Source organism: Luteolibacter sp., from assembly GCF_058122085.1.
This window is the reverse complement of sequence record NZ_JBIKBQ010000013.1, coordinates 1-42,576: the sequence shown is the minus strand read 5'-3', so window position 1 is coordinate 42,576 and position 42,576 is coordinate 1. Positions and strand designations below refer to the sequence as shown.

The following is a 42,576-nucleotide window of genomic DNA, read 5'->3' as shown; positions in this document are numbered from 1 at the left end:
GGGCGACTGTCAATCCTCGGGGCTTGCGGGCGGGTGGGGGAACTGATGCAGTGAGCGCGTGAGTTGGACATTTCAAAGCGTGGCGGTGGTGGGCTCGGGAGCGATCGGGCTTTATTACGGCGGGCGGCTGGCGGGGGCGGGCGAGGACGTGCGGTTTCTGATGCGCTCGGATTTCGAGGCGATTTCCCGAGATGGATTGAAGGTGGAGAGCGCGCATGGAAATTTCGAACTGCCGCGGGTGACGGCCTACCGGACGCCGGAGGAAATCGGGCAGGTGGATCTGGTGATCGTGGCATGGAAGGCGACGACGAACCATCTGCTCGCCTCGGTTTTGCCGCCGCTGCTGCATGCTGGGACGCAAGTGCTGACGTTGCAGAACGGTTTGGGAAATTGCGAGGCGCTGGCGGAAATCGTCGGCCCTCAGCGGGTGCTGGGCGGACTGTGCTTTGTCTGCATCAACCGGATTTCTCCCGGCCGGGTCAGTCACTCGGCGGGCGGGCGGATGACGATCGGTGAATTTCTACCGGATCCATCCGGCCGCGTCGCCGAGCTCGAGCGGCGTTTCAAGGCGGCGAAGATCCAGGCGGTCGCTGTGGAAAATCTGGAAAAGTCGCAGTGGGAGAAACTCGTCTGGAACATCCCGTTCAACGGGCTTTCCGTGGCGGAGGGCGGGGTGACCACGGACGTTTTGCTCGCCACGCGGGACCAGGAAAACGAGCTGCGCGCGCCGATGGCCGAGGTGATCGCCGCCGCCCGCGCGCAGGGGCTGGACCTCAGCGACGACCTCATCGATTTCAACATCGAGCGGACCCGGCCGATGGGGCCCTACCGCACGTCGAGCATGATCGATTTCGTGGAAGGTCGGGAAGTGGAGGTCGCGCCGATCTGGGAGGAGCCGCTGCGGCGGGCGTGGGCGGCGGGAGTGCAGATGCCGCGCACGGCGGAGCTCCTGCGGCGGATTCACGAGCGGCTGGAGTTGCGATCGAAATAGCCGGGAAGCGGGCTTGACAGGAAAAGACAAAGCCCACTTGTGGCGACCGCTAAACTCGGCGAGAATGCGCTGGAACTTCCCTTATTCATCTGGGAGCTTCCGTCATCCGTTGCGGGGCCAGCACGCTGGTCGTCTCTCATATGGCCTCCTCATCCACTCCTCCCGGCTCTAAAGCCGCCATCCCCGAATCGCTCCGGCTGCAGTTGGACGACTTCCGACGCCATTTGTGGCGGGTGAAAACCATGGAAGCGGTCGCGGCCGGGTTGATCGGGCTGTTGGTTTCGTTCCTGCTGGTTTACGGACTCGACCGGATTTGGCAAACGCCGGGCTGGGTGCGGCTCGGGATCCTCGTCGCGGGGGTCTCGCTGTTCACGGTGTTCGCGCCGTATTGGCTGCACCGCTGGGTCTGGCGGCAGCGGCGGGAAACCCAGCTGGCGCGCCTGATCGCCAAGCGCTACCCCGGTCTCGGCGATCGCCTGCTAGGCGTCATCGAGCTTCAGGATCAGGAGGGAAACGCGGACACGCTTTCGCCCCGGCTGCGTGAGGCGGCGATGGAAGCGGTGGCCATCGAGGCGGGAAACCGCAAGCTCGACGAAGCGCTGCCACCGCAGAGACACCGGCGCTGGGCCTTGGTCGTACTCTGCCTCGCGGGGATTTCCGCGGCGGCCTTCACCTTGACTCCGCGCGCCGGTTTCAACGCCTTGCAACGCTGGCTGATGCCGCTTTCCAAAACCGAGCGCTACACGTTCACGCGGCTGGAAAACCCGCCGGTTTACCGTGCGGTGGCGTTTGGCGAGGCCTTCGAGATCACGCTGCGTTTGTCGGAAGATTCCGAGCAGCGCCCGGTGAAGTCGTCCGGCCGTTATGGATTGCAGCCCGGTGTGGATGCCGCGCTGGAAAAGGACAGTTACCGCTTCATTTTTCCCGGCCAGCAGGACGCCGGCAGCATCGTCTTCCACGTCGGGGATCTCCGCCACGAGGTCCGGGTCGAGCCGGTGCAGCGTCCCGCCATGGAAGACGCGGCGGCGGTCGTCACCTTTCCTGCCTATCTGGGCATTCCTGAAAAAACGGCCAACCTCAACACCGGCGTCCTCAGCGCGGTCGAGGGCAGCAAGGTCCGGATCCGTCTAACGACCACTCGCGCGCTGGCCGCCGCCACCTTCGGGCCGACCCGTTCGCAGGCCATTGAAGAGCCCGCCGGCGCATACGTTCCGCTCGACGGGGCGTTGGAAATTTCCGGCGCGGTCGCCAGCACGCCGGTCATCGAGGTCGGCGCGATTCCGTTCGAAATTCCATTCGCCTGGACCGACAAGCTCGGGCTCGCGGGCGAGTCCGGCTACCGCCTGCGGGTCGATGCGCTGAAGGACGCGGCGCCGACTTGTTACTTGCAGGGGATCGACCGCCAGAAGGTGATGCTGCCGGAGGAAACAGTGGATTTCGAGGTGCTGGCCGAGGATGATTTCGGAGTGAAACAAACGGGGATCGAGTGGTCCGGCCAGTTCACCCGGCCGACCAGCGAGGTGCCGGCGAAGGGCGAGCTGAAACTCGGCGACGGCACGCCGGAAGAACGGCGGCTCAACAAGTCCGCGTCGTTCTCACCCGCCGCTTTTGGCATCGCGCCGCAGAAGATCACCCTCCGCGGATACAGCGAGGACCATTTCCCCGGGCGCGGCCGCGTCTATTCCGAGCCGGTCATTCTCTACGTGCTGACCCGCGACGAGCACGCGCAGATGTTGAAGAGCAAGTTTGACCGGACGATCACCGAGTTCGAGGACCTCGCCCGGCGCGAGGTGGAGTTGCTGGATGAAAACCAGCGGCTCGAACGCCTGAGCGGCGAGGAGCTCCAGAAGGATACTAACACCAAGCGTCTTGAATCCCAGGAACAAGCGGAAGCCGAGAGCGAGCGGCGCATGAAGGACCTCACCGAGCGGATGGAAAGCCTGATGAAGGACGCCGCCCGCAACGGCGACATCCAGAAGCAGACGCTCAAGAAAATGGCGGAGTCCCTGAAGTCGATGCAGGAGCTTTCCCAACAGGATCTGCCGAAGGTGAAGGAGAAACTCGGCGACTCGCAGGAACAGTCGAACACGCCGGAGAAGGCGCAAAAAGACGTGGCGCAAGCCGCGGAGGAACAGCAAAAGGCCGTCGAGAAAATGCAGGAAGCCATCGCCAAGGCGAACGAAGCGAACCGCCAGTTTGAAGCGGGCACCTTCGTCAACCGCTTGAAAAAAGCGGCGGGCGAGCAAAACGGAATCGCCAGTTCGCTCATCGACGCCTACGAGCGGATTCTCGGCATCAAGGCCTCGAAACTCGATCCTTCCGACCTGCGCCGCCTTAACGAGTCGATCAGCCAGCAAGGGAAAACCGCCTCGGACGTGCGTTGGCTGCAGGAAGACCTCGGCAACTATTTCGCCCGCACCAAGACGGATTCGTTCAAGCAGATCCTGGATGAAATGAAGGCGTCGCAGATCGACAGCGGCCTGGAGGAAGTCCGGTCGGTTCTGAGTTCCAACCACTCGTTCATCGCCACCGAGCAGTCGAAAAAATGGGCCGACAAACTCACCGAATGGGCGAAGAAGCTCGAAGGTGAGAAAGAAAAGGGCGGCCCGGGCGGCGGCGGTGGCAGCGGCCAGAGCCCCGAGGATGAAGACTTTGAGTTCATGCTGCGGGTGATGAAACTGGTCCAACAGGAACAAGACCTGCGGGCGCAAACCCGCGCGCTCGAACAACTCCGCCGCGGTAACCCGACACCAGAACCATGAACCGCCTCATTCAAATTTCCAGCATTCTGTTACTGGCCCCGCTGACGGCTCTCGCCGACGCGCAGGCGAAGCATCGCGAAGGCTCCAGCCAGGTGGCGGACAAGCAGGACGAGCTTTCCGCGGACGTCCAGCAGCTTGCCATCGAGCAAACCGTGCCGAAGGTCATCGAACTGCTCAACGAAGTGGAAAAGATCATGGACGAAGCCACCGACCAGCTCGCGGAAGCCGACACCGGCGGCACCACGCTCGCCGCGCAAACCGAGATCATCGAGAAAATCCACGAGGCGGCCAAGGAGAAGCAAAAGCAGCAGGGCAGCGGCCAGTCCGGCAGCGCCATGATGGACATGATGGAGCGCATGATGGGCAAAAATCCCGACGGCGAAGGCAAGGGCAAAGGCAAGGGGGACAAACCCGGCGACAAGGGCGGCGAAGGCATGACCGGCTTGTCCGATGCCGCCAACGAACCCGGCGGCGGCGAGACCCGCGGCAAAAGCGAGGCCCGCCGGGTGCCCAAAGCCAGCGGCGGCGCGGGCCGCGTGCTGCCCGAGGAATTCAGCAAAGCACTCGATGCCTACAACCGCGGAGTGGAACAAAAGACCAAGTGAAAACCACCATGATGAATTTCCTGTCAGTCGGAATGACGGCTTTGCTCGCGGCCTGCGGGTTTTCCATGGTCGCAAACTCGCAGGACCTGCCGGTCCGCCAGGATGACACGATTCCGGCGCAGGCCGAGTTGATCTACGAGCGGGGCCTCCAATACCTGGCCAAATCCCAGAACGAAAAAGGCAACTGGAACGACAGCGTCGGCACCGAGCCGGGAGTCGTCGGCTTGTGCGTGGCGGCCTTCCTCGCCCACGGCGAAGATTCTAACAGCGGTCTTTATTCCAAGAACATCCGCGCGGGCATCGACTACATCCTTTCCCAACAGAACGAGAAGAACGGCTACATCGGCTCGAGCATGTATAACCACGCGTTCGCCACCAAGGCGCTCGCGGAATCCTACGGGGTTCTCGACAACCCCAAGATCGCCCCGGCGCTGGAGAAAGCGGTCGAGCTGATCGTCAGTTCGCAGAAGAAAAACCGCTTCGGGGCGTGGCGCTACACTCCGGAAAGCCGCGACGCTGACACGACGGTGACCGGCTGCCAGATGGTCACCCTGTTCGCCGCGCGCAACGCCGGCGTCGCGGTGCCCGAGGAGGCGATCAAGAAGGGCCTCGCCTATCTCTCCACCTGCCGCGGCCGGGACGGCGACTACGGCTACACCTCGGCCTCGGGCGGCAAGCCCACGCTCACGGCCATCGGCTCGCTCTGCCTTTCCCTGGCCAAGGAGCGCGATTCAAAGGGCTATCAGGCGAGCCTCGCCTACCTGAAAAAGAACATCGATTTCCGGGACCGCTACTATCCGTTCTACTTCGAGTATTACATGTCCCAGGCCCTGTTCCACGCGGACGAAGCCACGTGGAGGGAATGGAACGCCCGCAACATCCGCTATCTTTCCACCATCCAGTCGCCGGACGGATCGTTCCCCGGAAACCAAGGCACCTCGTTCAACACGGCCGGCGCGCTTTTGTCGCTGGCCCTCAACTACCGCTTCCTACCCATCTACGAAAAATGATCCACAAACTCGCGATCTCCTGGGTTTACGGCGTGATGGTTCTGGCGGCAGCCGAATCACCCGACCTGTTGCGTTTCCCTAACGGTGACCAGCTCCACGGCACGTTCCAAGGTTTCAAGGAAGGCTCCCAAGCCATCTGGCGGAGCGACGACGCCGCCGCGCCCGTGGATTTCAAAACCGACAGAATCCGCCACGTCGTCCTACGCGGCGGCAGGCCTTTGAAGTCGCTGACATCGCTGTCCCACGTCGCGCTGGTCAACGGCGACCGAGTCCCGGGGACGATCACCGGACTGGACGACGAGGCAATCACTTTGGACACCCCGTATGCCGGGTCGGTAAGGATTCCGCGCGAGCAGGTGGCGATGTTCGCGCCGAGTCCGTTAGGCGGGCGCGTTCATTATCACGGGCCCTTTGTCGAAGATGAATGGAAGATGGCGAACGCCTCGTTGCCGGACGGCATGCCGCCGGACTCCGGCGCGGAGGACGCCAAGGAGAAGGACAAGGACGAGCCGGGACGCTGGGCTTTTTCCGGGTCCGCCTGGTATTGGCCGGGCAAGCTTTCCGGCACCGCGCTGCTGCGTGAAAGCGCGATGCCGGACCGCTCGATCCTGCGCTTCGACCTGGCGTGGAAAAACCGGCTGGCGATGGCGATCGGGTTTCACGCCGATTTCGCGAAAGCCAAACCGCAGGATCCGGCGGACAAGGAGCAGGCAATCCCGCAGGCCCGCGTCCGCAGATTGTCCTCCGGCGACTCGACGGTTTTCCCGCTGCTGTTTGGTAACAGCTATGTCCTGCAGATTTTCTCCACCCACCTGATGCTCTTCCGGACCACCGTGGACGAGAAAGGCGAGCCCGTCGTCGAGCGGGTGCAGATCAACGGCAACTCGATCCGGTTGGGGGACACCGGCAAGGCGCAGGTGGAAATCCGCAGCAACCGCCTGACCGGGCAGATCTCGCTTTTCATCAATGACGAGTTCGTCGTCAATTGGAGCGAGGGCGGGACGACTCCCGAGGACCAGGCCCGCTATGCGGGGAAGGGCGGAGGCTTCGGCTTCGTGGTGCAGAACGAGGACGCGCCGGTGAAAATTTCCGACGTCATGGTCGCGGAATGGAACGGGATGCCGGACTCGGCGCGCAGCCTTCAAACGGACGAGCAGGACATCGTTCTGCTCGCCAACGGCACCGACCGCTTCTCCGGAAAAGTGGAATCCCTCAAGGACGGGAAGATCCGCCTTCAGGGGAAATACGGCCAATTCCTGTTTGAAATCGACGACATTGCCGAGATCCGATTCGCCCGCGGCCGTCTGGCGAAGGAGACCGATCCGGCGGCGGATTCGCTGACGGTCCGGCTCAGCCCGATCGGCCAGGTGTCAGGCCGCCCGCTCGCGGGAAGCGCGTCCTCGATCCGGATCCTCAATCCGGTCTGCGGCGAAATGAACTTCAACTTGGAATCCGCGGTCATGCTGGATTTCAAACCTTCCAACAACGTGATCGATGACTGGGACGCGGAATTCTAACATAAAAGCCTGGCTGGGTCTTTTCCTCGCTGGCGGCAGCCTCGGCCTGCTGCGCGCGGACAATCTGCTCCTGGCGGATGACGCGCGCCTCACCGGCACGGTCCGCGCGATCAACGAGGCGGGCGTGGTCGAGCTGGCAACGGAGCTTTCCCCGGAGCCGTTGCTGCTGAAGGCCGGCGCGGTCGAGAAGGTCGAATTCAGCGTTCCGGAATCGGCGGCGGTCCCGGCGGGCACCTTGATCGAGCTGGCCAATGGTGACCTGCTTCCGGCCGCCGTCGAGAGTCTGGATGACAAGAACCTCCACGTGGTCACGGCGGACGCGGGGCGCCTGAGCATTCCCCGGACGGCTTTGAAATCGATGCAGCTCGGCGTGCGCAAACAGAAAGTCGTTTACCGCGGCCCGACGAATTCCGAGGAGTGGGGCTTGTACGCGGAGCGGGCGAAAAACTGGCAGTTTGCGAACAACGCGCTCACCGCCAACGGTCCGTCCCAAGCTGCCAGGGATTTCGACGCTCCGCCGCAGTTCGTCCTCAAGTTCACCCTGAAGTGGCAGGCGAACCCGATGTTCAAAATTTGCTTCGCCGATCCGCTGACGCCCAAGGAGGAGCTGGTGGACCGCTATTTCATGCAATACGGCAGCGCGGGGCTGGAGATCAAACGCGAATCGAGCAAGGGCAAGCGCTATCAGACGGTGATCCAGCTGCCGCGCAGCCCGGATCAATTTCCCTCCAATGAGCTTGCGGTGGAAATCCGGGTGGACCGCAAAAGCTCGCGGCTCCACCTGCTTCTCAATGGCGAGCCCGAGGGTGCCGGGGTCGATCCGGTCGGGGACCCGCCGCAAGGAAACGGCGTGGTCTTGGTCAGTAACTCGCCGGCAGGACCCGTTCAGGAAATCCGCGGTATCGAGATTCTCGAACTCGACAACGTGGGAACGCGCCATCGCACCGAAGAGCGCGGCGACGCCAAGACCGACAGTCTGATCAGCCGCGACGAGGACCGCTGGGGCGGACGTTTGGTCGGCATTCGCAAGGGGCCGGAAGGAGCGGTTTTCTCCTTCAAGAGCGATTTCCAGGAAGAGCCGCTGGAGCTCGCGGCAGCCGATGTATCCACGGTGTTTTTCGCCAAGCCGGCGCAAACCGACGCTCCCGCGCCGGTTCATCAGTTCGTCCTGCGCCTCCGTGGGGAAGGCTCCCTCCGCGTGTCTTCCTGCGCGTTCTCGGCGGACGACGTCTCCGCGCGGCATCCGCTGCTCGGCCCGTTGCAAATCCGCCGCGCGGGAGTCTCCGGCCTGGAGCGACTGGATTCCAAACCCGAAGTGAAATCAAAGGAATGAAGCTCGTCCCGCCACTCGTGATTTTCGCCGCCGCTTTCACGCTCGCTTCGACCGCGGACGAGGTGAAATCGACCGTGCGGTTTTCCAATAACGACCAGCTGACCGGCAGCATGGAGTCGCTCACGACGGAGCGCTTGGTTTGGAAATCCCCGATCCTGGAAAAGCCAACCCCGTTCTTTCTCAAGGACGTCCTTGATCTCACGCTGGCAGGAGTATCGCCCGAGTCGGTGGCGAGGCACGAGGCGTCTATCACCCTGACCCGCGGCGAGGTGATTCGCGGGCAGCTCGCATCGGTGAGCGACGAGGCCGTCGAGCTGGACACCTGGTTTGCGGGCCGCATGAAATTCAACCGTCTCAACATCGCCGACATCAAGATTTCCGAGCGGCCGGATTTCATCTATCGGGGACCCACCGGACTCGACGGTTGGAAGCAATCCGGAGACAAGCCGGCATGGACTTTCCAGAACTCCCGCTTCCGCTCGGTGGCTGCCGGAAGCATCGCGCGGAACGTGGATTTGCCCGACGAGTGCGCGATTGCTTTCGATGCCGCGTGGCGTGGCTCGTTCGCGCTGAAGCTGGTATTCTTCTCGGATGATTTGGCGACCGACCATCCCGCGAGCGGCTACGAACTGGCGATCCAGTCGCGCTCGGTGTATCTGCGGAGCTGCAAGACGCAGAAGTTTCTCGGTCACACGGCGAGCGCCGTGACGCTTCAGGAAAACGAAAAGGCGCACATCGAGGTGCGGGCCAGTTTGAAATCGGGTAAGATCTGCCTGTTTCTGGACGGTGAAATCATCGATGTCTGGACGGATCCCGACGTGGTCCGCAACGAGGTGGGGCGGGGGATTCATTTCATCACGCAGAACGAGTCGCCGGTGCAAATTTCCGGCATCGAGATCAGCGCGTGGGATGGCGAGGTGGACAAGCTTCCCAATCTCCAGGCCATGGGCGGATTTCGCCAGTTCGGAATCCAGGGTCTGATGGAAGAGGAGGACGAGCCGGAGTCCGTGCCCGAGGAAAAGACGAACAAGCGGCGGGTGGAGTTGCGCAACGGTGACAGCATCGACGGCGAGGTCGTGTCCATCAGCGATGGCATGATCACCTTGAAGACTCCGTTCCGCGACGTGAGGTTGCCGGTCGAGGCGCTCCGCTCGGTCGCCCTGAAACCGGCGGATTTGGAAACCTCCAAACGCGAGAACGGCGATGTCAGGGCATGGTTTTCCGACGGCTCGTGGATCGTCTTCCGGCTCGAAGGCGTGGGCGAGGGGACTCTGACCGGCTATAGTCAGGCTTTCGGCACCGCGGTTTTCAAGACCGCGGCCTTCAGTCGTATAGAGTTCAACATTTACGATCCTAGGTTCGAAGACCTCCGGATGGCGAACGGTTGGTGAATTCCGGGGGGATTGTGAAAATTTTCACAATCGACTTGAGGGGATGCCGCGGCGCGGGCAAGGTCCGGCCAAGTCAGCAACGCACCATGGTCAGCCCTTCTCCCAACACCGTCCACACGGCCTACGATTCGAAAATCGAGGGCAACGTGATCATCACCCGCGTGGACGCCGCCATCAACTGGATGCGGAAGAACTCGCTGTGGCCGATGCCGATGGGCCTCGCCTGCTGCGCGATCGAGTTGATGGCGACGGCGTCGAGCCGCTTCGACATTTCCCGCTTCGGCATGGAAGTGATGCGGTTTTCGCCCCGCCAGGCGGACGTTTTGATCGTTTCCGGGACGGTGACTTACAAGATGGCGTTGGCGGTGAAGCGGGTCTGGGACCAGATGCCGGAGCCGAAATGGTGCATCGCGATGGGGGCCTGCGCCTCTTCCGGCGGGATGTATCGCAGCTACGCGGTGCTGCAGGGCATCGACAAGTTAATCCCGGTGGATGTCTATATTTCCGGCTGCCCGCCGCGGCCCGAGGCGTTGATCGAAGGGCTGATGAAGCTGCAAACGAAGATCGAGGGCGAACATTCCACGATGGATCAAAAGAAGGCGTTGTTCGACGGGATCGCCTGAGTTTTTCACACCGAATTTACGAAATGTCAGCAGCAGCCGATGTCACCCAGCTCCGCGATGCGTTCGGCGGAAAAGTCGTTGAAACCCTGGAATTCCGCGGTGAACAAACCGTGCGCGTGGAGCTCGGCTCCTTGCACGACGTGCTCGCGAAATGCCGGAACGATCTCGGCTACGAGATGATTCTGGATATTTCCAGCGTCGATTATTTCGGTGAGGACCCGCGCTTCGAGATGGTTTATGAAATCGCCACGCTGGATGACTCCAAGCATCTGCGGATCAAGGCGAAGGTCGGCGAGGACGAGAAGGTGCCGTCGGCGACGGATCTTTGGTTAGGCGCGGATTGGCACGAGCGGGAGGTCTGGGACATGATGGGAATTCCGTTTTCCGGCCACCCGAATCTCAAGCGCATCCTGATGTGGGAGGGCTATCCGTTTTTCCCGCTGCGGAAGGATTTCCCGCTGGCCGGCCGGCCGACGGACATGCCGGATGTGGCCTTTACGGGAGTTGCTCCGCTGGAAGGCGGGCCGTTCGTGACGAGCGCCGGCGGCGAGGACGTCGCCCGCCGCGAGCCGCGGGCCCACGTGGTCGAGTGATTTTTTCCTAACCGCACGCCGGCATGACTTCGACGGGCACGCCGTTTTCCAATGTCGGGCGGAATCTGCGCCAGATCGGGAGCTCGCCGGTTTGCTGGGCGTGGGTGGCGGTGATTTTGGGAATCCAAGCGCTGGTGATGGCGGTGGGCGGACCGGAGCGGCAGCCGGCGTGGGGTTGGTTTGAAACGCTTGGCTTGAGTCGCGAGGGCGTTTTCTCAGGCAAGATCTGGCAGATCTTCAGCTACGGTTTTTTGCACGGCAGTGGGTGGCATGCCGGGGTGAACGCGCTGTTCGTGCTGCTGGTTGGATCGAGGATCGAGCACGTGGCGGCGCGCGCTGCCATGTCGAAAGCCGTGATTTTCGGCGTCATCGGCGGCGGGATCGGTCATCTGGTTTTAGCGCCGGGCGGAAGCGGTGCTCCTTTGCTGGTTGGTCTATCAGGTGGTTGTCTGGGCTTGTTGCTGCTGCTGACCACGCTGTCCCCGCAGTCGCGGATGATGCCGCTTCCGGTCTCAGGAAAAAGTCTCGGACTCGGAATCCTGTCGGCGGAGTTGATGCTAGCGTTGATCGATCCCGGTTTGGGGCTTCCCGGATTTTCAAAGCTGGGAGAAATTTTCGTTAGGCACGGGTTGGGGGCTTGGTTTCAAATCGGCCACGCCTGTCACTTCGGCGGCGGACTGGCGGGATGGATTTTCGGCCGCTGGTTGCTGCGTCCCCGCATCACACTGGGACGCCTCCGCCGCGACAGAGAGCGGCGAGAGGCGAGGGAGTCGCGGCGGATGTGATTCGGATCAGAGCGGTGCCGGGGCGGTCGCTTCAGGCTTTTCCTTCCGGTTTCCCCGCGAGAACGACCGGTTTTGAGGACTGTTGCTAGGCTGCGCTTGCTCGCGGTTTACTCCCCGCGAGAACGACCGGCTCGGGCGCGGGTTGCTCCGCTGGTCGTCGGGTTGCGCCAAGGGGCGGATTTCTCGCTGGGCGGCGGGCTCCGGCTGTGAGCGGGTGTGGTTGTTATAGCGGTGATCCTGCGGCGCGCGGCGTGCCTCTTGTCTCGGTGCTGGCGCTGTTTCTGTCACCGGCGTGTTGTAGCCCGAGGGAAGGCGGGCGCTGTTTTCTTGGCGGGTGCGCGGGGCTTGATCGTTTTGATAGCCCGACTCGCGGCTGCGGTCGTAGGAAGACGTGCCGTAAGGACGACGGGTCCCGCTGTGTGAGCGGGTGTTGTAATCCTGCCTGTCATATCCGCCTTGCGCCGGGCGCTGCTGTTGATAGCTGCCACCGTAGGACGGCTGTTGGCGGACTTGTCGCGCCCATTGATAGTCGGAATTACGGTAAGCAGACTCGCGGTTGCGGTAGTTGACCACCGTCACGTTCGAGACGCGGCTCGGCGGGCGGCAATATCCGCTTCCCGGACGCCAGCCGTAAGGATGCGGCACCCCGTAAACGACCGGCGGACGATAGCCGACCGGGTAGTAGCCATAAAGATACGGGTCGTAGTAGGCCCGGCGGCGGTAGTCGTAATAACTGTAACAAGTCGGGTCGTAGCCCCAGCGCGAGTCGCCCGTGCCGATAAGGACGGAGGTGGAAAACGAGCTGCCGCCGTAGCCGTAGCCCTGGCCGTAGCCGGAATTGTAGGATCCGCCGACGGAGGTCGATGAGTAATAGGGATCGTAAGCGCAGGAGGTGAAACCCAAGGCGACCACAGCTCCCACTGCGGCACCGGCCAATCGACGAAGGTTTGTCTTCATGCGCCTACGACAGCACAGCCCGGCGTTCTATTCGAACGGATTTCACGGGAATTTTCAGCCTCGGCCTCCCGTGGGTTGACAGGACCGGGGTTTCTTCGGTTTCTTGGCCTGCACAGATTTCATGGAACCTTCAAACGCACCGATTCTTGTCACCGGGGGAGCTGGATACATTGGCTCCCACGCCGTCCGCCTGCTGGCGGGCCAAGGCCGGAAAATCGTGGTGCTCGACAATCTCGTTTTCGGCCACGACCAAGCGATCATCGATCCGGAAGTGGAACTGGTGGTCGGCGAGGTCGGCGACCAGGAATTGGTGCGCTCGCTTTTCGCCAAGCACCAATTCGGCGCCGTGATCCACTTCGCCGCCTACGCCTACGTCGGCGAGTCGGTGACCAATCCGCTGAAATATTACCAAAACAACACCGCCGAGCCGATCAAGCTGCTGCAAGTGATGCAGGAGGTCGGCTGCAAGGTCTTCGTTTTCTCTTCCACCTGCGCCACTTACGGCGTGCCCGACAAGTTGCCGATCACCGAGACCAATTCGCAAAAGCCGATCAATCCCTACGGCATGAGCAAGCTGATGGTGGAGCACATCCTCGCCGATTGCGGCACCGCGTGGGGCCTGCGCAGCGCCTGCCTGCGCTATTTCAACGCCAGCGGCTGCTCGCCCGACGGAAGAATCGGCGAAGACCATAACCCGGAAACCCACCTGATTCCCCGCGTGATGATGGCGGTGACCGGCGAGATCGACCACCTCGAAGTCTTCGGCACCGACTACGACACGCCGGACGGCACCTGCATCCGCGACTACATCCACGTTGAGGATCTGGCCGACGCCCATGCCCGCGCGCTCGACCATTTGGCCGCCGGTGGCGCATCGGTCCGCTGCAATCTGGGCACCGGAGTCGGTGTCTCGGTGAAGGAGATCATTTCCGCCGTCGAGGAAATCACTGGCAAGACCGTCCCGGTCAAATACGGACCCCGGCGCGAGGGCGACCCCGCCTCGCTGGTTGCCGATCCGGCGCTGGCTAAAGAGCTGCTTGGCTGGGTCGCCAGCCGCAAGGATATCCGCGACATGGTCGGCCCCGCCTGGCTCTGGACCTCCGGCCCGCAGGGCGGCAGATACCCGGCGAACCAAAAATAAAGGTATCCGCGATGTATTGACATTTCCACTTGCGACACCCGACAAAGGCAGCCACTTTTCCCCAACCCGAATCCAAACCCATGCACTCAGCTGATTTGAAAATTCATCCCCGGCGGCGCGGCCAAGCCTTCACTTTAATAGAAATGCTCGTCGTGATCGCCATCATGTCCATTTTGATGACCGCCGGAGCCATCGGCCTCGGCGGCATGGGTGGCAAGGGCGTGACCAGCGGGGTGGCTTCGGCCGAGTCGTTGTTTGACGAGGCCCGGTCGATTGCCGTCGGGCAGCGCACGAGGGCACGGGTTTTGATCGCCAAGGATCTGGACAATAACAAGGCTGACAACCTTCGCCGCATTGTGGTCGCTTCCGAAGCTCTCAAGGAGGACGGCACGCCCGATACCGATAATTGGATTCTCTCGAGTCGCGGCGTAGTGCTTCCGGACCAAACTTTTTTCAGTCAGGACTATAGCAAGAAAGTCCAGAAAGACGGGAGTGGCACGATCGAGTCTTTCAGTCTGCCAACGACGGCCAAAGCCGCCTATCAGGGTTCCTATTACTATTACGAATTCAATGCCGAGGGGATTTGCACAACCCCTGGCGCCGGTTTTGTCATCGGTGCGGGAGCGCGGAAAGTCAATGCTGCTGCGACGGACAAGCCCAAGGTTACTTCCGCTGGCAAGCGTGATTTCGGAGGTTTTGTGGTTTGGCGCAACGGCCGGACTTCGGTTTTCCGCAGCCCCACCCAGATCGCGAGCGGCATTCAGTCCCTTAACACAGGCGCCCAATTTTAAATCATGAAACCCTCTGCCACTTGCCGCCAGCGCGGCTTTACCCTTCTTGAGACTGTCATCGCCATCGGCGTCCTCGCCGTGCTGCTCACCGGCTTCATGGTGGTGTTCGCTCCGGCCGCCGACGGCATCCGCAAATCCATCAATGTCCAGCAAGCCGACCGCATGGCGTCCGCGCTGGAACAGGAACTGGTGACGCTGCGTGGTGAGACGGAGATCACGAATCACAAAACCGGATTTAATAAATCGTTCGAGTGGATCGAAAATAAGGGCAAGGCAACGGACGCGTTGCTCGTTTATCAATACCGGGGCAAAACTTCGGGGAGCCTTCGGGCCGACAATACTCCGGAACCGGAGCCATCACTGAAGGACAAGCTGCCGGGGAGGGACTATGTGGTGATTCCCATGGTCCGTCGCCGGAGCGATACCGCCAATCTGGCCGAGGATTTGAAAGCGGTCGAAGGTGCGGTCTATCTGGTGAAATGCACGCAGCTGATTTTCAGCGGAGGTCAGTTGATTGCAAACACGACACCCACCATCAAAGATCCAAAGAGCGGGACCCCGGCGGCTTCGGCGGATGTTTACCCGGAGGCGGTCATCGCCTTCTCTGCTGAATTCCACATGCTGCCCGCGAAAACGGCGTCCTACATTGCCGGGTCCGCATTCACCACCAAGTTCAGCTCCGTCAAAAACCCCGTCTTTACCCGCAATCTTGCAGTGCGCCGTTAACCTTCCAACTTAAACCCAATCATGAACACCCAAAGGACTTTCTCCATCAAACGTGGCTTCACACTGATGGAACTGATGGTGGCGATGACCATCACGACGATTATCGTGACGGTCTTGGTTTCGATCACCTCGATCGCGCTCGACACTTGGAACCGCAGTCGCTCGGAGCTCCGTGCTTCCCGCCAGGCGAAAGGGATGATCGATACGATGGCGCGCGATTTCGAAGCGCTTGTGACACGCCGTGGCAATACGAATGAATGGCTCTCGGCGATTACCGAGTCGCAAAAAATTGGTGACAAATTGGAAAGCACCAACGCCTCCAAATTGATTTTTTTCACCGCCGCCACGGACCGCTATAACGGCGAAATTGGCAAAGCCGCGGACCTTGGTGGGGATGTGTCGTGCGTCGCCTATGGACTCGAATACAAGGATCCGATCGGTTCGGCGGGGGCGGGATTTGAGACTTTCGTATTGAATCGTTTGCTCGTGAATCCTGACGAGACCTTCAACAAGCTGCTTGGAAAGACGGATTTGACGGCCGAGTTGCCTAAGTGCACCGTCAAACTTGATGATCCCACAAACTTCGTCTGTGAAAATATTTACCAGTTCACGATCACGTTTCATGTGCAGGTCAGCCAGGCCTCAACGGGCGCTTCTCCGGTGACTACCATTGTCAACGTGCCGGTGAAGCTAGGGAAAACCAATGCGAACCAGACGACCAATTCATTCAAAATCAAAGGCACGGGTATCGAGAGCGGATACGCGGGCGGCACGGTGACTAACGATGAACTGAAGGGCGGGCGGATCACCGCGATGGAGGTTTCCGCCACCGTGATCTCCGATTTTGGAGTCGATCAGCTCAAGAGACGTACATTCAGCGGCTCCCAGCAGGCGGAGTTCCTCGCGAAGAATTCCTACCAGTACACCAAGCTGGTCCAGCTTCCGAGCATGTAAGGCGGGTTTCGCCTCGCGCGAAAGTAGTCCAGGACTTCAGTCCGCTCTTCAAAGAGCATCGCGCGGGTGATGAAGAGGAAGACCGGACTGAATTACCGGACTACTTTGGCCACCCAAAACTCCCATTGCGCTCGGTGATGGATTCTGTTTAGGATCCAAGGGTGAATTCAGGTGGAGAAATTCTCGTGGATGAGATCGCGCCGCCGGGGCGGATCGCCTTTGTGGGAGGTTTTGAACCCCGGCGCTGCGGGATCGCCACGTTCACGCATGATCTTTGCGAGGCGGTGGCGGAGGCGGCTCCGCTGGCCCAGTGCTTCGCCGGTGCCCTGAATGACCGGCCGGAAGGCTACAAATACCCGCCGCGGGTGCGCTTTGAGATTTTGGAGACCGATCTGGATTCCTACCGCCGCGCGGCGGATTTCCTGAACTTCAACAACACCGAGGTGCTCTGCGTGCAGCACGAGTTCGGCATCTTCGGCGGGCCGGCGGGCAGCCATGTGCTGGCCATGCTCAAGGAAGTGCGGATGCCGGTGGTCACGACCCTGCACACGGTCTTGCAGCAGCCCGATCCCGCCCAGCGCCAGGTGATGGAGGAGCTGGTGCGGCGCAGCGAGCGGTTGGTGGTCATGGCCCGCAAGGGCGCGGAAATTTTACAGGAATCCTACGGCGTGCCGACCGGGAAGGTGGATGTCATCCCGCACGGGATTCCCGAGATTCCCTTCGCGGACCCGGATATCTACAAGGCCCGCTTTGGGGTGGAGGGCTGCAGGGTGCTGCTGACCTTCGGCTTGTTGGGGCCGGGCAAGGGAATCGAGCACGCCATCGGCGCGCTGCCGGAAATCGTGCGGCGGCATCCGGACACGGTCTATCTGGTGCTTGGCGCCACCCATCCGCACCTGGTGGCGCGGGAAGGGGAGAGCTACCGGCTGAGTCTGGAGCGGCTGGCGGAAAACCTCGGGGTCAGGGAGCACGTGGTGTTTTACAACCGCTTCGTGTCGGACGACGAGCTCGCCGAGTTCATCGGCGCGGCGGACATCTATCTGACGCCGTATCTCAACGAGGCGCAGATCACTTCCGGCACGCTGGCCTACGTGTTCGGGGCGGGAAACGCGGTGGTTTCCACGCCGTATTGGCACGCCCGGGAATTGCTCGCGGATGGACGGGGGATTCTAGTGCCGTTCCGTGATCCGCAGGCCGTTGCCGAGGGGGTGTGCGCATTTCTCGATGATCCGGAACGGCTGGCTCGGACCCGGCGCGAGGCCTATCAGTTCGGCCGGGAGACGATTTGGCCGGCGGTGGCGCGGCGCTATCTGGAGTCCTTCCGGCAGGCGCGGGCGGCCCACAAAACCGCGCCGCGCACCACGGTCGGTGGCTGGAAACTCGGCCGCCGGTCGTATGACCTGCCGCCGCTGCGGCTCGACCACATCATGCGGATGAGCGACGGCACCGGCATTTTCCAGCACGCCACCTTCACCGTCCCAAACTTCCACGAAGGCTACTGCACCGATGACAACGCGCGGGCGTTCATTCTTTGCAATCTGTTGGAAGAACCCGGTCGTCTCGATCATCTGGCGACAAGCTACCTCGCCTTCCTCGCGGCGGCGCTGAACCACGAGACCGGCCGCTTCCGCAATTTCATGAGCCACGGGCGGCAATGGCTCGAAGGCGCGGGCAGCGAGGACAGCCACGGTCGCGCGCTGTGGGCGCTGGGCGTCGGTGCGGGCCGCTCGCGCAACGAGGGCCACCGGCGTTTGTGCGTGCAGCTGTTTGATCGCGGTCTGCCGGCGGTGGAATCATTCAACTCGCCGCGGGCGTGGGCCTTCACGCTGTTGGGGGTTCATGAGCTATTAGGAAGCAATGCCGACGATGCCAAGGCCGGCGACGCCTGCGACATGTTGACCGGCAAGCTGGTGACACTCTGGCAGAACTGCGCCACCGAGGACTGGCCGTGGTTCGAGACCCGCGCGACTTACGACAACGCGCGCCTTTCCCAAGCACTGATCCTCAGCGGCAAGGCGACGGAGGGCGAGGCCTTGGAAATTGGGCTCAAGTCGCTGCGCTGGCTCGTTTCGATGCAAAAGACGCAGGCCGGTCATTTCCGCCCGATCGGCAGTAACGGGTTTCATGAAAAGGACGGCGCCCGCGCCGACTTCGACCAGCAACCCGTTGAATCCCACGCCATGGTGGCCGCGTGCCTGGAGGCGTTCCGCGTCACGCGGGATCCGTTTTGGTCGGTCGAGGCGAAGCGCGCCTTCGAATGGTTTCTCGGCCGCAACGATCTGGGGCTGCCGCTTTACGACTACACCACCGGCGGTTGCGGCGACGGCCTGCATCACGACCGGGTCAACGCCAACCAAGGCGCGGAGTCATCCCTCGCCTTTCATCTATCACTTGCTGAGATGAAGCACGCCGAACCGATTCCCTCACCACCCACCAGCTTTGCCATATGAACTCCATCCGCTTGTGCCGCCATGACATCATGATGCTCCCGGAAAGCACCCGGGTGTTGATCCGTCCGTTCATCCCGTCGGAGTCGCAGCGGGTCACCGCCATTCTCGGCCGCGCGCTGGCTTTGACCGAGGAGGAGGTCGCGCGGAAGCTGCAGGACGTGCACCACGAGTTCGACTCGCGGCATTATGACATCGAGACGCTGCTATGGCAGCACTACTTGAAGGTGGAGTCCCGCATCTTCACCCAGCGCGAACTTTCCCGCGCGCGGAAGCTTTTGATAGGCGCGTTCTTCTCCGGGGAATACTCGCTGGAATCCGCGGCCTTGTTCAACCCCTCCATCGTGCCGCATCCGGACCAAAGCGACCTGCAGGACGGGGCGCTGCGCTTCGTCATGAGCCTGCGCGCCACGGGCGAGGGGCACATCTCATCCATCGAATTCCGCTCCGGGCTGATCTCGCGGGACGGCCACATCAGCCTTGATCCGGTGTCCCGCTTCGTGACGCTGCCGGAAATCGTTCCCAATCCCAGCTATCGAAAAAAAAGTTTCATCCACAAGTTTCACGAAATGGGATTCTATAACGACTATGCCAACGCGGTGATGGCTCCGCTGGCGAACGAGTTCACCCGCAGCGACCTGAACAAGAGCGTGGGCACCGTCCGCCATGAGAACCAGCCGTGCACGGTGGACCTCCAGCGCACGCTCGAATGCATCCAGTGGCTGGCCGACTCGAATTATGAAATCCGCTTTTCCCCCAAGCTCGGAATGAGCGAGCGGATCATTTTCCCGATCTCCTCCAACGAAAGCAACGGCATCGAGGACGCGCGCTTCGTGCGCTTCACCGAGGACGACGGCTCTATCATGTATTACGCTACCTATACCGCGTATAACGGCCGGGCCATCCTTCCGCAGTTCATCGAGACGCAGGATTTCCTGCACTTCCGCGTGCTCACCCTCAACGGCGGCGCGGTGCAGAACAAGGGCATGGCGCTCTTCCCCAGGCGCATCGACGGCCGCTACGCGATGCTGTCGCGGCAGGACGACGAGAACCTCTTCATCATGTTTTCCGATAACCCGCACTTTTGGAATGACGCCCAGATCCTGATGCGCCCCGCAGAAGTCTGGGAGTCCGTGAAAGTCGGCAACTGCGGCTCGCCCATCGAAACCGAGGCCGGTTGGCTGGTCATCACCCACGGCGTCGGGCCGATGCGCAAGTATTGCATCGGCGCGGCCCTGCTCGACCTCCACGATCCCACGAAGCTGATAGGGCGGCTTCGCGAACCTCTTCTCTCGGCGGAGGGCAACGAGCGCGAAGGCTACGTGCCCAACGTGGTCTATAGCTGCGGCTCGCTGCTGCACGACGGGAAAATCATCCTGCCATACGCCATGAGCGACATCGCCACGGCCATCGTGAGCGTTTCCCTGAATGAAATCCTCGCGGCCTTGACGGCGGGGAAATAGGATTCTATCCGATCCGCGGACAGCCGCCCTGGATGCCTTGTTTCGAGAGCGTCCACTGCCAGAGCTGCAGGTCGCGCGCGCGGAAGGCTCCGGCGCAGGAGAGCAGGTAATAGCGCCACCGCCGGTGGAAGCGCTCGCCCAGCGCATCCGCGAAGCGCGACCAGGCGGCCTCGAAATTCGCGTGCCACGCCATGAGGGTTTTGTCGTAGTCCGCCCCGAAGTTGTGAAGATCCTCGGTGACCAGCAGCCCGTCCATGGCGTCGCTGATGTGACTGATGGCGGGGATCTCGCCATTGGGGAAAATATACTTTTCGATCCATGGGTCGGTGATGCCGCCACGTTCGTTCTTGCCGATCGTCTGAAGGAGAAAAACGCCGTCATCCGCCAGACAGCTCCGGACCACCCGCATGAAGGTCCGGTAATTCTTCTTCCCGACATGTTCGAACATGCCGATGCTGGCGATCGCGTCGAATTTTCCGTCGATCTCGCGGTAGTCCTGCAAGCGGAACTCAAGCCGCGGATCGGGGTGGCGTTGCCGGGCGAACGCGGCTTGCTCTTTTGAAACGGTGACGCCGACGCATTCCACGCCATGGTTTTCGGCCGCGTAAGCCATGAATCCGCCCCAGCCGCAGCCGATGTCGAGCACCCGCATGCCGGGCTGGAGACGCAGCTTCTGGCAGATCAACTCCAGCTTGGCCTCCTGCGCCTGGTCCAGCGTGTCCGCGCTTTTCCAGTAGCCGCAGGTGTAAGCCATGCTCGGGCCGAGCATGGATTGATAGAAATCATTGCCAAGATCGTAGTGTCGCTCGCCCACCTGCCAGGCGCGCCTGGGGTTCTGGCGGTTGAAGACGCGCTCGCGCAGCACGGGAAGAAGCAGGCTCAGCGGTTTCACCTCCCGATCCAGCTTCGCCCGCAGGATGTGGGCGAAGAAATCGTCGAGCTGGTCCGCATCCCAGTCGCCGTCCATGTAGGATTCACCCAAGCCGAGGCTGCCGCGCGAGACGACCCGCTCCAGCACGTCCGGTGAATGAAGTTGGATGTCCCATGACCGCGGTCCGTTGAGTCGGATGTCGGCCTTGGCTAACAATCTTCCGGCCTTTCCGCGGAGTGTGGATGCGCCCGCAATCGACAATGGATCGAGTAATGTGACGGTGTGGCTCATGGTTCTCCACGCTAGGCAGGGTGGAAGGGGGGAAATCACTAGCCGTGAAAAATCGCATGGATCGCCGATTTTTTCAAGAAATCATTGGAATGTCACCGGGGCTTCCATCCGGGCCCGAGGCGCCGGACTATTCAAGCGGGTGTTCCTTGAGCAGATCTTCGGCGATGTAAAAGCTCTGGCGCGCCTTGGTGGCGGCGCGGACTCGGGTGACTTCCGCCGCCTGGACGGCGGGCGCCTTGTTGCCGAAATTATTCCGGACGTAGGTGAGCACGGCGGCGATTTCATCGTCTTTGAGCATGCCGCCGAACGGTGTCATGGGCACCAAGCCGTTGTATTTCTTGCCGTTCAGGTCGAAGGGACCCATCAGGCCGTGCAGGGTGAGCTTGATGAGGCGCTCGGGATCGCCGCTGACCCAAGAGCTGGCAGCAAGAGGAGGAAAGGCGGGATCGAGGCCCTTGCCGTCCGGCATGTGGCAGGTGGCGCAGTGGGCGTCGCGGAAATAGATTTCATGGCCGACGATGAATTGCTCCTTCTCGGTTCCGGTGAGGTGGGCGGGAACGGGGGGCAGGGGATGTTTGTCCTCGGCGATTTCCTGAATGCCTTCGAGGCGGGTCTTGGCGGTGGTGGCGGCGTTTTGATTCCAGACGTCGAGGGGTTGGCTGGAGGCGAGAGACACGACTTTCTTGCCGGCCGCGTTGTCCAGCCATGACCCGGCGATGATGGCTTCGAGGCGCACGCGGCCGTGGGGGTCTGCGGCGGCTTTGTCGAGCAGCGCGGCGTGTTCGGCGACGGCGTGGGTGTTATAGCGGAGGACCCGCACGGCGGCGGCGCGGACGCGGAAATCCTTGGCTTCGAGAAGCTGGCGGAGCAGCGGCCTATCGACCTTGTTGAGGCCCCAGGTGGTCCAGAGCGCTTCGAGTTGGTGGTGCTCGAGCCGCGGGTCTTTGGGGTCGAGCTTGGCGACCCAGCTCTTGAGCGCGGGCAGGACTTCCGCGGCCGGGTGGGCGCGGAGTTCCCGGCGGCTGCGGTAGCGCGTGCGGTATTCGGGCAGCTTGAGGTTTTCTAATAAATTAGTGACCGGTGCCTTCTCGACCTGCGCCGGCGTAACGAGCGGGCGCGACGGATAGGTAATCCGATAGACCCGGCCGTGGACGTGGTCTCGCAGCGGATCGCGCGCGTTGTGTTGCATGTGGCCGATGAGGGTGTTGTGCCAGTCGATCACGTAGAGCGAGCCGTCGGGCGCGAACTCAAGGTCCACGGGGCGGAAATTTCCGTCGGCGGATTTCAGCAGGTCCTGGCGGAATTCGGTTTTATAACCGGTGCCGTCATCGACGATGGAGTGTTGTTTGATTCCGAGGAATCCGATGTTGTTGCAGAGCAGCATGTCGCCCTGGACCTCGTCCGGGAAGTGGCGGGAGGAGATGAACTCGAGGCCGGAGGTGGGGCGCACGGCGTTGCCCTTGGGGGCGAGATCGGGCGAGGACGGGCATTGGCTGCCGTAGGTCGGTTTGACGGAGCCGGGGAGCATCCAGTTGATGTCGGGGCCGGAGGTGTGGATGAAAAAGTCCTGGCCCCAGTCGTCGAAGGCGATGCCCCAGGGATTCGGGATGCTCAGCTGGGCGGTGCGCTCGAGCTGGCTGCGCTGCGGGTTGTAGCGGAAAAACCCGCCGTTGATGCCGCGGACCGGGCCGTAGGCGGTTTCCACGTTCGAGTGGAGGAAGACGCCTTCCCCCATCAGGAACGCGCCGGACGGATCGGCGCAGAAGGCGCTGATGGCGTGGTGGGTGTCGTGGGTGTCGAAGCCGCCTAACATGATTTCCCGGACATCGGCGCGGTCGTCGCCGTCGGTGTCGCGGAGCAGGACGAGGTTGGGCGCCTGGGAGACATGGACGCCCTCCGGGGCGAATTCGAAACCGATCGGCAGGTGGAGTTTGTCGGCGAAAACGGTCTCCTTGTCGGCGCGGCCGTCGTTGTCTGTGTCCTCGTAAACGAGGATTTTATCGTTAGGAAGCGGGTCGCCGGGGCGGTAGGCCGGGTAGGTGGGCATGGTGGCGACCCACAGGCGGCCGCGGTCGTCGAAGGAAAGCTGCATCGGGTTGGCGAGGTTGGGGAATTCCTTTTCCGAGGCAAACAGTTTCACTTTGTAACCTTCCGGCACGGTCAGTGTTTTTTCCGCCTCATCGCCGTAAAGGTAGGTCTCTCCGCCGTTTTTCTTGCTGGGAGCGTAGTTGCTGGCGACGGGTGGCAAGGGATGGGTTTTTGAATCGTCGACGCTGAGGTTGGTGGTTTTGCCGGAGGCAACGGCGTGGATGAGCTTGTCGCGCAGGACCGTCATCTCGCGTGTCTTCTGGACCTCGTCCGGGTAGTTCTGCGGGCCGAAGGGATTGTAGCGCCCGCCGTGGCTGTGGACGCCGTTGGTGATGTGATAGTCATGCTGCCAGAACCAGTTTTTCTGTTTGACCGCGGCGAGGACATTGGCCGGATCGGCTTTGGATTGAGGTGCCTGTTGGCCGTAAACCCCGTTGGCGAGCAGGCCGGCGAGCTGCTGATAGCAGGCTTCGTTGGGGATGAATCCACTGGTGGTGAAGGGGCCGTCGGCCTTGGTGAAGAGTTCCCGGGTGGGGGTGAAGAGGTCGATGAATGTCAGCGAGTGCTTCTTTGCCACGCGTTCCATGGCGGAGGTGTAGAGCTTGAGGTTGGCGTTTTCCTTGCTGCCATCGGGTAGGTCGCGGCTTTTTGACAGGTCTTCGTAGGCGATGGGGGAGACGAGCACCAGTCGCGGTGCGGCGGTGCCGTTGTAGGCTTTGCTCAAGGTGTGGACGACGAAGGCGTCGAGTTCCGCCTCGTAGTTTGCCACGCCCTTGGGTCCGTCGAAGGATTCGTTATAACCGAAAAAGGCGACGATGGTGTCGGCCTTCAGGTGGGTGAGCCACTGGTCGGGTGTTGAGAAAAACCCCTTGCCGCTGTGCGGGGAGTTTTCCGGGCGGAATTTCTCCGCACCGGGGAAAGCCCACTGCGATTTGCGGGCCGGGTGGGGACGGAAGCCCGGCGTGTCGCCGGGACGTCCCATGTTGCGGATCACGAGTTGTTTGTCGGGATAGCGGAGATAGAACTCCGTCTCCAGACGGCTGTAATACAGGTCGCGTTCCGCAAGTCCGTTGCCGATGAACACGAGGTTTTCCCCGGTGGCCGGCGGAGCGACGGCTTGGGCGCGGGCTATTGTGGCGGTTGCGGGCTCGTCGTGCGGGGCGTGCCGCTCGGGGTCAGAGTTTTTTTTTGAGCGTCCTCGGTTTCAGTCTTTGGCGGATTGCCGGGAAGTCCGGTGGCAGGGCTCTTGCCGGGTCCGTAGTCGGCGGGCTTGAGATTGAGGTTCTTGTAGTAGTCCTTGGCACCGATTGCGCTATACTGGGTCGGTTGAAACGGGTCGATGTAGCCGACCTCCGCTTTCTCCGGGACTTTCAAACCGGTGAGATGGAGCGAGGCGTTGACGATCATGCGGCGGAGGCTTTCATCGGCGAAGTCGGTGCTGGCGCCGAGCGTCGTGCAAAAGGCCTTGCCTTTGGTCGTGCCGTTAGGAGCGGTGTATTCGCGGAGCCAGGCAAGCGGCATCATCGGGTTGTTTTTCGGGCCTTCCAGGTTCTTCGATGCCGGGTCGAGTGTCTTGGTGACCGCGCCGCGGAGCAGGATGGTTGTAGCGTTTTGGTCGAGGTTCTTGATGCCGTAAACATCGGTGGTGGCGAAAATCTCGCCGACTCCCTTGAGGATCTCGTGTTTGGCATTGGCGGCTTCGATCACGCCGCGCGTGCCTTCCACTTTGTGCTCGCCGTGGTGGTTGACCCATTTTTCGCCGAGAATGTTGATGCCGAAATCCGCCCACTTGAAATCGCCGGTTTTGGCCGGCCCGTTGAAGGCGTGGGTGGCGGTGCGGAAGCCGATGACGGGCTTGCCGGCATTCAGATATGCGGCGAAGCGGGCGATCTGCTCATCCGGCAACTGACGGAAACGGGTGCCGATGATCATCAGGTCGGCGGAGTCGAGTGTCTCGGTGCCGGGAATGTTCTTCTGGAAATTCGGATCGACGTAGCCGCCGTCCGGGTTGATGGGGAAGAGCACGACGCAGTCGAAGCCGTATTTCTGGCTGAGGATCTTGGCGAGCATCGGGCAGGACTCCTCGCTGCGGTATTCCTCGTCGCCGGCAACGAGGACGATCTTTTTGCCGTTGGAGGTGCCGGGTTTGGCAGGGAGCGTCAGCCAGTCGGCGGCGTGGCCGGATGCACTGCCGAGGATGAGGGCGGCGAGTGACGCGAAAAGGGTGCGGGAATTGGCGGCTTTGATCATGTGACTGCCCCGGATACGCGGACCACGGCTGAGTCTTTCACCGGTTTCACGTGAAAAATCCAGATCACGGTGAGAGCCGCTCGATTTTCCATCCGCCGTCGGCGCGGCGGTAGAGGAGGCGGTCGTGCAGCCGCGCGGGGCCGCCCTGCCAGAACTCGATCATCTGCGGCTTCACCCGGTAGCCGCCCCAGAAAGAGGGCAGGGGAATCTCGCCGTGGCTGAATTTTTCGCGGATCTCGGCGAGTTTCTGCATCAGGAATTTCCGTGAGGTGATGACTTCGCTCTGGTTGGAAACCCACGCGCCGATCTGGGACTCGCGCGGGCGGGAGGCGAAATACTTGAGCGACTCGGCGGTGCTGATTTTCTCCACCATGCCTTGGATGATCACCTGGCGCTCCAGCGTGATCCATGGGAAGAGCAGGCTCACGCACGGGTTCTGTGCCATTTGCATGGCCTTGCGGCTGCCGTAGTTGGTGAAGAACACGAAGCCGTCCGTGTCGTAGTATTTCAGCAGGACCGTGCGCTGATAGGGCATGCCGGTCTCGTCTACGGTGGCGAGCGTCATCGCGTTCGGCTCATGCAGGTGGAGTTCGGTGGCTTGTGAAAACCAGGTGGAAAACTGGGCGACCGGGTCGGCGTGCATTTCCTCACGCTTCAGGCCACGGTCGGAGTATTCTTTGCGGAAATCAGCGAGGTCCATGGCGGAGTCGTAACCGCGCGGCCCGATCCGTGCAAGGATGAGAAGTCGAAACCGAAGCAGCGCCGCGCGTTCAAGCGGGTGGTTTCCGCAAGCGTCTCCGGGGCCATCCCGAGCGCTGCGGCGAGGGCTTGGCCGATGGCGGGTAAATTCGCCGGGTGGTTGAGGTTTTCCGGCAGGGGATGGGTGATGAGTTGTGGCGGCGGGAGCATGTCGGGCGCGTCGGTTTCCAGCAGAATGCGGTCGGGCGGGAGCTGGCGGAAGACGTCGAGGACGGCGGATTTCCGGGGGTGCAGGAAGTGGCCGGAAAAAGAAAAGAACGCGCCGAGCGGGATCAGGCGGCGGGCGGTCTCGATGGAGCCGCCGAACGAGTGCATGAGGAATCTCGATGGCGGCGGTGCTTCTGAAAAAGCGTCGAACAGCGCGCCCCACGCCTTGAGGCAATGGATGGTGAGCGGGCGGTCCAGCTTGCGGGCGAGTTGGAGTTGTTGGATGAATATCGGGTGCTGGATTTCCAACGGCGGCGTGGTGATCGATGAGTCGAGCCCGCATTCGCCGATGGAGGCTTGCGGATGCTCTTCCAACAGCGAGGCGAGCCTGTCCTGCCAGTCGGTGCTTGCCGTGTGGGCGTGCCACGGATGGATACCGAAGGCGGGAAGGATCAGATCCGGCTCGGTGGCTGCCATGTTTGCCACCGCCTGCCAGTCCGCCTCGCGGGTGGCGTTGACCACGCAGCGGGCGACGCCGGCCTGTTTCATCGCGGCGATGAGCTGGCCGGGATCTCCGAGCCGCGAGTCTTGGAGATGGTTGTGGGAGTCGGTCCAGCGGAGCATGAGGCGGGGCTAGCGCACGCCGCGCGGGCCGGCTTTTTTCGGGCTGTCGAAGGTGACGTCGGTGATGGAAACGCGGCGGCCGCTCGCGGGGTCGCAGGTGGCGACTTGCATTTTGCGCAGTGTCCAGACCTTGTCGGCGACTTTCATGATGTCCTCGACTTGGAATTCCTTCACCAGCCCGCCGTTTTTGTCGTGGCCGCGGATGCGCATGAACGCGCCGAACTTGGTGTGGATCCACACGTAAACGACCTCGTAGCGGCCGGTGGAGCCTTTGGGTTTGTCGATCCGGAGTTTATAACAGGACTGCCCGCCGACGTCTTCGGTGGCTTCGAGCTTGGGATCGGGCCAGTAGAAGAAGCGCAGGGCGAGGTCCTCGTAAGTGAGGTCGGTGCCGGCGATGGGCTGGACGATTTTCTCCGCGGGGAAGGCGGTGGTCTTGCCGTCGGCGATTTCAAACAGGTTGAAGGCCTCGTCGCCGATGCGCATGTGGAAGATCCGCCACGGCCCCTTGTTCTCGGAGAACTGGAACTGGATGTCCTTGCCCTTGAGGAAGAGCGTGATGGGCGTGTTGCTGTTGCCCTTGCGGAGGTTGCCGCTGAGCCCCTCGTCGAGCCGGGTGAGGGTGGCGGAAATGCGTGCGCCTTCGAGGATTTGTTGGGCGCTGGGCTGCTGGGCGTGAGCGCTGGCAATCAGGGCGACGGCGAGGATGGTTGATTTGAAATTCATGGGCGCAGGATGGATAAATCGCCGGATTGGACAAGCTTTGCGGTGGATTCCTTCAAAAAAGCGCCGCCGCGCACGGGTAATTTTTAAAATGGATTTTTTGGGGCTTGATGATCCGGGGGCGGGTGAATTGGATGGCCACCACGCATGAGTCGTTGCAACCCCCTATGAGTCTCCGCAAGCAGCTGTCAGACATTCTCCCCGCCTTACTTCCGGGAAATCCCTCCGATTCGATCAAGGGGACCGAGTTGATCCGGCTGACCCGCTTGCAGCTGACCGGCAACTACTCCGACGCCTCGCTGCGTTATCATTTCTCGATCATGTCGTGCGACCCGGCCTCGCCGATCGCGAAGGTGGAAAAAGGCCAGGGCTACTACCGCCGCAGCGCGCCGCTGCCGGCGCTTTCCGGGGCGCAGGAACTCATGGCGCTGACCCAGGGACGGCTCGACGATCTAACGACGGCAGACCAGGACATGGTCGATGGCACGATGCTGCGGATTCGCAAGTTCCGGGCGGTGGTGACGCGCTATTTTGAAATCAACGGCCGCTTTCCTTTCGCGTTCCGGCAGGCTTTTGGCAAGGAATCTCCGATCAGCAACCTGTGGAAATATCCCGAGCTAGTGCTGGTCGATTGGGAAACCGGCGGCACGGCGGACGAGGAAATGACGCTGGATGAAACGATGCTTTCCTTCAAGCAACGGCTGGGGATTCCGCCCTTCCGGCTGCACGCGGCGCGGCTTCGAATCCAGCCTTCGCTGCAAACTTACCGCGAGGATTTTTTCCAAACGCTGGCGGTCTCGATGTGGGCGCAGGGCGGCGAATTGGTTTACGCGGCACCCATCGAGGACGAGGCGCTGGCAGACAGTTTGCGCCGCTTGGGCGCGACTTTCGGCGTGGGCGTGACGTCATTCGGCCTGACGGCGGAGGATCTCGACGAGCTCCCGCGGCCGGCGAACATTCTCAACGCCCACCCTCGCGAAACCGAGGCGATCATGGCGAAACTCGACTTCAACCGGATCGTCGGACCCAAGTCCCGGCCGCATCTCGACTGGGCGGCGCTCAGCTCGATGCGCAACGAGTCCGAGGAAGCCGAGAAACTCGTGCTGTGGCTGACCCGCTGCATCGACGGGCGGCGGGCGGAGGCATTCAAAGACGATTGATCCGCTCAGCGGACGACCGCCCGGATGAGCTCGCGCAGGATGCGGAAAATCACGAAAACGATCCCGACGACAAGCCCGACGGTGAGCAGTAGCACGACGGCCACTGCTCCGAGCAGCACCCACAGCGGCCACCAGCGGCTGTCGAGTTTGAGGGCGAGGCCCTGCCAGTTCGCCTGCCAGAATTGACGCGGCGCGGATGCCTCCGGGGTTTCAAATCTCGCGGGCGGCGCGGCTCCATCGATCTCGACGACTTCGACTTCGATGGCTTGAGATGGGGTGGTCATGATGCGAATGGCTGCGACCTGAAATTTCACCGCAAACGGCCGGGAATCAACGCGAATGCTGCGGATTGGAAAAAATCCCCGGATTTCGAAGACGGCCGGCCGGTCTGACATTTCATCGTTCGTTCTGGCAGGGGATCGGCCGCGCGTGTAGCTTCCGGCCATGGACGCCTTGATTCACCATCTCGAAGAAAAGCAGGAGCTCAGTTCGCGGGAGATCGCCGTGGCTGCCGCGCTCTTGCTCGACCCCGCCGCGCCGGATGCCAAAAAGGCGCACCTGTTGGAGGCTCTGGCGCTTAAAGGCGAGACTCCGGAGGAAATCGCCGGCTTCGTGGAGGCTTTCCTCGAACACGCGGTCGATCCGCATCTCGGCCTGATCGAGCTCGACGGCCCGACGCTCGACGTCTGCGGCACGGGCGGCGACCAGCTCGATCTTTTCAACGTTTCGACCACAGCGATGTTCATCGCCGCCGCGGCCGGAGCGGTGGTCGTGAAGCACGGCAACCGCGGGATCACCTCGAAGAGCGGCGGCGCGGACGTGCTCGAAGCGCTGGGCGTGCGCATTGATTTGCCGGCCGATGATTTCCGGAGCTGCGTCGAGAAGGCCGGGCTCGGCTTCATGTTCGCGCCGCTCTATCATCCGGCGTTCAAGTCGGTCGCCGCAGTGCGGAAATCGCTCGCGGCCAAGGGCGTGAAGACGATTTTCAACCTGATCGGGCCGCTGCTCAATCCGGCCCGCCCGCAATGCCAGCTCGTCGGGGTTTTCAACCGCGACCTCTGCCCGGCGTTTTCGGAAATCCTCCAGCGTCTCGGCCGCGAGAGCGCGTGGGTCGTCCACGGCACCACCGGCGACGGCCGCTCGGTGGATGAAGTCAGCCTGATGGGCTCGACGCGGATTTGTAAGTCCGGTCTGTTTCAAGACCAGGAAGACGGGGAGGTCCGGCCGCGCGATTTCGGCCTCAAGCACTGCGAGGTGGAAGATCTTCAGGGTGGCGATGCCCAAGTGAACGCCGCGATCCTCGAATCCATCCTCTCAGGCCGCGAAACCGGGCCGAAGCGCGACATGGTGCTCATGAACGCCGGCGCCGCGCTGGCCTGCGCCGGACTCGCCGACAACATGGGCGACGGCATCGGGATCGCCCGGGAAATGATCTCAAGCGGTGCCGCGCTGGAACGTCTCCGGCTGCTGCAAAAGGCCTCGCAAGTCTGATACCCGTCACCCATGAACATCGTTTTCCGCCTGAATTATCACACCGTTCCCGGTCAGTCGCTGTGGTTGAAATACTCGACCGTGCTGGATGAAAATGGAGTGCGTTTCGACCAAGTCGTGCCGCTGCACTGGATCAACGACCAGCAGTGGGAAGTGCGCGTGGAAGTCCACGGCGCGGGCCGTTTCCTGTTGGAATACGACTACCAGCTCCGCCAGTCCTCCAACGGGGTGAAGCTCGACGAGTGGCACGGACCGCGGACCACCGAGGTTGATCTCACCGCGCACGACGCCCTGCTGCTGCTGGATTCCTGGTGCTCGGCGGGCACGGTGGACTACGCGTTCGAGACCAACGCGTTTCTCGCGGTGCAGCCCGCCCGCAGGCCGTTTGCGGAACTTGAAACTCCGGAGAACGCCAACCATTCGTTCCAGCTGCGGATGGCGGCGGTGCCGGCCGGACAGGCGCCTTGCCTGATTGGAAGTGTCGATGAGATCGGCGGCTGGGGCTGGCATTCGGCCGTTCCGCTTGAGGAAACGGCACCCAACGTCTGGCGGAAAAATCTCTATCTGCCGGTGGACTGGCACATCGAGTATAAATACGGCCTGTTCGACCCCGCGCTGCAATGCGTCGTGAGCCTGGAGCTCGGCGAAAACCGGATCCTGCCATCCCGCTTCATGGGTGCCCGCCAGCGGACGAAAGTGAGCGATGAATGCTACCGCCGCGACCTCGACGGACTGTTCCGCGGCGCGGGCGTGGCGGTGCCGGTGTTCTCGCTGCGCGGCGCGAAAAGCCTCGGCGTCGGCGAGTTCGCGGACCTCAAGCTGCTGGCGGACTGGGCGGCGGGCGTGGGCCTGAAACTCATCCAGATCCTGCCGGTCAACGACACCACCTCGGCGCACGACTGGAAGGATTCCTATCCGTATTCGGCGATCAGCGTGTTCGCGCTGCACCCGCTCTATCTGCGGATCGACGATTTGGCTTACGCGATGCCCGCCGCCTTCAAGAAGGAACTCAGCGCGGCGCGGGACCAGCTCAACCCGCTTGAACAGGTCGATTACGAGGCGGTGATGCGGGTGAAAACCCGGCTCACCCGTCAGATTTTCGCCAAGCACCGCGCGGCGATCCTTGCCGACGCGGCGTTCAGGAAGTTTCTAGCAGTCAATGGCGAGTGGGTGATTCCCTATGCCGTGTTCTGCGTGAAGCGCGACCACTACGGCAGCGCCGATTTCAGCCGCTGGGAGGAGTGGTCGGCATTCGACCGGGAGCGGGTGCATGCGTTGACCGATCCGGGCCAACCGGAGTGGCCGGAGATCGCCTATCATCTCTGGTTGCAATCCGAACTCGACCAGCAGCTCACCGATGCGGTGCGCCATTTGAACGGCCATGGAGTCGCGCTCAAGGGCGATCTGCCGATCGGCATCGACCGCCATTCGGTGGACGCGTGGTCCGCTCCGCACTTGTTCAAGATGGACGCGCAGGCCGGCGCGCCGCCGGACGCCTTCGCGGTGAAAGGCCAGAACTGGGGGTTTCCCACCTATGACTGGGAAATCATGCAGAAGGACGACTACGCGTGGTGGCGTTCCAGGTTCGCGCAGCTCAGCCGTTATTTCGACGCCTATCGAATCGACCACATCCTCGGGTTTTTCCGGATCTGGCAGGTGCCGCACGATCACGTCGAGGGCATCATGGGCCACTTCGATCCGGCGGTGCCGATCCACATCGACGAGATCCGCGAGCGGGGGATCGACTTCGACTACAGCCGCTTTTGCCGCCCTTACATCCGCGAGCACTTCCTGTGGGAGCGCTTCGGCGACGGCGCGGAGTATGTGAAAAGCCGCTTTCTCAACGATTGCGGCGATGGCTTTTTCCAACTGCGCGAGCAGGTCGCCACCCAGCGCCGGATCGTCGATTACTTCGCGGACGAGCCATCCGACGACTGGATCCAGGGCGGCTTGCTGGACTGCGCGAGCGACGTGCTGTTCTTCGAAGTGCCCGACTCGAACGGCACGCTGTTCCACCCGCGCTGCTCGATGCAGACGACTTTTTCCTATCGGGAACTTGGCACGGAAGACCGCCGGCGCGTGGAGGAGTTGTACAACGACTATTTCTACCGGCGGCAGGAGGATTTCTGGCAGGCCCGCGGCTACGAGAAACTGCCCGCGATGCGGAGGGCCAGCCCGATGCTGCTTTGCGGCGAGGACCTCGGCATGGTTCCCGCCTGCGTGCCGGCAGTGCTCAAGGACCTCGGCATCCTCTCGTTGGAAATCCAGCGCATGCCGAAGACCCATGAGACCGAGTTCTTCAATCCGCAGAACGCGCCCTACATGAGCGTCGTTAGCCCGTCCACCCACGACATGTCCACGCTGCGCGCATGGTGGCGGGAGGATTTCCAGGTGACATCGAGATTCGCCTGGCAGTCGTTCGGCATCGCCTTTCCGGATTCCGAGCTCTCGGGAGAACTCGCCAGCCGGATCCTCTGGCAGCACCTGCAATCCCCGGCGATGTGGGCGATTTTCCCGCTTCAGGACTTGCTCGCGATCGACGAATCCATCCGCCACCCGGACCCGGACGCCGAGCGGATCAACGTCCCGGCGATCATGCCGTTCTACTGGCGCTACCGGATGCACCTCGGGCTGGACCAACTCGCCACCGCCAAGGACCTCAACCGCAACCTCCGCCGCCTGATCCACGCCGCCGGCCGCTGAGGCGGAGTTTTTTCCGCGCGCCCGCGCATCCCCTCTATCCGGACTGCTCCGACAGGTCGGAGCTTCTCACTGGCCGACATGTCGGCCAGTGAGAAAGCGGGGTCGTGCCCCCGCACTCCAGCACACCCGCTTCTCTTCCCATCGATGTTGGGCGTTCGAGGTTCGCTATTCCCCTCCGCCTATTCCCCTCCGCCTATGCCACTTCGATGATCTCATCCAGTTGCACGATCAGTTCCCGGCTTCGTAAATCCAACACGTCCCAGAGGATTTCCGCGTCGATTCCATCGTAGCCGTGGATCAACCAATTCCTCATACTGATGATCTGCCTCCATGGCACTTCCGGCCAGGCCTCTCTCAGCTCCTCAGGTAATCGAGTCGCCGCCTCTCCGATCAATTCCGCCACCCTTTCCGCATGACGGCGAAAACCCAGATCGTCATCCAGCGCCGCCCGACTGCCAGTCGCCGCGAGTTCGAAGGCTTCCACCGCGAACGAGCGCATTTGCCGCAGCGTCGCCAGTGGATCACGCCTCGCCATACAGCAATCTAGCCTCCGGCAAAACTTTCGCCAAATGCCGACCTAGCATCGCCGGGGTGTTCAAGTCCACCTTGCGGCCGAAGAGCTCCGACAATTCCTCTGCAATCCGGAAATGCTCCAAGCCCGGATGTCTTCCCGGTTCATATTCCACCAACAAATCCACATCGCTCCGCTGCGGATCAAAGTCGCCCCGGACCGCCGATCCAAACAAGCGCAGCCGCGAAATCGCGTGGGCTTGGCAATAAGCCCTGAGACTTCCTGAGGAAGGGATAACCGCAGCGTTCATGCTGGAGGCTGGCACGTTTTCCCCACCCGATCAACCCGCGAATAAAACCCCGCCCAAGTGGCTCCGCCGTCCCGCCGCAGACCGTCCCAAGGAGCGTCTCGGTCCGAGTCCCCCCGGCAGGGCGCGAGCCGGCCCGGTCCGCCCTGACTCCCCGCGACGGCGGAAACGCCAATGCTTCGCGCCTGGGGTGCAATTCACGCCGATGTCGGCCTCGCTCAAGGAAAGCGGGAGAATCTGGCTCATGCGCTGCGGATGTGGACCTGTGGAAAGCCTGGCTGGCTTTCCAACGCATGCCTGGATCAGCGTCAGTCATGGCAGCCGGAAATCGCCGGACCCGGGACCATCTCCTCATCGTCCTCAATCTCTACCTCAAACTTCGCTTCGGGCAGTTCGATGGCAAGCAGCCGGTCATTGTCGATCTCGCCATGCGCATCGGCCGCACGCCGGGTGCGGTGGCGATGGAGCTCAGCAACGGCATCTCCGCGAGGAAACCATCGGCTACGGGCCGTCCAATGCAAAGTGGGAGGATTGGCAGCGAGAACGGTCGTGAAACCATCGCGATCCCGATCTGGACATAATCCGGCCGCGGACTACGATCCTCCTATGACAGTCACCCTTCAGCCCGCGCTGAACCAGCTTGTGGATCGTCTCGTCCACACCGGTCGTTATGCCGACGAAGGGGATGTGGTCCGTGAGGCCTTGCGTGTTCTCGAACGGCAGGATTTCGACGAATCTCTTGCACTGGAAGCGGCCATCCTCGAAGGGGTTCATTCTCCGCATCAGCGTTATGATGCCTCTGTCATGGATCGCATCCGCCAGAACGCCCGCTCCATCGCATGAGCCTGGAAGTATCGATTGCCCTGCGGGCGGAGCAGGACATGACCCTGCAATACCGTTGATATCTGGAAAATGCCGACCTCGACGTGGCCGAATGCTATCTGCTGGCCGTGCATGAAACCGTTCTCCGGATCGCCGAGTGGCCAGGCTTGGGGCACCGCCGCCACTTTCAGGCCCCCGAACTCACTCACATTCGTAGTATTCAGGTAAAAAGACCTTTTGACTGCCACCTGCTCTTTTATATGGAAAGCGATACTCTTCGTATCGAACGCGTCATGCACGGGGCGCGGGATCTTCCTAACCGCATACTGGAAGATCCTGAGGGATAGGCGGAAAAGTGGCTGGCGCGTCTCGCGCCAGACCGTTGTCGGAGCGTCCCGCTCCGAGCCATCCCCGGTCCGCCCACTTCACATTCTCCCGCCGGAGGCTCATTCAAGAAATACTAGCCGCAGAGCCGCGGAGGTCGCAAAGGGACGCAAAGCCGGGACGATGGGTTCTTGAGCGGGAGAAGCGAAACGCGGAGGCGCAGAGATCGCAGAGAGGGGCGCAGAGTCAAAAAGTGGCTGGCGCGTCTCGCGCCAGACCGTTGCCGGAGCGTCTCGCTCCGAGTCCTCCCCGACCATCGGCCAACCCGCCGCAGGCGAACTCTTCACTTCAATGTTCGATGTTGAGCGTTCGATGTTCACCTTCCCCCGCCGCAGGCGAACTCTTCACTTCAATGTTCGATGTTGAGCGTTCGATGTTCGATGTTCAATGCCCCCCTCCGCCCCCCCCCCCTACGTCATCGCGGGATTCTTCAGCCTTCTATCCGCAGCTGCGGTTCGATAGTTTTGATCCATGATCGTCCTCCTTTTTCTTGGCCCCCTTTTTTCCAACTGGCCCGGCTTCGCCGTGTTATTCGGCTTTTACCTCCTCTTCAAAATCCTCGCCTCACCGAGAGTTAAGGGACGAATCGGCGAGGCCATCGTCAACCATGCCGTGTTGGACAAGCTCGACCCCGAGTTCTATCGGAATTTTCATGATCTCTATCTACCCCGCCCTGACGGGCAGGGCAGCACGCAGATCGACCACGTCGTCGTCTCCCCCTATGGTATTTTCGTCATCGAGACCAAGAACTACAAAGGTTGGATCTTCGGTTCCGAAAAACAACGCCAGTGGACGCAGCAGATCTACCGCTCCAAAAATCGGTTTCAAAATCCGCTGCACCAAAACCGACTACACATCCGAGCCCTGATGGCGTTTCTAGGCCTTCCTGAAAACCGCTTTCGTCCCGTCGTCTTTTTCATTGGCGAGGCCGAGTTCAAAACCGAAATGCCGCCCAACGTTATCAACCGGGGTTTGCACTCATGGATCAGAGACCACACCGCTATCCTTCTTGATCCATCCACGATAGAAAAAGTCAATCTGAGTCTTTCTTCTCTCATTCTTTCAACCGACCAGAAAGAAGCCTCCCGCGCCCACCTTGCGGGAATTCAGACACACAGGAGCTGAATCCCTCGCATGACTCTTCCTCAAGCGCAAAGCTCTCCAGCCTGCCCCGCCGTAGCGTTTGCGAAGGAGGGGCTTGCGTCTTGTGTCTTCAAGCCTTGTGTCTCTCTCCTTCATCGGCCTCGGCCAAATCGAATCCTCGGAAACCCAGGCCGCCTAGAACATGAAACTCCTCTACGTCGGCATGACCCGGGCGAAGGAGCGGCTAATGATCACAGCTTCGGGGAGGAATGAGTTTACTGAGAGGTTGGGAGCGATGACGGGACCGGTTTGTGCGGTGGCTTAGTTTGCATCTTAGCTGTGAAGCCACTTCCGGCCTTTCTCGGAAATCTCCCAGATCCCGTTCTTGGTCTTTTTCATCCGGCCGTCTTCGTTGACCATGGTGTTGCGCGCCCACTGGGCGGAGTTGCGCCAGCGGATGGATTTGCCGTCGGAAGGAAGCACGGCGTAGTCGATGGGTTTCAGGACGCCCTTCATCTTCTCTCCCACACGGTCGAGAACGAGGCGGGTCTTGGCGCTTCCTCCCATTTCCACCAAGGACTCAAGAATCGCCTGATAGAACGCGGTGTGCGGTGTGACTTCGCCTTTCTTCCGCTTGCCGAAGAACTTCTTGCTCACGATCTCCTGCACCGCCGGGCTGGCGGAATCACGGAGGTCTTCCAGCTCATCCCATTCCGCGACCAGGCTCTCCACCTTCTTCTCAAAGGCCATCAGGCGCTTGGCGAATTCAATGACGGAGGCGGCGGTGTCGTAGTCGCCGCCCTGCATGGCCTTGGCTCCTTCGTTGCGGATGCGTTGCTCTTCTTCGGAAAGGGAGTCGCGGAGTAACCCCAGGGCAGTGGATACGTCGTTTTGATCGGGTTGGGGGTTCATATTTTGGTGTTCATCATTTACGCGCTGTTTCGTGGAAATTCTGAAAGTAGAAATCCAGCTCCTTGAAGCGTTCCTCATGCTCAGGGATCTGCCGGATTGCCCAACCGAGCAGGGACCGGAACGGGATGTCCACGGATTCCCACTCTTGCCCGGTTTCTATTCCCTGCTGCCACTCACGATGCAAGCGGAGGTAAACTTCCTCGGAAAGTGGCTGCCATTCGTCGAATGGGTTTTCTTCGCGATCTTCGGCAGTGGGATAGAAATTTTTCCACTCCTCCCGCATCCGGGACTGCCACTGCGGATAGGTTTGGTCTGGTCCAAAATGAGATTCGACGAACTCAAGGTCACTTACGCCAAAGCCGTAGCTGTCAGAACACTCGAAAATGACACCCCGTGGGGTGCGGTTCGCTCGGTGAAGCCAGTCCTGCTGATCTTGGGAAAGTGGCAGTTCCTTTTGAAAGAGACAGTCTGCCAGCCAATGGACATACGCTTCGTATTCATCGGAAGAAGGTGCTCCATCCTGCGCTGGAGGAACCGTGAAATCACAAAAGAACCGAGGTGGCAGATCGTTTAGCATGGGTATTTCCTTGGCGATGGATTAAACTTTCCCCTCTTGCTTGATGATGGCGAGGAGGTCGGGGCTGTCGGCGGTGAGGCGGAGGAGGCGGTTGCGGATGGGGTGGCTGGGGGCTGGGGGCGTTGAGCGTCTGGTGGAGGTGGGTGAGGTAGTCGCGCTGCTGGGCGGCGCTGGCCTCGGGGGCGTAGGCTGTGAGGATGGATTGCTGGCTCATGGCTTCCCTCCCTCCTTCGGCAAGCGACCCGCCCGCTTCTCCAGTTTCTTCTCCTCGGTTTTGACGCGGCGTTCCAGTTTTTTGATATCTTCTTCCGGTGGCAGAGTTTCCGGTTGGATACCGCGTTCTCCGAGCATCTGGCGGACGCTGGTGTTGTTCTGGATGTGCTCACGAGTGATGGATGGCTCTCCCTGGAGATCAGCCTGCTGAACGTTGTGGTTGGTCATCTCCGTGGCGAGGTTCTTGGCGGCGATGGTCAGCGTGGGGAGGAAGTCAGCCAGCGGCCTTGTCTGGGTGATGCCAAACTTGTCCTTCATCGCCTGCGTGGTGTGCCCGCCGAAGAGAGCGGCATCGCCTTTGGAGCGGATGCGGCCAAACCCGGCGTCGTCCACGCCGCGCTCGAAGATATTGTCGGAAAGGGCCTTTCCGGACGCACGGAGTTTCTCGCGGGCCTCCAGCCGGCCCATGAGCTGCATCCGCTCTTCGATCAACTCCTGCTTGCGCGTCTGCACGGCAAAGTAGCTCTGGGCAAAGGCGATGGGCTCCTTCCTCGGGTCGCCATTCTGGGCGATGAGGTAGCAGGCGTAGCGGGTGAGCATGAAATCCTCGATCCCACGCTGCCCACCCTTGCCGTGGGTGATCAATTTCGTGACGCCACGAAAATGATGCCCCGGCTCATATCCCGTGGTCTTACAGGACTCGATGGCGCGCTGAATGGCGGTGAGGAAGTTCTCCCAGCGGACATAGCCGAGGGGTTCCTGCAAGTCCCGGGCAAACCAGAATTCCAAGCCCGACTCCTCTGGGTGAAGCTGCACCAGTTGATCAAACTGGCCCTGCATACGGATGATGAGGTCTTTGTTCATGGCTTCGGTTTCTTGAGGGTCTTCCGCTGTTTTGATTCGAGCTTTTTGATGCTCTTCACCGTGGGCAGTTCCTCGGGCATGGTGCCGCCGAGTTCCTTGATGGTTTGGCGAACTTTGGCTCCGACTTCACGGTGGGCTTGGTTGGCTTTGTCTTTGCCGGTGATCTTCTCGCGGCGGAGTTTGTCCTCGGCCTGGGTGGCGCGGAAGAGGTTGGCGGCCAGTTCGGTGCTGCCCATGTGGTCGAGGATTTGTTCGCTCTTTTTCAGGCCTTTGCGGCGGTGAATGTCCTGCGCGCCGAGTCCGCCGTAGAGGCCTATGTAGCCGTGGTTTTGAAAGATGGCGTAGTCGCGGGGTTCGATGACTCCTGCGTCCTTCGCAGCATCGGCGAGTTGGCTGTTGTGGGAACGCAGGTCCGCGCGGATGGAGAGGCGGCGTTGTTCTTCCACTTCCTCGTCGCTCAATTCCTGCCGCCGGGTCTGGATGGCGAAGTAGGTCTGACCTTGTGCCACGATTTCCTTGGCGGGATCGGCGTTCTGAATGACGAGGTAGCAGGCGTAACGGGACATCATCACCGCTTGCACCGCCCGCTGGCCACCCTTGCCGATTTCGATCATTTGGTCGGATCCGACGAAATGATCCTCCACCTGCTGACCGCTGTTGATGCAGGCGGTTTTGGCCTTCGCGATGACGGCCTCAAAGTGACGGTAATTGACGTAGCCGAGCACCTTGGCAAAGTCGCGGCTGGACCAGAATTCGTTGCCGGCGGGGTTCGTCCGGCGGATGGATTCAAAGGGTGTGAGCTCTTCGCTCATAAGGTGAGATCTTCTGGATTTTGGTTCACGCGAAGGCGCGAAGACGCGAAGTCTTTGTGATCTCTCACGATGCGTTTGCAGCCTTCCTTGAAGGTAGCGGCTCCGAAGTTGATGAGCAGCCCGAGGGGTAGGTCAAGTAGGCGAAGGTAGGTGAGAACCTGTTTCGAGTGAACGGGGGATAGGTTTTCAACGGACTTCAGCTCGATCAAGAGCAGATCCTCAACGAGGAGGTCGGCACGAAAGCCTTCGTCGAATTTTAGCCCCATCAGGTCGATGGGGACGGAAACCTGCCGTTTTGCACGCAGACCTCGTTCCTCCAGCATTTTCGCCAATACCACTTCATAGACTGTTTCCAATAAACCTGGACCAGCCTCCACATGAAGTTTGTAAGCGCAATCTACCACAATGGCGGAAAGCTCCTCGATGTTCCGTGGCTGTTTTTTTTCTTGGGATGTATCGTCCATGGTTTGATTGCTGAAAAATCAATTTTCACGCGAAGCCGCGACGACACGAAGGAAGAAAAGCAAAAATCGATATCTTTGTCTTCTCTTCGCGGCTTCGCGCCTTCGCGTGAGTCATTCACATCCGCCGAGGGAGACGGCTGAATAAACGTCATTTCCTCTTTCATATCGGAGATACTGAAAAGGCTCCTGGCCAGCCGCCGTGGGTTTCGATGACTTGGTCGATCTCGGCCATGAGGCGGATGGTTTCGGTGAGGGAGATGACGATCTTGTGGTAGTGGGCGATGTCTTCGTCGGTCAGGGTGCGGCCTTTGCGGTCCTTGAGCCATTTCTGGCAGACTTGGTAGCCGCCGATGTGGAAGTTCCAGACGGCTTCGGGGACGCCGCGGAAGCCGATGGTGCCGGGGGCTTGGTCCACGTCTTTCTTCTTGGCCGGGGCATCGATCCAGACCGTGTTGTCAGACCAGCCAATGCGAGTGACAAGGGGAGCGCATGCGCCCTCGCGTGCTGTCGTTCGCGCCCTCGCGGACGACGACTCCGCAGGACTGGTGATGTGGTTCGCGGTTGGATCGGCGGACGGAGAAATGTTTCCGGCGAGGGCGCCGGAAACCACACGCGAGGGCGCGTGTGCTCCCCAGATGAATTCGGTGATGGGCTGGGCGAGCTTGGGCGATTCCAGCAGGTGCAGGGCGGTGAGTTCGCCGCCGAGCCGGGCCAGCGCGCGGAACAGCTCCAGGTTCCCGGTCAACGGCAGGCGCGGGAAATCTCGCTTCAACTGTGAATGAAACATCGCCGCGTAGGCCGAAGCGTTCATTACTGCCAAAGCGTAATTAAAAACGTCTGTTGCGAGTCGAGTATCTTCTGCCCCTTTTTCCGTTGATCCACCAAGCCTGTGAAAGTGGAGCAACACTTGCCGACTAATGCACGGAACTTTCGTTGGCATTAGTGACTCGGTATCGCTCGTAAACAGAGGGAATACGTAGCTTCGGTCGTAACCGGAAGTGACTTTGTGTCCGCAGAAAGATTTCACTGCGTATGCTGCGAAGTTCTCTTTGGTCTGTCGAGTCGTCACGAGCCCCGGGCTTTGCTCTGATAAATCCAACATCACGTTGAAGCTGTTGGTCTTCAGCAACTCTTTGCGGAGCGCAGCGAAGCGGAAATCGTAGGCCCGAAGTTGAAATGATTTTAACTCCTTATCCGAGATAGTTCTCAACTCGCGGCGTCGCGCGAACAGTTTTGCGGCGTGTCCTTCCGTGAAATCGAATTCTGCAGCGAGTTCTCCGTCGGAAGCGGAAGGGTCGCAGAAGCGTGCCACTCGCGTTTTGAGTTCGGAGAAGGTGTAACCGACAAGTAGATCGTCAAAACCGGTTTCCGTTCCTGTCGATCGTTTGCCAAATACATCCGAAATGCTCGGCCAACTTTCCCACTCTGCGGCACCCTCACTCCCATCAGGCGGCACAAGGAAATAATACGGTGCCTTCGGTTGGATCGATTCAAATTCTGTCGTGAGCACGGTTTGAGTTGCCAATACCTCATATTTCTCGGTTCGAGCACCCCAAAGTCCGCCGAGCTTTACAACTACATTGGTCGTCGAAACCGGTGACTTAAGAAGCACCGCAACCGAGACACCCTGTTTGATGTCGAACACGTTTTCATTAGCTTTTCCCACAGGAGGCTCTTCCCCTTTGTTGCTATTTCCATGGAGGTCGAGAAACCATGAGCGAGGAAACGCTGATACCAGATTCCACCGAACTCCGCGTAGCGTAGGACCATCGAGATATGAGTGGTTGGTAATTAGCCCGCAAATTCCCCAACCCGCATCTTTCAATTGAGCTTGAGACAAGGCCAGAAACTTCACGTAATCATCTTGAATATTCTTTTCGAACTGAAGCATGCTTTTTTCACGAATTTTTTCTCCATTCACGAATCGGAAAGGATCAACAATGCGCCGCAGTGACGCAGTAAGGTTTGACGAAATCGCCGAATACGGCGGGTTGCCGATGACGACCGTGAAGCGCTTGTGCCGTTTGATTTCGTTCACGGCAGCCGCTTCGTGGGCGAGGGCGTCAAAGCCGATGAGCGGGAGTTGTTTCTGCCAGGGTGCGAGGGCGTTAGTGAGATAGATGCGGGCGCGTTCCTCGGTGGCAAAATTATAGCCTGTCTCGGCGAGTTTGAGACCGATTTTCATGTGGGCGATGGCATAGGGCGCCATCATAAGTTCGTAGGCGTGGAGACGGGGGAGGAGCGCCTTTGGAACGTATTCGTTCCAGTAGTCGGGGAAATTTTGAATGTTGGATTTTGAATTTGGAATGGAAGGCATGGCGGCTGCGGGAAGAGGATTTTTTTTCGTTAAAATGTTAAAATCGATTGGTGCTGGTTGATCGGGCGATGTTCCGACATCGCCTGTTTGAACAAACGTTTCAAATCAACCAAC

General features: G+C 61.0%; 39 protein-coding genes. 23 read left to right on the top strand and 16 right to left on the bottom strand.

Features of this window, described 5'->3' with window-relative positions; translation table 11 throughout:
• The first annotated feature begins 58 nt into the window (after positions 1-58).
• The 10 genes from AC4DF4_RS03555 to AC4DF4_RS03510 all read left to right on the top strand — a co-directional run bounded on the left by AC4DF4_RS03555 (position 59) and on the right by AC4DF4_RS03510 (position 11,610).
• Positions 59-991 (top strand): 2-dehydropantoate 2-reductase, encoded by a 933-nt coding sequence (locus tag AC4DF4_RS03555; protein WP_490046738.1) that lies wholly within the window; start codon positions 59-61, stop codon positions 989-991.
• A 242-nt stretch (positions 992-1,233) separates the two neighbouring features.
• Complete coding sequence (locus AC4DF4_RS03550) at positions 1,234-3,753, top strand: GtrA domain-containing protein (RefSeq protein WP_490046737.1); 2,520 nt, start codon at positions 1,234-1,236, stop codon at positions 3,751-3,753.
• Entirely contained in the window at positions 3,750-4,358 is a 609-nt protein-coding gene (locus tag AC4DF4_RS03545; protein ID WP_490046736.1) for a hypothetical protein, read from the top strand. Before AC4DF4_RS03550 ends, AC4DF4_RS03545 begins: the two co-directional genes overlap by 4 nt.
• A 32-nt stretch (positions 4,359-4,390) precedes the next feature.
• Positions 4,391-5,368, top strand: coding sequence for a prenyltransferase/squalene oxidase repeat-containing protein (locus tag AC4DF4_RS03540; RefSeq protein WP_490046735.1), 978 nt, complete (start codon positions 4,391-4,393; stop codon positions 5,366-5,368).
• On the top strand, positions 5,365-6,885 hold the full coding sequence (locus AC4DF4_RS03535; protein WP_490046734.1) for a hypothetical protein: 1,521 nt from the start codon (positions 5,365-5,367) through the stop codon (positions 6,883-6,885). Before AC4DF4_RS03540 ends, AC4DF4_RS03535 begins: the two co-directional genes overlap by 4 nt.
• Positions 6,863-8,218, top strand: a complete 1,356-nt coding sequence (locus tag AC4DF4_RS03530) for a hypothetical protein (protein ID WP_490046733.1) — start codon at positions 6,863-6,865, stop codon at positions 8,216-8,218. Before AC4DF4_RS03535 ends, AC4DF4_RS03530 begins: the two co-directional genes overlap by 23 nt.
• Entirely contained in the window at positions 8,215-9,609 is a 1,395-nt protein-coding gene (locus AC4DF4_RS03525) for a hypothetical protein (RefSeq protein WP_490046732.1), read from the top strand. Before AC4DF4_RS03530 ends, AC4DF4_RS03525 begins: the two co-directional genes overlap by 4 nt.
• An 86-nt stretch (positions 9,610-9,695) precedes the next feature.
• Positions 9,696-10,232, top strand: coding sequence for an NADH-quinone oxidoreductase subunit NuoB (gene nuoB / locus AC4DF4_RS03520; protein ID WP_490046740.1), 537 nt, complete (start codon positions 9,696-9,698; stop codon positions 10,230-10,232).
• A 23-nt stretch (positions 10,233-10,255) separates the two neighbouring features.
• Entirely contained in the window at positions 10,256-10,825 is a 570-nt protein-coding gene (locus AC4DF4_RS03515) for an NADH-quinone oxidoreductase subunit C (protein WP_490046731.1), read from the top strand.
• Between the two features lie 23 nt (positions 10,826-10,848).
• Positions 10,849-11,610 (top strand): rhomboid family intramembrane serine protease, encoded by a 762-nt coding sequence (locus AC4DF4_RS03510; protein ID WP_490046730.1) that lies wholly within the window; start codon positions 10,849-10,851, stop codon positions 11,608-11,610.
• Between the two features lie 6 nt (positions 11,611-11,616).
• Here the strand turns inward: AC4DF4_RS03510 and AC4DF4_RS03505 are convergent, their stop codons facing one another.
• Entirely contained in the window at positions 11,617-12,546 is a 930-nt protein-coding gene (locus AC4DF4_RS03505) for a hypothetical protein (RefSeq protein ID WP_490046729.1), read from the bottom strand.
• 142 nt (positions 12,547-12,688) lie between these two features.
• On the opposite strand from AC4DF4_RS03505, the gene galE reads away from it, so the two are divergent.
• From galE to AC4DF4_RS03475, 6 genes are all read left to right on the top strand, one after another.
• Positions 12,689-13,708 (top strand): UDP-glucose 4-epimerase GalE, encoded by a 1,020-nt coding sequence (gene galE / locus AC4DF4_RS03500; RefSeq protein ID WP_490046728.1) that lies wholly within the window; start codon positions 12,689-12,691, stop codon positions 13,706-13,708.
• Between the two features lie 80 nt (positions 13,709-13,788).
• Positions 13,789-14,499 carry a pilus assembly FimT family protein gene (locus AC4DF4_RS03495; RefSeq protein WP_490046727.1) on the top strand — a complete coding sequence of 237 codons (711 nt, stop codon included), beginning with the start codon at positions 13,789-13,791 and terminating at the stop codon, positions 14,497-14,499.
• Between the two features lie 3 nt (positions 14,500-14,502).
• Complete coding sequence (locus tag AC4DF4_RS03490; RefSeq protein ID WP_490046726.1) at positions 14,503-15,225, top strand: type II secretion system protein; 723 nt, start codon at positions 14,503-14,505, stop codon at positions 15,223-15,225.
• A gap of 21 nt (positions 15,226-15,246) precedes the next feature.
• A complete protein-coding gene (locus tag AC4DF4_RS03485; protein ID WP_490046725.1) occupies positions 15,247-16,179 on the top strand; it encodes a PulJ/GspJ family protein in 933 nt (310 codons plus the stop codon).
• A gap of 185 nt (positions 16,180-16,364) precedes the next feature.
• A complete protein-coding gene (locus AC4DF4_RS03480; protein WP_490046724.1) occupies positions 16,365-18,629 on the top strand; it encodes a glycosyltransferase family 4 protein in 2,265 nt (754 codons plus the stop codon).
• On the top strand, positions 18,626-20,089 hold the full coding sequence (locus tag AC4DF4_RS03475; RefSeq protein ID WP_490046723.1) for a glycoside hydrolase family 130 protein: 1,464 nt from the start codon (positions 18,626-18,628) through the stop codon (positions 20,087-20,089). The genes AC4DF4_RS03480 and AC4DF4_RS03475 overlap by 4 nt, the downstream gene beginning before the upstream one ends.
• Before the next feature lie 4 nt (positions 20,090-20,093).
• On the opposite strand, the gene cfa is transcribed toward AC4DF4_RS03475, so the two are convergent.
• The 6 genes from cfa to AC4DF4_RS03445 form a co-directional block, all read right to left on the bottom strand.
• Positions 20,094-21,251 (bottom strand): cyclopropane fatty acyl phospholipid synthase, encoded by a 1,158-nt coding sequence (gene cfa / locus AC4DF4_RS03470; protein WP_490046722.1) that lies wholly within the window; start codon positions 21,249-21,251, stop codon positions 20,094-20,096.
• Between the two features lie 127 nt (positions 21,252-21,378).
• Positions 21,379-24,423, bottom strand: a complete 3,045-nt coding sequence (locus tag AC4DF4_RS03465) for a PVC-type heme-binding CxxCH protein (protein ID WP_490046721.1) — start codon at positions 24,421-24,423, stop codon at positions 21,379-21,381.
• 44 nt (positions 24,424-24,467) lie between these two features.
• A complete protein-coding gene (locus AC4DF4_RS03460) occupies positions 24,468-25,589 on the bottom strand; it encodes a ThuA domain-containing protein (protein WP_490046720.1) in 1,122 nt (373 codons plus the stop codon).
• A gap of 64 nt (positions 25,590-25,653) precedes the next feature.
• Positions 25,654-26,289 (bottom strand): pyridoxamine 5'-phosphate oxidase, encoded by a 636-nt coding sequence (gene pdxH, locus AC4DF4_RS03455; RefSeq protein WP_490046719.1) that lies wholly within the window; start codon positions 26,287-26,289, stop codon positions 25,654-25,656.
• Complete coding sequence (locus AC4DF4_RS03450; RefSeq protein ID WP_490046718.1) at positions 26,244-27,119, bottom strand: TatD family hydrolase; 876 nt, start codon at positions 27,117-27,119, stop codon at positions 26,244-26,246. The genes pdxH and AC4DF4_RS03450 overlap by 46 nt, the downstream gene beginning before the upstream one ends.
• Before the next feature lie 9 nt (positions 27,120-27,128).
• The gene (locus AC4DF4_RS03445) at positions 27,129-27,845 is read right to left on the bottom strand and encodes an outer membrane lipoprotein-sorting protein (RefSeq protein WP_490046717.1); all 717 of its coding nucleotides are present in this window, start codon (positions 27,843-27,845) and stop codon (positions 27,129-27,131) included.
• Between the two features lie 164 nt (positions 27,846-28,009).
• On the opposite strand from AC4DF4_RS03445, the gene AC4DF4_RS03440 reads away from it, so the two are divergent.
• Positions 28,010-29,002 (top strand): hypothetical protein, encoded by a 993-nt coding sequence (locus AC4DF4_RS03440; RefSeq protein ID WP_490046716.1) that lies wholly within the window; start codon positions 28,010-28,012, stop codon positions 29,000-29,002.
• A 5-nt stretch (positions 29,003-29,007) separates the two neighbouring features.
• Here the strand turns inward: AC4DF4_RS03440 and AC4DF4_RS03435 are convergent, their stop codons facing one another.
• On the bottom strand, positions 29,008-29,286 hold the full coding sequence (locus tag AC4DF4_RS03435) for a hypothetical protein (protein WP_490046715.1): 279 nt from the start codon (positions 29,284-29,286) through the stop codon (positions 29,008-29,010).
• A 160-nt stretch (positions 29,287-29,446) separates the two neighbouring features.
• Here AC4DF4_RS03435 and trpD point away from each other — a divergent pair, with 160 nt between their 5' ends.
• Together trpD and AC4DF4_RS03425 are read left to right on the top strand one after the other, a co-directional pair.
• Entirely contained in the window at positions 29,447-30,493 is a 1,047-nt protein-coding gene (gene trpD / locus AC4DF4_RS03430; RefSeq protein ID WP_490046714.1) for an anthranilate phosphoribosyltransferase, read from the top strand.
• 12 nt (positions 30,494-30,505) lie between these two features.
• A complete protein-coding gene (locus AC4DF4_RS03425; RefSeq protein ID WP_490046713.1) occupies positions 30,506-33,196 on the top strand; it encodes a 4-alpha-glucanotransferase in 2,691 nt (896 codons plus the stop codon).
• Positions 33,197-33,389: 193 nt separating this feature from the next.
• On the opposite strand, the gene AC4DF4_RS03420 is transcribed toward AC4DF4_RS03425, so the two are convergent.
• Entirely contained in the window at positions 33,390-33,680 is a 291-nt protein-coding gene (locus AC4DF4_RS03420) for a HepT-like ribonuclease domain-containing protein (RefSeq protein WP_490046712.1), read from the bottom strand.
• 37 nt (positions 33,681-33,717) lie between these two features.
• Positions 33,718-34,017, bottom strand: a complete 300-nt coding sequence (locus AC4DF4_RS03415) for a nucleotidyltransferase family protein (protein WP_490046711.1) — start codon at positions 34,015-34,017, stop codon at positions 33,718-33,720.
• A 311-nt stretch (positions 34,018-34,328) separates the two neighbouring features.
• Between AC4DF4_RS03415 and AC4DF4_RS03410 the strand changes: the two genes are divergently transcribed.
• From AC4DF4_RS03410 to AC4DF4_RS03395, 4 genes are all read left to right on the top strand, one after another.
• Positions 34,329-34,595 (top strand): hypothetical protein, encoded by a 267-nt coding sequence (locus tag AC4DF4_RS03410; RefSeq protein WP_490046710.1) that lies wholly within the window; start codon positions 34,329-34,331, stop codon positions 34,593-34,595.
• A gap of 25 nt (positions 34,596-34,620) precedes the next feature.
• Entirely contained in the window at positions 34,621-34,857 is a 237-nt protein-coding gene (locus AC4DF4_RS03405; protein WP_490046709.1) for a type II toxin-antitoxin system ParD family antitoxin, read from the top strand.
• 62 nt (positions 34,858-34,919) lie between these two features.
• Positions 34,920-35,183 (top strand): type II toxin-antitoxin system RelE/ParE family toxin, encoded by a 264-nt coding sequence (locus AC4DF4_RS03400; protein WP_490046739.1) that lies wholly within the window; start codon positions 34,920-34,922, stop codon positions 35,181-35,183.
• A 508-nt stretch (positions 35,184-35,691) separates the two neighbouring features.
• The gene (locus AC4DF4_RS03395) at positions 35,692-36,345 is read left to right on the top strand and encodes a nuclease-related domain-containing protein (RefSeq protein WP_490046708.1); all 654 of its coding nucleotides are present in this window, start codon (positions 35,692-35,694) and stop codon (positions 36,343-36,345) included.
• A gap of 291 nt (positions 36,346-36,636) precedes the next feature.
• Here the strand turns inward: AC4DF4_RS03395 and AC4DF4_RS03390 are convergent, their stop codons facing one another.
• From AC4DF4_RS03390 to AC4DF4_RS03365, 6 genes are all read right to left on the bottom strand, one after another.
• Positions 36,637-37,215, bottom strand: coding sequence for a winged helix-turn-helix domain-containing protein (locus AC4DF4_RS03390; protein WP_490046707.1), 579 nt, complete (start codon positions 37,213-37,215; stop codon positions 36,637-36,639).
• Between the two features lie 13 nt (positions 37,216-37,228).
• Complete coding sequence (locus AC4DF4_RS03385; RefSeq protein WP_490046706.1) at positions 37,229-37,792, bottom strand: hypothetical protein; 564 nt, start codon at positions 37,790-37,792, stop codon at positions 37,229-37,231.
• A 210-nt stretch (positions 37,793-38,002) separates the two neighbouring features.
• Entirely contained in the window at positions 38,003-38,869 is an 867-nt protein-coding gene (gene dinD / locus AC4DF4_RS03380) for a DNA damage-inducible protein D (RefSeq protein ID WP_490046705.1), read from the bottom strand.
• On the bottom strand, positions 38,866-39,681 hold the full coding sequence (dinD, locus tag AC4DF4_RS03375) for a DNA damage-inducible protein D (RefSeq protein WP_490046704.1): 816 nt from the start codon (positions 39,679-39,681) through the stop codon (positions 38,866-38,868). Before dinD (AC4DF4_RS03375) ends, dinD (AC4DF4_RS03380) begins: the two co-directional genes overlap by 4 nt.
• Positions 39,678-40,145 (bottom strand): GxxExxY protein, encoded by a 468-nt coding sequence (locus AC4DF4_RS03370; RefSeq protein WP_490046703.1) that lies wholly within the window; start codon positions 40,143-40,145, stop codon positions 39,678-39,680. The genes dinD (AC4DF4_RS03375) and AC4DF4_RS03370 overlap by 4 nt, the downstream gene beginning before the upstream one ends.
• Before the next feature lie 160 nt (positions 40,146-40,305).
• Positions 40,306-42,462, bottom strand: coding sequence for a type ISP restriction/modification enzyme (locus tag AC4DF4_RS03365; protein WP_490046702.1), 2,157 nt, complete (start codon positions 42,460-42,462; stop codon positions 40,306-40,308).
• Positions 42,463-42,576 lie beyond the last annotated feature (114 nt).

What these genes read in the sequence shown, in the direction of transcription:
- AC4DF4_RS03550 (WP_490046737.1), top strand. Translation starts at nt 1,234, where the DNA reads ATGGAAGCGGTCGCGGCCGGGTTGATCGGGCTGTTGGTTTCGTTCCTG.
- AC4DF4_RS03545 (WP_490046736.1), top strand. Translation starts at nt 3,750, where the DNA reads ATGAACCGCCTCATTCAAATTTCCAGCATTCTGTTACTGGCCCCGCTG.
- AC4DF4_RS03540 (WP_490046735.1), top strand. Translation starts at nt 4,391, where the DNA reads ATGACGGCTTTGCTCGCGGCCTGCGGGTTTTCCATGGTCGCAAACTCG.
- AC4DF4_RS03535 (WP_490046734.1), top strand. Translation starts at nt 5,365, where the DNA reads ATGATCCACAAACTCGCGATCTCCTGGGTTTACGGCGTGATGGTTCTG.
- AC4DF4_RS03530 (WP_490046733.1), top strand. Translation starts at nt 6,863, where the DNA reads ATGACTGGGACGCGGAATTCTAACATAAAAGCCTGGCTGGGTCTTTTC.
- AC4DF4_RS03525 (WP_490046732.1), top strand. Translation starts at nt 8,215, where the DNA reads ATGAAGCTCGTCCCGCCACTCGTGATTTTCGCCGCCGCTTTCACGCTC.
- nuoB (WP_490046740.1), top strand. Translation starts at nt 9,696, where the DNA reads ATGGTCAGCCCTTCTCCCAACACCGTCCACACGGCCTACGATTCGAAA.
- AC4DF4_RS03515 (WP_490046731.1), top strand. Translation starts at nt 10,256, where the DNA reads ATGTCAGCAGCAGCCGATGTCACCCAGCTCCGCGATGCGTTCGGCGGA.
- AC4DF4_RS03510 (WP_490046730.1), top strand. Translation starts at nt 10,849, where the DNA reads ATGACTTCGACGGGCACGCCGTTTTCCAATGTCGGGCGGAATCTGCGC.
- galE (WP_490046728.1), top strand. Translation starts at nt 12,689, where the DNA reads ATGGAACCTTCAAACGCACCGATTCTTGTCACCGGGGGAGCTGGATAC.
- AC4DF4_RS03495 (WP_490046727.1), top strand. Translation starts at nt 13,789, where the DNA reads ATGCACTCAGCTGATTTGAAAATTCATCCCCGGCGGCGCGGCCAAGCC.
- AC4DF4_RS03490 (WP_490046726.1), top strand. Translation starts at nt 14,503, where the DNA reads ATGAAACCCTCTGCCACTTGCCGCCAGCGCGGCTTTACCCTTCTTGAG.
- AC4DF4_RS03485 (WP_490046725.1), top strand. Translation starts at nt 15,247, where the DNA reads ATGAACACCCAAAGGACTTTCTCCATCAAACGTGGCTTCACACTGATG.
- AC4DF4_RS03475 (WP_490046723.1), top strand. Translation starts at nt 18,626, where the DNA reads ATGAACTCCATCCGCTTGTGCCGCCATGACATCATGATGCTCCCGGAA.
- cfa (WP_490046722.1), bottom strand. Translation starts at nt 21,251, where the DNA reads ATGAGCCACACCGTCACATTACTCGATCCATTGTCGATTGCGGGCGCA.
- AC4DF4_RS03460 (WP_490046720.1), bottom strand. Translation starts at nt 25,589, where the DNA reads ATGATCAAAGCCGCCAATTCCCGCACCCTTTTCGCGTCACTCGCCGCC.
- pdxH (WP_490046719.1), bottom strand. Translation starts at nt 26,289, where the DNA reads ATGGACCTCGCTGATTTCCGCAAAGAATACTCCGACCGTGGCCTGAAG.
- AC4DF4_RS03450 (WP_490046718.1), bottom strand. Translation starts at nt 27,119, where the DNA reads ATGCTCCGCTGGACCGACTCCCACAACCATCTCCAAGACTCGCGGCTC.
- AC4DF4_RS03445 (WP_490046717.1), bottom strand. Translation starts at nt 27,845, where the DNA reads ATGAATTTCAAATCAACCATCCTCGCCGTCGCCCTGATTGCCAGCGCT.
- AC4DF4_RS03440 (WP_490046716.1), top strand. Translation starts at nt 28,010, where the DNA reads ATGAGTCTCCGCAAGCAGCTGTCAGACATTCTCCCCGCCTTACTTCCG.
- AC4DF4_RS03435 (WP_490046715.1), bottom strand. Translation starts at nt 29,286, where the DNA reads ATGACCACCCCATCTCAAGCCATCGAAGTCGAAGTCGTCGAGATCGAT.
- trpD (WP_490046714.1), top strand. Translation starts at nt 29,447, where the DNA reads ATGGACGCCTTGATTCACCATCTCGAAGAAAAGCAGGAGCTCAGTTCG.
- AC4DF4_RS03425 (WP_490046713.1), top strand. Translation starts at nt 30,506, where the DNA reads ATGAACATCGTTTTCCGCCTGAATTATCACACCGTTCCCGGTCAGTCG.
- AC4DF4_RS03415 (WP_490046711.1), bottom strand. Translation starts at nt 34,017, where the DNA reads ATGAACGCTGCGGTTATCCCTTCCTCAGGAAGTCTCAGGGCTTATTGC.
- AC4DF4_RS03410 (WP_490046710.1), top strand. Translation starts at nt 34,329, where the DNA reads ATGGCAGCCGGAAATCGCCGGACCCGGGACCATCTCCTCATCGTCCTC.
- AC4DF4_RS03405 (WP_490046709.1), top strand. Translation starts at nt 34,621, where the DNA reads ATGACAGTCACCCTTCAGCCCGCGCTGAACCAGCTTGTGGATCGTCTC.
- AC4DF4_RS03395 (WP_490046708.1), top strand. Translation starts at nt 35,692, where the DNA reads ATGATCGTCCTCCTTTTTCTTGGCCCCCTTTTTTCCAACTGGCCCGGC.
- AC4DF4_RS03390 (WP_490046707.1), bottom strand. Translation starts at nt 37,215, where the DNA reads ATGAACCCCCAACCCGATCAAAACGACGTATCCACTGCCCTGGGGTTA.
- AC4DF4_RS03385 (WP_490046706.1), bottom strand. Translation starts at nt 37,792, where the DNA reads ATGCTAAACGATCTGCCACCTCGGTTCTTTTGTGATTTCACGGTTCCT.
- dinD (WP_490046705.1), bottom strand. Translation starts at nt 38,869, where the DNA reads ATGAACAAAGACCTCATCATCCGTATGCAGGGCCAGTTTGATCAACTG.
- dinD (WP_490046704.1), bottom strand. Translation starts at nt 39,681, where the DNA reads ATGAGCGAAGAGCTCACACCCTTTGAATCCATCCGCCGGACGAACCCC.
- AC4DF4_RS03370 (WP_490046703.1), bottom strand. Translation starts at nt 40,145, where the DNA reads ATGGACGATACATCCCAAGAAAAAAAACAGCCACGGAACATCGAGGAG.
- AC4DF4_RS03365 (WP_490046702.1), bottom strand. Translation starts at nt 42,462, where the DNA reads ATGCCTTCCATTCCAAATTCAAAATCCAACATTCAAAATTTCCCCGAC.